Annotated in this window: 57 protein-coding genes and 2 tRNA genes (2 of these 59 only partly in view); 34 read left to right on the forward strand and 25 right to left on the reverse strand. The window is 63.7% G+C overall.

The annotated features are described in order from the left end of the window. Both CNX70_RS24990 and CNX70_RS24995 read left to right on the forward strand, forming a co-directional pair. On the forward strand, positions 1 to 698 hold the final stretch of the coding sequence (locus CNX70_RS24990; RefSeq protein ID WP_244198952.1) for a sensor histidine kinase. Its footprint begins 1,336 nt before the window's first position; the window shows 698 of its 2,034 coding nt (coding positions 1,337-2,034); its start codon lies beyond the left edge, outside the window; the stop codon is at positions 696 to 698. Positions 699 to 716: 18 nt separating this feature from the next. After that, entirely contained in the window at positions 717 to 1,301 is a 585-nt protein-coding gene (locus CNX70_RS24995) for a response regulator transcription factor (protein WP_071075589.1), read from the forward strand. 48 nt (positions 1,302 to 1,349) lie between these two features. Here CNX70_RS24995 and CNX70_RS25000 read toward each other — a convergent pair whose 3' ends face one another. Then, positions 1,350 to 2,177: a siderophore-interacting protein gene (locus CNX70_RS25000; RefSeq protein WP_096237759.1), complete on the reverse strand. Its 828-nt coding sequence runs from the start codon at positions 2,175 to 2,177 to the stop codon at positions 1,350 to 1,352. Positions 2,178 to 2,199: 22 nt separating this feature from the next. Then, the gene (locus CNX70_RS25005; protein WP_208624462.1) at positions 2,200 to 2,706 is read right to left on the reverse strand and encodes a PadR family transcriptional regulator; all 507 of its coding nucleotides are present in this window, start codon (positions 2,704 to 2,706) and stop codon (positions 2,200 to 2,202) included. Between CNX70_RS25005 and CNX70_RS28740 the strand changes: the two genes are divergently transcribed. Further along, entirely contained in the window at positions 2,698 to 2,838 is a 141-nt protein-coding gene (locus tag CNX70_RS28740) for a hypothetical protein (RefSeq protein ID WP_208624463.1), read from the forward strand. The two genes, CNX70_RS25005 and CNX70_RS28740, sit on opposite strands and share 9 nt — an antisense overlap. Before the next feature lie 188 nt (positions 2,839 to 3,026). Here the strand turns inward: CNX70_RS28740 and queG are convergent, their stop codons facing one another. Next, complete coding sequence (gene queG / locus CNX70_RS25010; protein ID WP_096237761.1) at positions 3,027 to 4,118, reverse strand: tRNA epoxyqueuosine(34) reductase QueG; 1,092 nt, start codon at positions 4,116 to 4,118, stop codon at positions 3,027 to 3,029. Between the two features lie 78 nt (positions 4,119 to 4,196). Here queG and tsaE point away from each other — a divergent pair, with 78 nt between their 5' ends. The 3 genes from tsaE to CNX70_RS25025 are packed head-to-tail and all read left to right on the forward strand — an operon-like array spanning position 4,197 to position 6,895. Further along, positions 4,197 to 4,685 carry a tRNA (adenosine(37)-N6)-threonylcarbamoyltransferase complex ATPase subunit type 1 TsaE gene (gene tsaE, locus CNX70_RS25015; protein WP_096237762.1) on the forward strand — a complete coding sequence of 163 codons (489 nt, stop codon included), beginning with the start codon at positions 4,197 to 4,199 and terminating at the stop codon, positions 4,683 to 4,685. Beyond that, positions 4,649 to 6,046, forward strand: coding sequence for an N-acetylmuramoyl-L-alanine amidase (locus CNX70_RS25020; RefSeq protein ID WP_096237763.1), 1,398 nt, complete (start codon positions 4,649 to 4,651; stop codon positions 6,044 to 6,046). Before tsaE ends, CNX70_RS25020 begins: the two co-directional genes overlap by 37 nt. 12 nt (positions 6,047 to 6,058) lie before the next feature. Continuing rightward, positions 6,059 to 6,895, forward strand: a complete 837-nt coding sequence (locus CNX70_RS25025; RefSeq protein ID WP_096237764.1) for a D-hexose-6-phosphate mutarotase — start codon at positions 6,059 to 6,061, stop codon at positions 6,893 to 6,895. Here the strand turns inward: CNX70_RS25025 and CNX70_RS25030 are convergent. Both CNX70_RS25030 and CNX70_RS25035 read right to left on the reverse strand, forming a co-directional pair. Beyond that, positions 6,892 to 7,935, reverse strand: a complete 1,044-nt coding sequence (locus CNX70_RS25030; protein ID WP_167389719.1) for a carbonic anhydrase — start codon at positions 7,933 to 7,935, stop codon at positions 6,892 to 6,894. The two genes, CNX70_RS25025 and CNX70_RS25030, sit on opposite strands and share 4 nt — an antisense overlap. Positions 7,936 to 8,100: 165 nt before the next feature. Next, positions 8,101 to 8,751: a VTT domain-containing protein gene (locus CNX70_RS25035; RefSeq protein ID WP_071075583.1), complete on the reverse strand. Its 651-nt coding sequence runs from the start codon at positions 8,749 to 8,751 to the stop codon at positions 8,101 to 8,103. A gap of 248 nt (positions 8,752 to 8,999) precedes the next feature. Between CNX70_RS25035 and CNX70_RS25040 the strand changes: the two genes are divergently transcribed. The 8 genes from CNX70_RS25040 (at position 9,000) to CNX70_RS25075 (ending at position 17,568) form a co-directional block, all read left to right on the forward strand. Beyond that, positions 9,000 to 9,938 carry a peptidylprolyl isomerase gene (locus tag CNX70_RS25040; RefSeq protein WP_096237765.1) on the forward strand — a complete coding sequence of 313 codons (939 nt, stop codon included), beginning with the start codon at positions 9,000 to 9,002 and terminating at the stop codon, positions 9,936 to 9,938. Between the two features lie 118 nt (positions 9,939 to 10,056). Continuing rightward, a complete protein-coding gene (mutL, locus tag CNX70_RS25045; protein WP_096237766.1) occupies positions 10,057 to 11,952 on the forward strand; it encodes a DNA mismatch repair endonuclease MutL in 1,896 nt (631 codons plus the stop codon). Between the two features lie 117 nt (positions 11,953 to 12,069). Beyond that, positions 12,070 to 13,017, forward strand: coding sequence for a tRNA (adenosine(37)-N6)-dimethylallyltransferase MiaA (miaA, locus tag CNX70_RS25050; protein WP_096237767.1), 948 nt, complete (start codon positions 12,070 to 12,072; stop codon positions 13,015 to 13,017). 91 nt (positions 13,018 to 13,108) lie between these two features. Continuing rightward, positions 13,109 to 13,185: transfer RNA gene (locus CNX70_RS25055), tRNA-Met, on the forward strand. Between the two features lie 59 nt (positions 13,186 to 13,244). Next, positions 13,245 to 13,321 (forward strand) — tRNA-Met (locus tag CNX70_RS25060). Positions 13,322 to 13,505: 184 nt separating this feature from the next. Further along, positions 13,506 to 14,033 carry a sigma-70 family RNA polymerase sigma factor gene (locus CNX70_RS25065; RefSeq protein ID WP_096237768.1) on the forward strand — a complete coding sequence of 176 codons (528 nt, stop codon included), beginning with the start codon at positions 13,506 to 13,508 and terminating at the stop codon, positions 14,031 to 14,033. Then, positions 14,030 to 15,010 carry a FecR family protein gene (locus tag CNX70_RS25070; RefSeq protein ID WP_096237769.1) on the forward strand — a complete coding sequence of 327 codons (981 nt, stop codon included), beginning with the start codon at positions 14,030 to 14,032 and terminating at the stop codon, positions 15,008 to 15,010. Before CNX70_RS25065 ends, CNX70_RS25070 begins: the two co-directional genes overlap by 4 nt. 83 nt (positions 15,011 to 15,093) lie before the next feature. After that, a complete protein-coding gene (locus CNX70_RS25075; protein ID WP_096237770.1) occupies positions 15,094 to 17,568 on the forward strand; it encodes a TonB-dependent siderophore receptor in 2,475 nt (824 codons plus the stop codon). A 113-nt stretch (positions 17,569 to 17,681) separates the two neighbouring features. Here the strand turns inward: CNX70_RS25075 and CNX70_RS25080 are convergent, their stop codons facing one another. From CNX70_RS25080 to CNX70_RS25110, 7 genes are all read right to left on the reverse strand, one after another. Next, complete coding sequence (locus CNX70_RS25080) at positions 17,682 to 18,932, reverse strand: MFS transporter (RefSeq protein WP_096237771.1); 1,251 nt, start codon at positions 18,930 to 18,932, stop codon at positions 17,682 to 17,684. A gap of 717 nt (positions 18,933 to 19,649) precedes the next feature. Beyond that, entirely contained in the window at positions 19,650 to 20,021 is a 372-nt protein-coding gene (locus CNX70_RS25085) for a thioredoxin family protein (protein WP_167389783.1), read from the reverse strand. Between the two features lie 21 nt (positions 20,022 to 20,042). Next, positions 20,043 to 20,738: a fumarylacetoacetate hydrolase family protein gene (locus CNX70_RS25090; RefSeq protein WP_096237773.1), complete on the reverse strand. Its 696-nt coding sequence runs from the start codon at positions 20,736 to 20,738 to the stop codon at positions 20,043 to 20,045. 76 nt (positions 20,739 to 20,814) lie between these two features. Further along, positions 20,815 to 22,110 carry an MFS family transporter gene (locus CNX70_RS25095; protein ID WP_071076010.1) on the reverse strand — a complete coding sequence of 432 codons (1,296 nt, stop codon included), beginning with the start codon at positions 22,108 to 22,110 and terminating at the stop codon, positions 20,815 to 20,817. 154 nt (positions 22,111 to 22,264) lie between these two features. Further along, positions 22,265 to 23,467: a 3-oxoadipyl-CoA thiolase gene (pcaF, locus tag CNX70_RS25100; protein WP_096237774.1), complete on the reverse strand. Its 1,203-nt coding sequence runs from the start codon at positions 23,465 to 23,467 to the stop codon at positions 22,265 to 22,267. A gap of 34 nt (positions 23,468 to 23,501) precedes the next feature. After that, positions 23,502 to 24,143, reverse strand: coding sequence for a 3-oxoacid CoA-transferase subunit B (locus tag CNX70_RS25105; RefSeq protein WP_096237775.1), 642 nt, complete (start codon positions 24,141 to 24,143; stop codon positions 23,502 to 23,504). 10 nt (positions 24,144 to 24,153) lie between these two features. Next, complete coding sequence (locus CNX70_RS25110) at positions 24,154 to 24,852, reverse strand: 3-oxoacid CoA-transferase subunit A (RefSeq protein WP_034746807.1); 699 nt, start codon at positions 24,850 to 24,852, stop codon at positions 24,154 to 24,156. A gap of 165 nt (positions 24,853 to 25,017) precedes the next feature. On the opposite strand from CNX70_RS25110, the gene CNX70_RS25115 reads away from it, so the two are divergent. Then, positions 25,018 to 25,845, forward strand: coding sequence for an IclR family transcriptional regulator domain-containing protein (locus CNX70_RS25115; RefSeq protein WP_096237776.1), 828 nt, complete (start codon positions 25,018 to 25,020; stop codon positions 25,843 to 25,845). Here CNX70_RS25115 and CNX70_RS25120 read toward each other — a convergent pair whose 3' ends face one another. From CNX70_RS25120 to CNX70_RS25135, 4 genes are read right to left on the reverse strand one after another with little or no spacing between them, the layout of a single operon-like run. After that, the gene (locus tag CNX70_RS25120; protein WP_096237777.1) at positions 25,846 to 26,703 is read right to left on the reverse strand and encodes a ChaN family lipoprotein; all 858 of its coding nucleotides are present in this window, start codon (positions 26,701 to 26,703) and stop codon (positions 25,846 to 25,848) included. It lies immediately after the preceding gene. A 42-nt stretch (positions 26,704 to 26,745) separates the two neighbouring features. Next, positions 26,746 to 27,177: a DUF6691 family protein gene (locus CNX70_RS25125; protein WP_096237778.1), complete on the reverse strand. Its 432-nt coding sequence runs from the start codon at positions 27,175 to 27,177 to the stop codon at positions 26,746 to 26,748. Continuing rightward, positions 27,174 to 27,599: a YeeE/YedE family protein gene (locus CNX70_RS25130; protein ID WP_096237779.1), complete on the reverse strand. Its 426-nt coding sequence runs from the start codon at positions 27,597 to 27,599 to the stop codon at positions 27,174 to 27,176. The genes CNX70_RS25125 and CNX70_RS25130 overlap by 4 nt, the downstream gene beginning before the upstream one ends. Positions 27,600 to 27,607: 8 nt before the next feature. Next, positions 27,608 to 27,961, reverse strand: a complete 354-nt coding sequence (locus CNX70_RS25135; protein WP_071075569.1) for an ArsR/SmtB family transcription factor — start codon at positions 27,959 to 27,961, stop codon at positions 27,608 to 27,610. A 331-nt stretch (positions 27,962 to 28,292) separates the two neighbouring features. Between CNX70_RS25135 and CNX70_RS25140 the strand changes: the two genes are divergently transcribed. Beyond that, the gene (locus tag CNX70_RS25140; RefSeq protein ID WP_096237780.1) at positions 28,293 to 28,676 is read left to right on the forward strand and encodes a hypothetical protein; all 384 of its coding nucleotides are present in this window, start codon (positions 28,293 to 28,295) and stop codon (positions 28,674 to 28,676) included. A 342-nt stretch (positions 28,677 to 29,018) separates the two neighbouring features. On the opposite strand, the gene CNX70_RS25145 is transcribed toward CNX70_RS25140, so the two are convergent. Genes CNX70_RS25145 through CNX70_RS25155 form a run of 3 tightly spaced genes read right to left on the reverse strand, consistent with a single transcriptional unit; the run spans position 29,019 to position 31,380 of the window. Further along, a complete protein-coding gene (locus CNX70_RS25145) occupies positions 29,019 to 29,198 on the reverse strand; it encodes a hypothetical protein (RefSeq protein ID WP_096237781.1) in 180 nt (59 codons plus the stop codon). 19 nt (positions 29,199 to 29,217) lie between these two features. Beyond that, the gene (locus CNX70_RS25150) at positions 29,218 to 29,799 is read right to left on the reverse strand and encodes a DUF1697 domain-containing protein (RefSeq protein ID WP_096237782.1); all 582 of its coding nucleotides are present in this window, start codon (positions 29,797 to 29,799) and stop codon (positions 29,218 to 29,220) included. 15 nt (positions 29,800 to 29,814) lie between these two features. Next, entirely contained in the window at positions 29,815 to 31,380 is a 1,566-nt protein-coding gene (locus CNX70_RS25155; RefSeq protein WP_096237783.1) for a sensor histidine kinase, read from the reverse strand. A gap of 207 nt (positions 31,381 to 31,587) precedes the next feature. On the opposite strand from CNX70_RS25155, the gene CNX70_RS25160 reads away from it, so the two are divergent. Both CNX70_RS25160 and CNX70_RS25165 read left to right on the forward strand, forming a co-directional pair. Further along, complete coding sequence (locus CNX70_RS25160) at positions 31,588 to 31,926, forward strand: hypothetical protein (RefSeq protein WP_244198953.1); 339 nt, start codon at positions 31,588 to 31,590, stop codon at positions 31,924 to 31,926. Then, positions 31,923 to 32,768, forward strand: a complete 846-nt coding sequence (locus tag CNX70_RS25165; protein ID WP_096237785.1) for an HDOD domain-containing protein — start codon at positions 31,923 to 31,925, stop codon at positions 32,766 to 32,768. Before CNX70_RS25160 ends, CNX70_RS25165 begins: the two co-directional genes overlap by 4 nt. 141 nt (positions 32,769 to 32,909) lie before the next feature. On the opposite strand, the gene CNX70_RS25170 is transcribed toward CNX70_RS25165, so the two are convergent. Beyond that, positions 32,910 to 33,236, reverse strand: coding sequence for a hypothetical protein (locus CNX70_RS25170; protein WP_034746769.1), 327 nt, complete (start codon positions 33,234 to 33,236; stop codon positions 32,910 to 32,912). 677 nt (positions 33,237 to 33,913) lie between these two features. Between CNX70_RS25170 and miaB the strand changes: the two genes are divergently transcribed. Genes miaB through ybeY form a run of 3 tightly spaced genes read left to right on the forward strand, consistent with a single transcriptional unit; the run spans position 33,914 to position 36,796 of the window. Then, complete coding sequence (gene miaB / locus CNX70_RS25175) at positions 33,914 to 35,281, forward strand: tRNA (N6-isopentenyl adenosine(37)-C2)-methylthiotransferase MiaB (RefSeq protein ID WP_096237786.1); 1,368 nt, start codon at positions 33,914 to 33,916, stop codon at positions 35,279 to 35,281. Beyond that, positions 35,278 to 36,342 (forward strand): PhoH family protein, encoded by a 1,065-nt coding sequence (locus CNX70_RS25180; RefSeq protein WP_096237787.1) that lies wholly within the window; start codon positions 35,278 to 35,280, stop codon positions 36,340 to 36,342. Before miaB ends, CNX70_RS25180 begins: the two co-directional genes overlap by 4 nt. Beyond that, a complete protein-coding gene (gene ybeY / locus CNX70_RS25185; RefSeq protein WP_096237788.1) occupies positions 36,326 to 36,796 on the forward strand; it encodes an rRNA maturation RNase YbeY in 471 nt (156 codons plus the stop codon). The genes CNX70_RS25180 and ybeY overlap by 17 nt, the downstream gene beginning before the upstream one ends. Before the next feature lie 35 nt (positions 36,797 to 36,831). Here ybeY and CNX70_RS25190 read toward each other — a convergent pair whose 3' ends face one another. Continuing rightward, positions 36,832 to 37,797: an MBL fold metallo-hydrolase gene (locus tag CNX70_RS25190; protein ID WP_096237789.1), complete on the reverse strand. Its 966-nt coding sequence runs from the start codon at positions 37,795 to 37,797 to the stop codon at positions 36,832 to 36,834. 86 nt (positions 37,798 to 37,883) lie between these two features. On the opposite strand from CNX70_RS25190, the gene CNX70_RS25195 reads away from it, so the two are divergent. From CNX70_RS25195 to CNX70_RS25235, 9 genes are all read left to right on the forward strand, one after another. Beyond that, positions 37,884 to 38,804: a LysR family transcriptional regulator gene (locus CNX70_RS25195; RefSeq protein ID WP_096237790.1), complete on the forward strand. Its 921-nt coding sequence runs from the start codon at positions 37,884 to 37,886 to the stop codon at positions 38,802 to 38,804. 29 nt (positions 38,805 to 38,833) lie between these two features. Beyond that, positions 38,834 to 39,253, forward strand: a complete 420-nt coding sequence (locus tag CNX70_RS25200; protein ID WP_096237791.1) for a DUF4259 domain-containing protein — start codon at positions 38,834 to 38,836, stop codon at positions 39,251 to 39,253. A 117-nt stretch (positions 39,254 to 39,370) separates the two neighbouring features. Next, complete coding sequence (locus CNX70_RS25205) at positions 39,371 to 40,249, forward strand: CorC family transporter (protein WP_071075558.1); 879 nt, start codon at positions 39,371 to 39,373, stop codon at positions 40,247 to 40,249. Positions 40,250 to 40,328: 79 nt separating this feature from the next. Further along, the gene (lnt, locus tag CNX70_RS25210; RefSeq protein WP_096238673.1) at positions 40,329 to 41,855 is read left to right on the forward strand and encodes an apolipoprotein N-acyltransferase; all 1,527 of its coding nucleotides are present in this window, start codon (positions 40,329 to 40,331) and stop codon (positions 41,853 to 41,855) included. Between the two features lie 146 nt (positions 41,856 to 42,001). Continuing rightward, the gene (glyQ, locus tag CNX70_RS25215) at positions 42,002 to 42,919 is read left to right on the forward strand and encodes a glycine--tRNA ligase subunit alpha (RefSeq protein ID WP_096237792.1); all 918 of its coding nucleotides are present in this window, start codon (positions 42,002 to 42,004) and stop codon (positions 42,917 to 42,919) included. 39 nt (positions 42,920 to 42,958) lie between these two features. Next, a complete protein-coding gene (gene glyS, locus CNX70_RS25220) occupies positions 42,959 to 45,061 on the forward strand; it encodes a glycine--tRNA ligase subunit beta (RefSeq protein WP_096237793.1) in 2,103 nt (700 codons plus the stop codon). Beyond that, positions 45,061 to 45,648, forward strand: a complete 588-nt coding sequence (gene gmhB / locus CNX70_RS25225) for a D-glycero-beta-D-manno-heptose 1,7-bisphosphate 7-phosphatase (protein WP_096237794.1) — start codon at positions 45,061 to 45,063, stop codon at positions 45,646 to 45,648. Before glyS ends, gmhB begins: the two co-directional genes overlap by 1 nt. A 16-nt stretch (positions 45,649 to 45,664) precedes the next feature. Next, a complete protein-coding gene (locus CNX70_RS25230; RefSeq protein ID WP_096237795.1) occupies positions 45,665 to 46,405 on the forward strand; it encodes a lysophospholipid acyltransferase family protein in 741 nt (246 codons plus the stop codon). A gap of 44 nt (positions 46,406 to 46,449) precedes the next feature. Further along, positions 46,450 to 47,373: a M48 family metallopeptidase gene (locus CNX70_RS25235; protein WP_096237796.1), complete on the forward strand. Its 924-nt coding sequence runs from the start codon at positions 46,450 to 46,452 to the stop codon at positions 47,371 to 47,373. Here CNX70_RS25235 and waaA read toward each other — a convergent pair. From waaA to CNX70_RS25255, 4 genes are all read right to left on the reverse strand, one after another. After that, positions 47,370 to 48,647: a lipid IV(A) 3-deoxy-D-manno-octulosonic acid transferase gene (gene waaA / locus CNX70_RS25240; protein ID WP_096237797.1), complete on the reverse strand. Its 1,278-nt coding sequence runs from the start codon at positions 48,645 to 48,647 to the stop codon at positions 47,370 to 47,372. The two genes, CNX70_RS25235 and waaA, sit on opposite strands and share 4 nt — an antisense overlap. 32 nt (positions 48,648 to 48,679) lie before the next feature. Beyond that, positions 48,680 to 49,702: a lipopolysaccharide heptosyltransferase I gene (gene waaC, locus CNX70_RS25245; RefSeq protein WP_096237798.1), complete on the reverse strand. Its 1,023-nt coding sequence runs from the start codon at positions 49,700 to 49,702 to the stop codon at positions 48,680 to 48,682. A 4-nt stretch (positions 49,703 to 49,706) separates the two neighbouring features. Continuing rightward, positions 49,707 to 51,089 (reverse strand): phosphomannomutase/phosphoglucomutase, encoded by a 1,383-nt coding sequence (locus CNX70_RS25250; protein WP_096237799.1) that lies wholly within the window; start codon positions 51,087 to 51,089, stop codon positions 49,707 to 49,709. A 94-nt stretch (positions 51,090 to 51,183) separates the two neighbouring features. Continuing rightward, positions 51,184 to 51,492 carry an H-NS histone family protein gene (locus CNX70_RS25255; RefSeq protein ID WP_096237800.1) on the reverse strand — a complete coding sequence of 103 codons (309 nt, stop codon included), beginning with the start codon at positions 51,490 to 51,492 and terminating at the stop codon, positions 51,184 to 51,186. A 384-nt stretch (positions 51,493 to 51,876) separates the two neighbouring features. On the opposite strand from CNX70_RS25255, the gene CNX70_RS25265 reads away from it, so the two are divergent. The 4 genes from CNX70_RS25265 to CNX70_RS25280 form a co-directional block, all read left to right on the forward strand. After that, positions 51,877 to 52,716, forward strand: coding sequence for a symmetrical bis(5'-nucleosyl)-tetraphosphatase (locus CNX70_RS25265; protein WP_096237802.1), 840 nt, complete (start codon positions 51,877 to 51,879; stop codon positions 52,714 to 52,716). A gap of 89 nt (positions 52,717 to 52,805) precedes the next feature. Beyond that, entirely contained in the window at positions 52,806 to 53,726 is a 921-nt protein-coding gene (locus CNX70_RS25270) for an AraC family transcriptional regulator (protein WP_096237803.1), read from the forward strand. A 118-nt stretch (positions 53,727 to 53,844) separates the two neighbouring features. Beyond that, complete coding sequence (locus CNX70_RS25275; protein WP_096237804.1) at positions 53,845 to 54,399, forward strand: carboxymuconolactone decarboxylase family protein; 555 nt, start codon at positions 53,845 to 53,847, stop codon at positions 54,397 to 54,399. 1 nt (position 54,400) lies between these two features. Beyond that, positions 54,401 to 55,188 carry the 5' portion of an acyl-CoA dehydrogenase family protein gene (locus tag CNX70_RS25280; RefSeq protein ID WP_096237805.1) on the forward strand. 298 nt of this gene lie beyond the right edge of the window, so the window shows 788 of its 1,086 coding nt (coding positions 1-788); it begins with the start codon at positions 54,401 to 54,403; the stop codon falls past the right edge of the window.

The following is a 55,188-nucleotide window of genomic DNA, read 5'->3' on the forward strand; positions in this document are numbered from 1 at the left end:
CGCATGAACTGAACCAGCCGCTGGCGGCCATTTCCAGCTACACCACGGGCGCGCTGAACCTGATCCGCCGCGCCATCGAGCATGACGCGCCCATCGATCCGAACACCCTGAAGCCAGCACTGGAGCAGGCCGGCGCGCAGGCGCAGCGGGCCGGCCAGATCATCCGCAGCGTGCATGATTTCGTGCGCAAGAGCGAACCGCAGCGCCAGGATATCGCCATCCGCACGCTGATCGACGGCATCCGCGCGCTGATCGACCTGCAGGCACGCAAATACTATGTCACCATCCAGGAAGAGCTGCCGCCGGACCTGCCGCTGCTGCGCGCCGACCCCGTGATGATCGAACAAGTACTGCTGAACCTGACGCGCAACGCCATCGAGGCGATGCAGGACGCGGCGCCCGGACGGCGTATCATGCGCCTGCGGGCCAGCCACGACGCGCAGCAAGGCATGGTGACGGTGGACGTGATCGACCATGGCCACGGCATCCCGCAAGACGTGGCCGAGCGGCTGTTTTCGCCGTTTTTCTCGACCAAGTCCGAAGGCATGGGCATGGGCCTGAACATCTGCCGCACCGCCATTGAATTTCACGGCGGCGCGCTGACCTTCGGCGCCAACCCCGCTGGCGGTACTATCTTTACATTCAGCGTGCCGGCCGCGCCGCGCACCAAGCACCAAGCACTAATCAATAACCAATAACGACGAGCCGGAGACACCATGCTACACATCATCGACGACGAAGAGGTCGTACGCGACTCGCTGTCCTGGCTGGCCGCCTCGCGCAGCATCGACGCGCGCATCTACGCCAGCGCCCAGCAATTCCTCGATAGCCTCGACGGCAACTTCGACGCCGCCGGCGACTGCGTGCTGCTCGACGTGCGCATGCCCGACATGAACGGCATCGCCCTGTTCGACCAGCTGGTCAAGCGCGACCTGACGGCGCGCCTGCCGGTGATTTTCCTCACCGGCCACGGCGACGTGCCGATGGCCGTCGACAGCCTGAAACGGGGCGCCTTCGATTTCTTTGAAAAGCCGTTCAACGACAACGACCTGATGGACCGCGTGCAGCAGGGCCTGGCCAATTCGCGCCAGGCAGGCGAGCTGGCCGCCGTGCACGCGCGCCTGGCCACCCTGTCGATGCGCGAACGCGAAGTGCTGGACCTGATTTTGGCGGGCAAGATGAACAAGGTGGTGGCCGACAAGCTGGGCATCAGCATGCGCACAGTGGAAGTCCACCGCGCGCATATCTTCGACAAAATGCAGGTCAAGACGGCGGTGGAGCTGGCGGGGTTGTTGAAGTGATGCTGCGGGTGATGTCGGATTACGCTGCGTAACCCGACACCACCACCATCACTCATCATGATGCTCATGATGCTCCGCCGCCCCATGCTTCCAGTAACTGGCCACATGCAGATGCTGCTTCGGCACTCCGGCTTCAACAAAATGCCCGCGCAAGCCCTGCACCTGCGCATGCTCGCACGCCACCCACACATAGCCATCGCCCTCGGACGGCAGCGCGATCTGGCGTAAGGCATCAAGCAGCAGCGGACCCTGGCGGCCATTGCGCGCCACCCAGCGCACGTCCAGCTGCGCCGCGCTGTCCAACGCGATCTGTTCGCCGTCTTCGACGATTTCAATCACGGCCATCGCCCGCGCCGTGGCCGGCAACTGCTCCAGGCGGCGGGCAATCGCCGGCAGGGCCGTCTGGTCGCCCACCAGCACATACCAGTCGAAATCAAGCGGCACCAGCATCGAGCCGCGCGGGCCGCCCACGCCCAGGGTCTGGCCGGGTGCGGCTTGCGCCGCCCACAGCGATGCGGGGCCGTCGCCATGCAGCACGAAGTCGATTTCCAGCTCGCGCCGTTCGGTGTCATAACGGCGCGGCGTGTAGTTGCGGGCGATGGGACGCGCGCCTTCCGCGTATTGGATGGGATTCGGGCCATTGCCCAGCACGGGAAACACGGGGCTAGCCTGCCCCGGGGCGGGGAAGAACAGTTTCACGTGATCGTCGTGCGCCGGCGAGACAAAGCCGTCCAGGTCGTCGCCGGCCAGGGTGATGCGGCGCATGTGCGGCGTCAGCTGCTCGGTGCGCACGACGGTGAGCACGCGCAGTTTCAAGTCATGCCGCACGCGCTCGATGGCATGCGGGCGTGGTGTTGCTGGTGATGCGGTAGTCATTGCTTGTCCTTGTAAAGTGGGCTCAGTGGCCATCGACGATGGCGTTCGCCGCCTGTTCCAGCACGGCGGACACGCGCTCGGCTTCCGCCTCGCTCCAGTTGCTCTTGTTCAGCAACAGCGCATGCTTGAGCGTGTGCATGGCCTGGTGCACGCGCTCGGGCAGGGCGTTTTTCGCCTGGACGCGGGCGAACATGTCGAGGCGGGCCAGGATGCCGTCCACCTGGGCGCGGTTCTCGTCGAGATACGCGCGCCCCAGCTCCGTGATCGTGTAGAGCTTCTTGCCGCTGGCGCTTTCGGAGGACGTGACGTGGTCCTGCTCCTCCAGCAAGGTCAAGGTCGGATACACGGCGCCGGGGCTAGGGGCGTAGGCGCCGCCGCAACGCTCTTCGATGGCCTTGATGATTTCATAGCCGTGGCGGGGGCTGATTTCGATCAGCGCCAGCACGATCAGCGGCAGGTCGCCGCGGCCGAAGACGCGCTCGGCCCGTTCGCCGCGCCCGCCCCTGCCACCGGGGCCGCCATGGCCCATGCCGTCGCCGCGCTCGTCAAAGCCGCGTGGGCCTCGGCCGTGCATGAAGTGTTCAGGGTTGTGTTCGTGGCGATGCTCGCCGTGATGGTGGTGCTGATGTTGGCCGCAATGGCCGTGTTCTGCGTGGCGTGAGTTTCTCATGTTTTCTCTTTAAAGATATATCGTTAGTAGGTATCTTCATTTTATAACGATATATCGATAAGTCAAGGAGAGTTTGTCATGTTCGTCTTTTCATCATCGGGTAGCCCACCAGGCCCGACAAAAACCATCGCTGAAAAAAAGTAGGTGAAAAATGCGCAGGCGCTGCGCCTCAAACAGCTCTAGGCGACGCCGTGCAGCGCCAGCGCCCATTCGACGTGTTCGCGCACGATGGCCGACGGGTGCTCGCGGCGCGACAGCAGGGCCGCGACGATGTCGGCCTGGCCCCGGGCCTTGGCGGCCGCGTTGCCCATGCCGACGGCCAGGTTGCGCAGCCAGCGTTCGTGGCCGATGCGGCGGATCGCGCTGCCTTCCATGCGGCGGTTGAACTCCTCTTCCGTCCAGGCGAACAGCTCCACCATGCCCGCGCTGCCCAAGCTGTGGCGCTCGTCGAAATCGGGCACGACGGCACGCTGGGCGAACTTGTTCCACGGGCAGACGGTCTGGCAATCGTCGCAGCCGTACACCTTGTTGCCGATCAAGGGGCGCATCTCGACGGGAATGGCGCCCTTCAATTCGATGGTGAGGTAGGAAATGCAGCGGCGCGCGTCGAGCTGGTACGGCCCCAGGATGGCCTGCGTCGGGCACACCGTGATGCACGCCGAGCACTGGCCGCAGCGCGGAGTCTCCGGCGGATCGACGGGCAGCGGCACGTCGATGAGGATCTCGCCCAGGAAAAAGAAGGAACCGCCCTGGCGGTTGATCAGCAAGGTGTGCTTGCCGCGCCAGCCCAAGCCGCCCTTTTGCGCCAGCTCGACTTCCATCACGGGCGCCGAATCGCTGAAGACGCGGTAGCCGAAGTCGCCGATCTCGCCCTTGATGCGCTCAGCCAGCTGCTGCAGGCGCGAACGCATCACCTTGTGATAGTCGCGGCCCCGCGCATACACGGAAATGACGGCCGCCGACGGATCGGCGTCGCGCGCCGCCTCGTGCGTGCGCCAGTCGGGCCCCAGTGCCGGCGGCAGATAATTCATGCGCGCGCTGATGGCGCGCACCGTGCCCGGCACCAGTTCGGCCGGGCGCGCGCGCTTCATGCCGTGGCTGGCCATGTAATCCATTTCGCCGTGATACCCTGCATCGAGCCAGGCTTGCAAGGGCGCTTCCATGTGCGACAGGTCCACGTCGGCGATGCGCACCTCGGCAAAACCCAGCTCGCGCCCCCATTCTTTGATGGTGCGCGCCAGGACGGCGAGATCGGTGACGGTGGCGGACATAGGGGACTTTACGGAAAACGGCAGGCGCGCGGGCGGTTACAATGACAGCAGCCTCCATTTTATGCGATACCGAAGATCATGACCGAACACTTCAAAGCCCACCTCCACGATGAAGCCGGCACCGCCGCGCTGGGCGCCGCACTGGCGCGCGCACTGGCGCCCGGCCTGGCGATCTACCTGCACGGCGACCTGGGTGCCGGCAAGACAGCCCTCACGCGCGCCCTGCTGCACGCGGCCGGCCATGCAGGCCACGTGAAAAGCCCCACCTACACCTTGTCCGAACCGTACACGGTGCGGCTCGATGGCGAGAGCGTCAACGTCATCCACTTCGACCTGTACCGCATGGGCAGTGCCGAGGAATTTCTCGATGCCGGTTTTCGCGAAGACTTCGACGGCCGCAATATCTGCATCGTCGAATGGCCGGAGAAAGCCGAACCGGTGCTGCCGCCGGCCGACCTGAATATTTATTTGAACGTTGCGGGGTCAGGACGTGATGTAGAATTGCAAGCGTCTTCTGAATTGGGTCTGTCATGCCTTCACCGTCTCAAATTCGCCCCAAACCTTTGATCTCCTCGCCCATCACCCGGCGCACGGTACTCAAGGCCGGCGGCACCCTGCTGTTGTCCGTGTTCGCGCCCATGTCGGCGATGGCGGCGCAAATTCTCGCCGTGCGCGTCTGGCCGGCCGAGGACTACACGCGCGTCACCCTGGAAAACGACAGCATCCTGAAGGCGACCCACTTCATCGTCAAGGACCCGGAACGGCTGGTGGTCGACATCGAAGGACTCGAGCTCAATCCCACCTTGAAGGGCCTGGTGGCGAAGATCCAGTCGAACGACCCGTACATCAAGCAGGTGCGCGTGGGCCAGAACCGGCCCAACGTGGTGCGCCTGGTGTTCGACCTGAAAGAGGAAGTCACGCCGCAGCTGTTTACCCTGCCGCCGGCCGGCTCCTACAACCACCGTTTGATTTTCGATCTGTATCCCGTGCACGAGCCGGACCTGATCGCGCAGATGATCGAAAAGGGCGACTGGTCGAGCGATCCCGCCAAGCCACCGATGGCCGGCACGCATACGCCGCCGCCCGCGCTGCCCCTGCCCGACAGCGGCAAGCCGCCCGTGGCCATCGCGCCGCCGGTGGCGACCATCGTGCCGCCCGTGCCCGATATCCGCCCGGAACAGCGCCCCGAAGCGCGCCCGCTGCCGGGCCAGAAGGTGATGCGCATGATTACCATCGCGCTCGACCCCGGCCACGGCGGTGAAGACCCGGGCGCCATGGGCAGCCGCGGCAGCCGCGAAAAAGACGTGGTACTGGCCATCGCCAAGCGCCTGAAAACCAAGCTGGAACTGCAGCCCAACATGCGCGTCATGCTCACGCGCGATGCCGATTTCTTTGTCCCGCTGGGCATGCGCGTGGAAAAGGCGCGCAAGGTGCAGGCCGACCTGTTCGTCTCGATCCACGCCGACGCGTTCATCCAGCCGACGGCGCGCGGCTCCTCCGTCTTCGTGCTGTCCGAAAAGGGCGCTACCTCAACGGCTGCGCGCTGGCTGGCCAACAAGGAAAACCAGGCCGACCTGATCGGCGGCGTCAACGTGAAAAACCACGACAAGCAGCTGGCCAGCGTGCTGCTCGACCTGTCGACGACGGCACAGATCAACGACAGCATGAAGCTGGGCAAGGCCGTGCTGCGCGAAATCGGCGGCATCAACCGCCTGCACAAGGGCTCCGTCGAACAGGCCGGCTTCGCCGTGCTGAAAGCGCCGGATATCCCCTCCATCCTGATCGAAACGGCTTTCATCTCGAATCCGGAAGAAGAAGCCAAGCTGACCGACAACGGTTACCAGGACCAGATGGCCGACGCCATCGTCACGGGCATCAAGAATTACTTTGCCAAGAATCCGCCGCTGGCGAAAAGCCGTCTGACCTGATTGGACACCCGCATGAACAAGAGTACTTTTGGCGAATTGCCGGCCGTGACCATCCGCGCCGCCGATGGCGCGCAGGCCACCGTCACACTGTATGGCGGCCATCTGTTCGCGTGGCAGACCAGCGATGGCCAGGAGCGCCTGTTCTGCAGCCGCGACTCCGCCCTCGATGGCAGCCGCGCCATCCGTGGCGGCGTACCCGTGATCTTCCCCCAGTTCGGCGCGCGCGGCACGGGCATGCGCCACGGCTTCGCGCGCGTGGCGACCTGGCAGCTGGAATCGACGGGCGACGCCGATGGCGCCGCATGGGCGCAATTCATCCTGCACCACACGGACCTGCCGGACGCAATCGCCGCCACCTGGCCCTGGGCCTTCACCCTGCGCCTGCGCGTGGCAGTGCAAGGCCAATCACTGGAGCTGAACCTGTCCGTGCACAACACGGGCGAGCAGGCATTCCCGTTCTCGGCCGCCCTGCACAGTTATTTTGCGATCGATCAATTGAGCGAGGCGCGCATTGGCGGCCTGCAGCGCGTGCGCTATTCGGACGAGACGCCGCAAGATGCCTTGCAGGCGGAAGAGCTGCTGCAATTCGCGGACAAGCTGGACCGCATCTACTACCAGCTGCCAGGCGCCTTGCACCTGCAGTCTGGCAGCCACACCCTGCGCCTGGAGCAGCAGGGTTTTACGGATGCCGTCGTGTGGAACCCGGGCGCGCAAGACGCAGCCGCCCTGCCCGACCTGGCCGACGACGAATACCAGCGCTTCATCTGCATCGAGCCGGCGCTGATCCAGCCCGACCTGCTGGCCGCCGGCGCCGAATGGAGCGGCCGCCAGCACCTCGCATTTATTTAATTGGACTCTTTGATGATGCGTCCATTGCCCGGCTGGACTGGGCGCGCATTCAAGGGATACAAGCGGCTGAACAGCGCCATCTGCGCCGGCGACGCCTGCACCGGCTGCTTCATCACCAGCCACAACACGCCCTCGCTGCACGGCGGCTCCGTCATCGATCCCATATACGTGTAGTAATCGCGCCGCGCCGGCAGCATTTCGGCCGGATCGAGCAGGATGGTCGGCTGCATGGTCTCGAATTTTTCCAGCGGCAGGTTATTCCACACGGTCTGGATGGTCGCTTGCGGCGCGCCGCGTTCCAGCAGCAGGGCCAGCACGGCCAGCCGGCCTTCCGCATCGCGGTGCACCAGGTGCACCACCATTTCAAACGCCTTGCCATTGATGCGCTCTTCGGACGGGCGGTGGAAATGGAATTGCTGCAGCTCGAACATGCGGTTCTGCACCGTGATGTAATTGCCGCCACTCACGCCCACCTGCACCGTGTGGCCATTGTCGAGCACATTGAACGATGACGGGTGGTAGTCAAAGCTGATCTGCTCGAGTTCCACTTTCATGCCATCGCGGATATCGATCGGCGACTGGCGGCTGCCATTGCTGCACTTGGCCCAGTCGACATTGATCTTGCTCCAGTTGGCCGGGCCACTGTCGCCCTCGTACGACCAGTGCGTGCCGCGCGCCACGGGCGGTGGTGGCGGTGGTGCCGCTTTCACCACTGCGGCGCGCTTGGCGCGGGCGGCGGCGCGGGCCGCCTGGGTGGCGCGCATTTCCGCCAGGCGCGCCGCGATACGTTCGGACAGGTCGACTTCGGCCGCTTCTTCCTTCTCGCGCGCCGTGGGCGCGACGACGACAGGCGCCTTGACCTCCTTCTTGCCCTCCTTGCCCTTCACCGATTCGGTCAGGGTTTTCATGGCGGCCGCGCGCGCCGACGCCGACATGGGCGCGGATGTGCTGGCGCTCGCCGCAGCGGGGGCATCTTTGGCGCTTGCCATGGCCGCCATCGCGGCAAGGCTGCAAGCTAACAGGGCGCTCAAATGTCGCATGGAAATCCAGAAAGTGAGAACACCCTCTGGTTTACGGCTGGAAAGCAACAAAACTTGAATCAGCGGGGGAGTAAAACAGAAATGCGCAGAAATGCGCAGAAGAAAGCTAATCCAGGGCCAGCTGCGGACGGCGCCGCAGCGTGCTTGCCCTGGATCGACGCAGCGTCAAGCCGACTTGCCGACCATGCGCTTGTAGAGTTTCCACATGCCGCCCAGTACCACCGGCACCACGGCGGCGCCGACACCGATCAGCACGATCAAGGTCAGGTGATCGCGGATCCATGGGATATTGCCGAAGAAGTAGCCCGCCGTCACCAGACCGACCACCCATAACAGGGCGCCCGTCACGTTGTACATCTGGAAGCGCGCATGCGTCATGTCGGAAATGCCGGCCACGAACGGCGCGAAGGTGCGCACCACCGGCACGAAACGGGCCAGGATGATGGTCTTGCCGCCATGCTTTTCAAAGAATTCATGCGTGCGGCGCATGGCATCCTTGTTAATCCAGCGGTAATCGTGGGTAAACACCCTTTGCCCGATGGCCTCGCCTATCCAGTAATTGAGCGTGTTGCCCGTGACGGCAGCCGTCACCAGCAAGGCAATCAGCAAGCCCAGGTGCATCTGTCCCGTCGCGCAAAACGCGCCGGCGATAAATAGTAAGGTATCCCCAGGGAAAAAGAACAGCACCACGAGGCCTGTCTCGCAAAAAATAATGGCAAACAGCACTGCATACACGAGGGTACCGTACTGCTCGATCAAGAGACCCAGCGTCTTGTCGACATGCACGATCATGTCGAGGAATTGCACAAAATCCATATATTTTTCCCTAAAGGTAGCGGCGGAATCATACACCACCCGGCCAGCGCAACGGCAGTCCCCGGCCCGATATTTCAGGATTAATTATGCGGCGCCCTTGCGCGTGTGGCAATTTAAGTAAAGGTTAAGGAATTGCCGCCTCGGCAGGCCACTATCAGTATTGCTATCTGCAATGTTTTTCCAACGAAATATTGCCATTCCGGTATACACTTTCTGACCGGTGCAACCCGCGCCGACCAGGAGAGAATATGTATCTGCATTCACTGAGTGGCCTGAGCATGGCCAGCGTGCTGGGCCTTGCCCAGTTGTCCGCCCACGCGGCGCCTGTCCAGATCAAGGCGCCCGCCGAACTGCCCGCCAAAGCGACCTTGGCCGACGTGATCAAGGCCTCGAAACCGTCCGACTGGCGTGCGCTGGATCCGGACAACACCCTGTACATGGACATTCCCTCAGGCCGCGTGGTGATCGAACTGGCGCCCGGCTTCGCGCCAAAGCACGTGGCCAACATCAAGGCCCTGGTCGCCGAACAGTATTACGACGGCCTGGCCATCACGCGCGCGCAGGACAACTGGGTGGCGCAGTGGGGCGATCCGAACGAGAAAAATCCCAAGCCGATCCAGCACGCGCAGCGCACCCTGCCCGGCGAATTTACGGTACCTTTGAAAAACATCAAGAGCTTCACGCGCCTGCCGGACCTTGACGGCTATGCGCCGCAAGTGGGCCATTCCAACGGTTTCCCGTCCGCGCGCGATCCGAAAACCGGCACGGCCTGGCTCACGCATTGCTACGCCACCGTGGGCGTGGGCCGCGACAGTGCCAGCGACAGCGGCGGCGGCACCGAGCTGTACGCCGTCATCGGCCAGTCGCCGCGCCACCTGGACCGCGACATCACGGTCGTCGGCAGAGTCGTCTCCGGCATGCCATTGCTGTCGACCCTGCCGCGCGGCACGGCGCCCATGGGTTTTTATGACAGCCCCGAGAAAAACGTGCCGATCAAGGCCATCCGCCTGGCCGCCAGCATGCCGCCAGAGCAGCGCGCGAACCTGGAAGTGATGCGTACCGACAGCGCCGCCTACCAGGCCGTGCTGGAAGCCCAGCGTCACCGCGGCGGCCCGTGGAGCAAGGTCACGGCCGGCCACGTCGACCTGTGCAATGCGCCGATACCGGTGCGCGAGGCGGGGAAATAACACACCCCGAAGGGCAAATTCCGGGGTCGTACCCTCAGGGTACGACCCCAGTCTTCGTTTTGGGTTTCAGGCATCAGCACAGCAGCGCCTCCCCTTGCGAACCCGTTATAATCAGGGCATGAACGCTCCCATCACGCCCCACCGCCCGATCCAGGCCCTGCCTGACCAGTTGATTTCGCAAATCGCCGCTGGCGAGGTGGTCGAGCGGCCATCGGCCGTGGTCAAGGAATTGCTGGAAAACGCGCTCGATTCGGGGGCCACGCAAATCACCGTGCGCCTGGAAGAAGGGGGCGTGAAACGCATCGCCATTACCGACAACGGGCGCGGCATCGATAAAGATCAGTTGCCGCTGGCCCTGGCGCGCCACGCCACGTCGAAGATCGCCTCCCTGCACGACCTGGAAAACGTGGGCACCCTGGGCTTCCGGGGCGAGGCGCTGGCCTCGATCGCCTCGGTAGCCGCCGTCACCGTGACCTCGCGCACGGCGGACGCGGCCCATGCATGGGAAATCGTCGGCTCGCACAATGGCAGCGTCGCGCCGTCGTCGGGCGCACACGGCACCACGGTCGATGTGCAAGACCTGTATTTCAACACGCCCGCGCGGCGCAAGTTCCTCAAATCGGAGCAGACGGAATACGGCCACTGCGCCGAAGTCGTACGCCGCATCGCGTTGGCGCGACCGGACGTGTCGTTCTCGCTGTCGCACAACGGGCGCACCATCGACCAGTGGAATATCAGCGAACTGGCCAAGCGCAGCGCCCACATCCTGGGCAATGACTTCGCCGAGGCGCGCCTGGCGCTGGACGAATCGGCCGGCACCCTGCGCATACACGGCTTTGCCGGCTTGCCGACGGCCTCCAAGGCGCGCGCCGATGGCCAGTTCTTTTATGTCAATGGCCGCTTCGTGCGCGACAAGCTGCTGGTGCATGCCGTGCGCATGGCCTACCAGGACGTGCTGCATGGCGACCGCTTCCCATCCTATGTGCTGGCGCTCGACCTCGACCCGGCCCTGGTCGACGTCAACGTGCACCCGTCGAAGATCGAAGTGCGCTTCCGCGACAGCCGCTCCGTGCACCAATTCGTCTTCCACGCGGTGCAGCGCGCGCTGGCGCAAACCTCGGCCACGGCGTTTGGCAGCGTGCCGGCGCCCCTGCCGGCAGCGTCGACCCTGGGCGGCGGCGATGCGAGCCCTGGCGCGGGCATCTGGCGCCGCGAGCAGACGCAGACTTCGTTCGGCGCGCAATTCACGAATACCTTCGCGCCAGCGGCACCCGGCGCGGCCCGCCCCTTCTTTGCCGACGCGCCAGGCGTGGGGCAAGACACGGCGGCCTATGGCGCCCTGTTCGGCGGCGCCGCCAGTTCGCCGATCACGCAGGTGGAACCGTACATCGCCTCGGCCGAAGCGATGGCGCGCGAAGAATATCCGCTGGGCTTTGCCCTGGCCCAGTTGCACGGCATTTATATATTGGCGCAAAACACCAAGGGCCTGGTGCTGGTCGACATGCATGCCGCGCATGAGCGCATCCTGTACGAGCAGCTGAAGAACGCGCTGCAGGCGCAAGTGTCGGGCCAGGACATGCAGGTGCAATCCTTGCTGATCCCCGTGACGTTCTACGCGGACGCGATCGAGGTGTCGACGGCAAATGAAAACCAGGACACCTTGAAAGCGCTGGGCTTCGACATCGCCGCCCTGTCGCCCACGACGCTGGCCGTGCGCTCCGTGCCGACCCTGCTGAAAAACGCCGACGCGCAAACGCTGGCGCGCGACGTGCTGCGCGACGTGCGCGAATACGGCGGCTCGCGCGTGCTGATCGAGCGTCAGAACGAATTGCTGGGCACCCTGGCCTGCCACACGGCCGTGCGCGCCAACCGCATTCTGTCGGTGCAGGAAATGAATGCCCTGCTGCGCCAGATGGAGAGCACGGAACGCGCCGACCAGTGCAACCATGGCCGGCCCACCTGGGTGCAGGTCGAAATTAACGCGCTCGATAAACTGTTCCTGCGCGGGCAATAAAAATCCGGGGTCAGACCCGCCGGGGGGATGCGGCCCAATGGGGCGTATCCCGATCTTGAAGAGACTGACCCCAGCCTTTGCCTTGGGGTTCCCATCGCAAGTACATCAAAAAGTATCATGAAAAACACTCAACACCTCCCCCTGGCCGTCGCCATCATGGGTCCCACGGCCAGCGGCAAGACGGCCAGTGCGCTGGCCATCGCACAAGCCATCCCGTCCGAGATCATTTCCGTCGATTCCGCCCTCGTCTACCGGGGCATGGATATCGGCACGGCCAAGCCGTCGCAAGAAGAACTGGCCCAGGTCCCACATCATTTGATCGACATCATCGACCCGCTCGATGCGTATTCCGTGGCGCAGTTCCGCAACGATACGCTGCGCCTGGTGAGCGAAATCTGCGCGCGCGGCAAACTGCCGCTGCTGGTCGGCGGCACCATGCTGTATTTCAAAGGCCTGGCCGATGGCCTCGACGACTTGCCCGGCGCCGATCCCGTACTGCGAGCCCAACTGGAAGAAGACGCGGCCGCCATCGGCTGGCCCGCCATGCATGCGCGCCTGGCGCAGCAAGACCCCATCACGGCCGCACGCCTGGCGCCGCAGGACGCGCAGCGCATCGGCCGCGCGCTGGAAATCATCGCCCTTTCCGGCCAGCCCATGTCGGCCCTGCTGGCCCGGCGCGAAAAGACCGTGCTGCCTTTTCAATTGCAATCGTTCGCGCTGGAACCGTCGGACCGCGCCGTGCTGCATGCGCGCATCGCCACGCGCTTCGACCTCATGCTGAAAGACGATGCCCTGCTCGATGAAGTGGAGCAGCTGCGCCGGCGCGGCGACCTGCATCCGGGCTTGCCCTCGATGCGCTGCGTGGGCTACCGCCAGACCTGGGAGTACCTCGATGGCCGCATCGACCGCGCCACCTTGCGCGAGACGGGCATCATCGCCACGCGCCAGCTAGCCAAGCGCCAGCTGACCTGGTTACGCGCGATGCCGGAACGCAGCGTCATCGATTGCCTGGGCGCTGATCCAGCCGCGTCCATGCTGGCGCAGATCCAAGCGTTGCTGAAATAGTCACGTCAACAATCCAACACGAAAAAACCGCACATTTTTTTGCACCAGCATTGACAAGGAAATGGGAAGACTGGATAATGCTCGGCTGTTGGGTGATATAGCTCAGTTGGTTAGAGCACAGCATTCATAATGCTGGGGTCGGTGGTTCAAGTCCACCTATCACCACCAAAGAACATCGATCAGGTTTACCCTGATCAAAACCAGCATCCGGTCTGACCGGTCTGTTTGGTGATATAGCTCAGTTGGTTAGAGCACAGCATTCATAATGCTGGGGTCGGTGGTTCAAGTCCACCTATCACCACCAAGAATTTGCAGTATGAAGAACCCGTCCCTGCCCCGTGCAGCGGCGGGTTTTTTCATTTCCGGCACCGCCGCGCATGCGGCCTGCGCGCAACACCTGCCCCATCCGCAAGCAATCGGGGATTGTGGCAAGCCGCCACTGGCGCTTACAATGAGAATAATTCTCATTCATAGCTTTAACTAACCTTATGTCCATCGCCCAGCCCAGCCTGCAACAGCAAGTGCAGTCGCTCTACAGCGAGCATCACGGCTGGCTGCTCGGCTGGCTGCGCAAAAAACTCAGCTGCCCGCATGGCGCGGCCGATGTGGCGCAAGATACGTTTGTGCGCATCATCGCCTCGCGCGACGCCCTGTTCGGCATGCGCGAGCCGCGCGCTTATCTGTCCACCACGGCGAAGCGCTTGCTGCTCGACCGCGCGCGCCGTCAACTACTCGAACGCAGCTACCTGGCGGAACTGGCCCTGCTGGCCGACAGCCTGCCCGGCGCGCCCTCGCCGGACGAGATCCTGATGGCCGTACAAGCGCTCGAACAGATCGCCACGGCGCTGGCCAGCGTATCGGCCAGGGCACGCGACGCCTTTTTGCTGCACTACCTGGAAGAGCAATCGCAGGCCGCCGTGGCCGCGCAACTGAACGTCTCCACGCGCATGGTGCAAAAATACCTGGTGCAAGCCTTGCTGGCCTGCCGCCACGCCTGCCCGGCCATGGCGGCATGAATCGCCCCCGCACCGATGTGGCAGCCGAGCAGGCCGCACGGTGGATCGTGCGCCTCAGCGCCGACGACCCGGCCGAGCGCGACACCGCACAGGCCGGCTTCGCCGCGTGGAAGGCGGCCGACCCGCTGCACGCGACAGCTGCCGCCGGTATGGAAAACCTGCTGCGGCAATTGAGCGCCGTGCGTGAGCCGGCCGGCGGCGACCATCGGCCCGCGCGCGCCGCCCTGGCCGCCATCGCGCCAAAGCGTCCCCGCCAGCTGGCCGCCGCCAGCGCCGTGGCCGTGCTGCTGCTGACCGGTGCGCTGCTCATCGGCGAGCGCCCCGCCTACCTGCTGGCCGACCTGCGCAGCCCCACCGGGCAATGGTCCACGCATACCCTGGCCGATGGCAGCCGCCTCACCCTGGCCGGCGGCAGCGCCGTCAACGTGCGTTTCAACGCGGGCGAGCGGCATGTGGAGCTGGTGCGTGGCGACATCCTCGTCGACGTGGCCAAGGATGCGCGGCGCCCCTTCATCGTCGACAGCAAGCAGGCGGCGATCCGCGCGCTGGGCACGCGTTTTACCGTACGCAGCGAAGACGGCGCCACCATCCTGAGCATGCTGGAATCCAAAGTGCTGGCGCAGGTGCCGCAACATCCGGCCGTCGTGGTGCAGGCGGGCCAGCGCACGCGCATCACGGATGATGGCGTCGGACCGCTAACAAGCATCGATGCGGCCAGCGTGCAGGACGCGTGGCGCGCGCGCCAGCTGGTGGTCGACGACTTGCCGCTGGCCGAGGTGCTCGACGAGCTGGCCCGTCACCGCCCCGGCCAGCTGCATTACGACCACGCGCAGATCGCGGGCATCCGCGTGGCCGCCGTGCTGCCGCTGGACGACACGGACAAGGCGCTGCAGCTACTCATCGACAATTTTCCGCAGTTACGCATCCGCATGCTGACGCGCTATCTGGTGATGGTCGACGCTCCGGCCAAAAAATAATGCGCATTATTTCACGTGCATGGTTCCACTTTGTGCATCTCGTGCGTCAAGGCAGCTGAGATCAATCAAAAAAGGCTGTCACCATGTCCGCTCGAATCGTTAACGTTTCCTCACCGCGCGCGCTGCGCACGCGGCTGCATCCATTCGCCCTGGCTGCCCTGCTGCTGGCCGGCGCCGGCCTGCACACCCAGGTGCTGGCCCAGGCCGCGCCAGCGGCCGCCAGCTACACCATCCCCGCCGGCCCGCTGGCCGGCGCCCTGAACCGCTATGCGCAGCAGGCAGGCGTGTCCATCGTCATCGACGCTGCCAAGGTGCAGGGGCTGCACACGGCCGGCCTGCAGGGTAGCTACACCATCGATGACGGCTTTGCCGTACTGCTGCGCGGTAGCGGCTACGCCATCGGCAAGACGGCGACCGGCTATGTGCTGATGGCAGCGCCGGCATCCGCCCCCACGGCGGCGGCCGGTGCAGCCTCGGCGGCCGAGCGCACCATGCCCTCGATAACCATCGTCGGCCAGGCCGAGCAAGGCGCCACCACGGAAGGCAGCGGCTCCTACACGGCGCGCAAAATCACCCTCGGCAAGGGCGAGCAATCGATGAAGGACATGCCGCAATCGGTGAGCGTGCTGACGCGCCAGCGCCTGGATGACCAGGGCATCACGGACTTGCGCGAGGCCGTCAATAACGTCACCGGCGTCGTCGGCGTGCATGGCGTGGGACCGGGCGTGGTGATCACGGCGCGCGGTTTCCAGATCGATCAATGGCAATACGACGGCGTGCCCATCGACCGCAATACCTATGCACTGGGTAACTGGGGCCAGGAAAACATGGTCATCTACGACCGCCTGGAAGTGCTGCGCGGCGCTTCCAGCCTGCTCGAAGGCACGGGCAGCCCGGGCGGCTCCGTCAATCTGGTGCGCAAGCGCCCACTTGCCACGCGCCAGGTCGCGCTCACGGGCCGCGCCGGCTCATGGGACCATTATGGCGTCCAGCTTGACGTCAGCACGCCGCTGAATGCGGACGGCAGCCTGCGCGGACGCGCCATCGTCGATGAAGACGACAGCCACTCCTTCATCGACCAGGTGTGGAGCAAGAACCGCACCGTGTATGCGGCACTCGACTACGACCTCGGTCCCGCCACCACCCTGGGCCTGGCCGTGAGCAACGTCAACGGGCGTGGCCGCCCGATGTTCATCGGCCTGGCGCGCTACGCCGACGGCAGCGAACTGGGATTGCCCCGTTCGACCTATACGGGCGCCGACTGGAACCGCAGCAAGGTGGAACAGACCACCGTCAACCTGGACCTGGAGCACCACTTCAACAGCCAGTGGAGCTTCAAGACGGCCGCGCTGGGCGTCAATGAAAGCACCAGTTCGACCCACCAGCGCATGGCCGGCACCATCAAGGCCAATGGCAGCGGTTCCATGTACGGCGACTTCTCCACCGATTTCAAGAACCAGAAGCGCGGCATCGACGCCTTTGTGCGCGGCAAATTCGATGGCCTGGGCATCGCGCAGGAAGTCGTCGTCGGCGCCAGCTATGTGAAGTTCCATTCCGACGACCGCTATGCGCGCGCCTGGACGCAAGGCGCGCAGATCTTCAATATCGATCATCACCGCCCGTGGCAGGATTTCGACACCATCGCCGCGCGCGGCGTGAGCTCCAACAGCACCTACGACATGCGCCAGAAAGGCCTGTACGGCAACTGGAACGGCCAGCTGACAAGCCATCTGAAAGCCCTGCTGGGCGGGCGTTTCAGCTGGTATGACTTCGTGTATGCCCCAAAGGGTGGCACAGTGGACACCACCAGCGTCACGGCCAAGTTCACGCCATCGGCAGCCCTGATGTATGCGCTGACGCCGCAATGGTCCACCTACGCCAGCTATACGGGCGTGTTCCAGCCGCAGACGAACCGCAACGCGGCGGGCCAGATCCTCAAGCCGATCACGGGCGACAGCTACGAAGCGGGCGTCAAGGGCGAACTGCTGGACGGTAAAGTCAATACCTCGCTGGCCATCTTCCGCTACGAGCACAAGGACCGCGCTGTCAACGATTACGCGGCCGGTTTCGCCTGCGACGGCTGGTACTGCTCGCGCGCCTCGGGCAAGGTGCGCAGCCAGGGCCTGGAAGCGGAAGTGGCCGGCGAGGTGGCGCGCGGCCTGCAGCTGTCGGCCGGCTATGCCTATACGGCGACAACCTATCTCAACGATCCGGACAACAAGGGCGAGGTCTTCTCGACCTGGACGCCGAAGCACATGCTGCGCCTGTGGTCCGGCTATACCCTGCCAGGTGAGTGGAACAAGTTCAGCGTCGGCGCCGGCGTGAACATGCAAAGCCATACGGTCGATACCGAGCGCACCTTCAAGCTTGCCGGCTTCTCGATCTGGAATGCGCGCCTGGCCTGGCAAGCCACGCCGCAGGTGGCCCTGTCGGTCAACGTCAACAACGTCTTCGACAAGCGCTACATCATTCCGGCCTACAACACCACCGGTTCGAATAACTACTTTGGCGACCCGCGCAACGTGCAACTCACCCTGAAGTACACGCCGAAGTGGTAAGTAGGTCTGTCGGCCAGGATGATGGCGTGGTGCAGGCCGCATAAAAAAACCCCGGAAGCTGGATGCCAGCTTCCGGGGTTCGTTCCATCAGGGGATTCAGCCGGCGCGGGCGTTTATTCCCAGGCTTCCTTGCCTGCCCTCGGCTTGCCCACCATCAGCAACGCGCCCAGGGTCAGCACGGCCGCCAGCGACAGGTAATAGCCCACGTATTGCAAGCCATGGTTGGTGGCCAGCCAGGTGGCGATGTACGGCGCCAGCGAGGCGCCCAAAATACCCGCCAGGTTGAACGTCAGCGAGGCACCCGTGTAGCGCACTTCGGGCGGGAACAGCTCGGACAGCATGGTGCCCAGCGGTCCGTAGGTCATGCCCATCAGGCCCAGGCCGACAGCCATGAAGAGCGTCACTTCCCACGTCACGCCGGAGCCGAACATGGGCGCCAGCACCAGGCCGAAGATGGCGATGGCGACGGAAACCCAGATCATGGTGGCGCGGCGGCCGCGGCGGTCGGCCAGCACGGCCGAAAACGGAATCGTCAACGCAAAGAACAGCACGGCAAACAGCTGCACGACGAGGAATTCCTTGCGCGTGAAGCCCAGTTTGGTCGTACCCCAGCTCAAGGCAAACACCGTCATCAGGTAGAACAGCACGAAGGTGGCCAGGGCAATGATGGTGCCCAGGAACAGCATGCGGCCATGCTGGCGGAACACGGTGGCGACGGGCAGTTTGACGACTTCGTTCTTCTCGATGACCTTCTGGAAGTCCGGTGTTTCCGTGATTTTCAGACGCACATACAGGCCGACGATGACCAGCAGCGCGCTGGCCAGGAAGGGGATGCGCCAGCCATAGCTGAAGAATTGCTCATCGGTCAGGGTTTCGCTGAGCAGCAGGAAGATGCCGCCCGACAGGAAGAAGCCGATTGGCGCGCCCAGCTGCGGGAACATGCCGTACCAGGCGCGTTTGCCCGGTGGTGCATTTTCCGTGGCCAGCAGCACCGCGCCGCCCCATTCTCCGCCCAGGCCCAGGCCCTGGCCAAAACGGCACAGCGCCAGCAGCAACGGCGCAAGGGTGCCGATGGCGGCATACGTCGGCAGCAAGCCGATGATGACGGTGGAAATACCCATGGTCAGCAAGGCCGCCACCAGGGTGGCCTTGCGGCCGATGCGGTCGCCAAAGTGGCCGAACACGGCCGAACCGATGGGGCGGGCGAAGAAGGCGATGGCAAACGTGGCCAGCGACTGCAGCACGGCGGCCGACGGGTCACCGGCAGGGAAAAACAGTTTCGGGAACACCAGCACGGCGGCAGTAGCGTAAATATAAAAGTCGAAGAACTCGATGGTGGTGCCGATCAGGCTGGCGAACAGCACCGTGCCGGGGGAATTTTTCTTGGGGGGGTGCTCGGGGGCTTACTCATTTACTGCGCTCCTTGGGGAGGGTGTCTAAAGGCCATTCTCTGGATGTTTTTTCAGGCAGCAGCACAGCACGTTGTATCAGTAACCGCCAGTAAATTATTGTTATTTCTGACTTCCATAAGCGGCGCGCTGCTGCGTTGGCAGCCGCTCGCAGTGCTCGCACTGCGTCGCGACAGCCGCCTTGCATCGCATCCGCTTCTGTTCGTCATAAATTTACAATAATTTCCCGACGATTACTTAGGCGCATTGTTCACATATCATAGCCGTGCACGCACGCATTTGCCGCGCATTTGCTATTAAATTTGCAAACAAAAACAACGGTTTTTGTTGCCGTAGCGAACTGCTGGCAACGCGCGCTATCGCGCTGTGATCAGTGCTGATTTAGAGAAACAACGGTCGTGCGCCATCCGGTTACCCGGGGCACGGCAGGAAAGGCGTCAGGGGATGGGCGACGTGTATCAGGCCCGGCGTATCGCCAGGCATTCCGTACCAGACCCGCGCGTCGGCATCGCGGCATCGGTCATTTGTGGTGAATCCTTGCCTGCGGCCCCTCCGGGTGGAGCGGGCCGGCGATGATCGCGCTGCATCACGAAGGATGCGGTTGATCTTGCTGTAAGCGGCTTATCATACGCGCAGTGCTGCAGTGCGGCAAGGTCGTTTGAAGTGCCAACCCTAGCGGCGAGGACTGGGGTCGGACCCTGAGGGTCCGACCCCGGCATTTGCCGTTGGGTGAATCAGGCTGAACGCCCTGGCGATCTCGGCACTGTCGAGCGGACGCACGATCCGCGCCACTTCCTGGCCATCTTTCAAAAAGATCAGGGTCGGCCACAGTTTCACCCGGAATGAACGCCCGAGCGCGCGGCCGGGGCCGTCTTCCACGCGCAGGTGCGGCACCCCGGGGTGCTGCGCAAACGCGGCGGCCAGCGGCGCCTGGGTGGCACGGCAGTGGCCGCACCAGCCCGTGCCAAATTCCAGCAGGGCCGGCCCCGTCAAGGCGTCGATCTCGGCGCGCGTGGGTTGTGCTACAGAATAAGTGTCGCTCATCATGCCGTTTTCCTTGTCAGCTTAGACCACTTTCACGCGCAAAGTGCCCAGGCCATCGATGGCCCCCACCAGCTCGTCGCCGCGCTGCACGGCTGCCACGCCGGCCGGCGTGCCCGTGTAGATCAGGTCACCGGGCTGCAAGGTGAAATAGGTCGACAGGTCGGCGATGGTTTCCGCCACGTTCCAGATCAGCATGTCGACGCTGCTGCCTTGACGCAGCTCACCGTTCACGTGCAGGGTGATGGCGGCATGCTGGACGTCGCCCGCCAGCGCGGCCGGGGTAATGGGGCCGATGGGCGCCGAGTGCTCGAAGGCCTTGCCCGTCTCCCATGGACGGCCCTGCTTTTTCGCTGCACCCTGCACGTCGCGGCGCGTCATGTCCAGGCCGATCGCATAACCCCACACATGGCTCAGCGCATCAGCCACGCCGATATCGCTGCCGCCCTTGCCGATGGCCACCACCAGTTCCATCTCGTGCTGGAAATCCTGCGTTTGCGCGGGATAAGGCAGCTCGCCCGTCGTGCCAGCTGGCACGGGCAGCACGGCATCGTTTGGTTTCATGAAGAAAAACGGCGCCTCGCGGCCCGTGTGTCCCATTTCCTTGGCGTGGTCGACATAGTTGCGGCCCACGCAATAGATACGGTGGACCGGGAAAGTATCAACGCTGCCGGTGACGGGAACGCTGGGCTGGATGGCGGCGGGAATGACATACGACATGAAGACTCCTGATCGGCACGATAAAAAGGCTGTGATGAAAAAGGGACACCGCAGTGTCCCCCATTTTACGACAACGTTACTTCAGCAGTCCCGAGCGGCTCGGGTCCGGCATGCGGATGGCGACGATGAAGGAAATCAGGCACATGACGGTGACGTACCAGTAGAAGTAGTCTTCCACGTGCCAGGCCTTGAACTGCAGCGCCACGTATTCGGCCGAGCCGCCGAACATGGCGTTGGCGACCGCGTACGACAGGCCCACGCCCAGCGCGCGCACTTCGACGGGGAACATTTCCGCCTTGATCAAGCCGCTGATCGACGTATAGAAACTGATGATGGCCAGCGCGATGATGATCAGGCCAAACGCCGCGTATGGGCTGGTGATGTCTTTCAAGGCATGCATGATCGGCAGCACGCACAGGGTGGCCAGGCCACCGAAGAACAGCATCGAGGTACGGCGGCCGATACGGTCGGACAGGGCGCCGAACACCGGTTGCAAAATCATGTACACCAGCAGGGCGCAGGTCATGACGGCGCTGGCCGTCTTGGTATCCATGCCGGCCGTGTTGACCAGGTATTTCTGCATGTAAGTGGTAAACGTGTAGAACACCAGCGAGCCGCCGGCCGTAAAGCCGAGTACCGTGATGAAGGCGCGCTTGTGCTTGAGCAAGCCGCGCAGGCTGCCCGCGTCCTTGTCCTTGCGCTCGCTGGCGGTGGTTGTTTCGGTCAGGGATTTACGCAGGTTCAGCGACACCAATGCCGCCAGGGCGCCGAAGACGAACGGGATACGCCAGCCCCAGGCACGCAGCTCTTCCAAGGTCAAGAGTTGCTGCAAGACCACCAGCACCAGCAGCGCCAGCAACTGGCCGCCGATCAGGGTCACGTACTGGAACGAAGCGAAGAAGCCGCGCCTGCCCGATTCCGACACTTCACTCATGTAGGTGGCGCTGGTGCCATATTCACCGCCCACGGACAGGCCCTGGAACAGGCGCGCCACCAGCAGCAGGAACGGCGCGAAGGCGCCGATGGTTTCATACGTGGGCAGCACGGCGATCATCAAGGAACCGCCGCACATCATCAGCACGGAAATCATCATCGACTGGCGGCGGCCGTATTTGTCGGCGATGCGGCCGAACAGCCAGCCGCCCACGGGACGCATGAGGAAGCCGGCGGCAAAGATGCCGGCCGTCTGCAGCAGCTGCGTGGTGGGATTACCGGAAGGGAAGAAAGCGTGCGAGAAGTACAGCGCGCAGAACGAGTAAATGTAGAAGTCGAACCATTCGACCAGGTTACCGGAGGAAGCGCCAATGATGGCCTTGATGCGCTGCTGGGAAGTCAGCTGCGCAACGTCATGCGGAGTATCGTGGGATGTCATATCAGTCTTCTTGTTCGTGTAAAAAAGCCAGCGCCAGCCCGGTTGCCCGGGCTGGTTTTGCATCATACGCCCTTGATCCGGGTCAAAAAGCCGCCCGACATACGCGTTAATACGTAGCGCCGGCAACTTTTTTTTCGCCTATGGGCGCGCAGGGTCAGACCCGTTCCAGCACCAGCGCGATGCCCTGGCCCACGCCGATGCACATGGTGCATAAGGCATAGCGCCCGCCCGTGCGGTGCAGCTGGTTGACGGCCGTCATGGCCAGGCGCGCGCCCGACGCACCCAGCGGATGGCCGAGGGCAATCGCGCCGCCGTTCGGGTTGACGCGCGCATCGTCATCGGGCAAGCCCAACTGGCGCAGCACGGCCAGGCCTTGCGCGGCAAACGCTTCGTTCAGTTCGATGACGTCGAAGTCGGCCAGGGTCAGCCCCGTCATGGCCAGCACTTTCAAGGTGGCGGGCGCGGGGCCGATGCCCATGATGCGCGGCGCCACACCGGCCGTCGCCATGGCCACCACGCGCGCGCGCGGCGTCAGGCCAAAGCGGGCCGCGTTGGCCTCGTCGGCCAGCAGCAGGGCCGCGGCACCATCGTTGACGCCGGACGCGTTGCCGGCCGTAATCGTGCCATCCGCGCGCACGACGGGTTTCAATTTGGCCAGGGTGTCCAGCGTGGTGGCGCGCGGATGCTCGTCGCGCGCAACGATAATGGGCTCGCCCTTCTTTTGGGCGATGCTGACAGGACAGATTTCACTGTCGAACACGCCCGCCTGCTGCGCCGCCAGTGCTTTCACCTGGCTGGCCAGGGCGAACGCATCCTGGTCCGCGCGGCTGATGCCAAAATCGCTGGCCACGTTTTCCGCCGTTTCCGGCATCGAATCGACGCCGTACTGCGCCTTCATCAAGGGGTTGATGAAGCGCCAGCCGATGGTCGTGTCTTCCATTTTCATGCCGCGCGCAAAGGCGCTGCCGGCCTTGCCCATGACAAACGGCGCACGGCTCATGCTTTCCACGCCGCCGGCGATCAGCAAGCCCGCCTCGCCGCTCTTGATGAAGCGCCCGGCGCTGCCGATGGCGTCCAGGCCCGAGCCGCACAAACGGTTCAGGGTGGCGCCGGGCACGCTGTCGGGCAAGCCGGCCAGCAAGGCCGCCATGCGCGCCACGTTGCGGTTATCTTCGCCCGCCTGATTGGCGCAGCCGTACAGCACGTCCGTGACGGCCGTCCAGTCCACGTCGGGGTTGCGCGCCATCAAGGCACGGATGGGCACGGCGCCCAGGTCGTCGGCGCGCACGCCGGACAGGCTGCCACCGTAGCGGCCGAATGGCGTACGCTGCGCGTCGCAAATGTATGCGTGGGTCATGTTCTTTCCTCCAAGAAAGTGGTTTGATGTTGGATTAGCGGGCATCCGTCAGCGGCACGGCCGTCAACGCTTGCAGTTGCGCAAAACTCAAGCCAGCGGCCAGCTCGACGACGGCGGCGCCGTTTGGTCCCAGGTCGAGCACGGCCAGGTCGCTGTAGATGCGGCTGACGCAAGCGATACCCGTGAGCGGATACGTGCAGGCCTGCACCAGCTTGCTTTCACCCGTCTTGGTCAGCAATTCCATCATGACCCAGGTTTTTTTCGCGCCGATGGCCAGGTCCATGGCGCCGCCCACGGCAGGAATGGCGTCCGGGGCGCCCGTGTGCCAGTTGGCCAGGTCGCCCGTGGCGGAGACTTGAAACGCGCCCAGCACGCAGATGTCCAGGTGGCCGCCGCGCATCATGGCGAAGCTGTCGGCATGATGAAAATAGCTGCCGCCGGGCAGCAAGGTGACGGGCTGCTTGCCCGCGTTGATCAGGTCGTAGTCTTCCTCGCCGGGTGCGGGCGCGGGGCCCATGCCGATGACGCCGTTTTCGCTGTGCAGGATGATCTCCGCACCGGCCGGCAAGTGATTCGCCACCAGGGTCGGCAAGCCGATGCCCAGGTTCACGACACTGCCTTCATGGATGTCGGCCGCCACCTTGGCCGCCATTTGATCTCGATTCCATTTGTTCACTTGATACTCCTCAGGCAGCTTTGAAGCCGGCGGGGCCGGTGGCCGTGCGCGGCACTTGCACGATGCGCTGCACGAACAGGCCCGGCGTGATGACGTGTTCGGGGTCGATGCTGCCCAAGTCAAGCACCTCGTGCACGGAAGCAATGCTGACCTTGGCGGCCATGGCCATGATGGGGCCGAAGTTGCGCGCCGTCTTGCGGTAGGTCAGGTTGCCCCAGCGGTCGCCCTGCTCCGCCTTGATCAGCGCGAAATCGGCATGGATGGGCGACTCGAACACATACATGCGGCCATCGATCTCGCGCGTTTCCTTGCCCTTGGCCAGGTCCGTGCCATAGCCCGTGGGCGTGAAAAAGCCGCCGATGCCGGCGCCGGCGGCGCGGATGCGCTCGGCCAGATTGCCCTGCGGCACCAGTTCCAGCTCCAGCTTGCCCGCGCGGTACAGCGCGTCGAACACGTGGGAATCGGCCTGGCGTGGGAACGAGCAGATGATCTTGCGCACTTGCCCGTTTTTCAGCAGGGCGGCCAGGCCCGTATCGCCATTGCCCGCATTGTTGTTGACGATGACGAGGTCGCGCGCGCCCTGGGCGATCAAGCCGTCGATCAGCTCGGCCGGCTGGCCCGCGCCGCCGAAGCCGCCAATCATGACGGTGGCGCCATCGTGGATATCGGCCAGCGCATCAAGCACGCTGGAACGCAGTTTGTCGATCATTGCTGTCTCCTCCCAATCAAATCCATCATCCATTTGTTCGCATTGTGAACAAATATTCGTATTTAGAACTTATTCGTGAGAATATGCCTGATCGGCGCGCTTGTCAATTTGCCGTTTTCACCACCGCCATGGCTATAATTGCCACCTTGCCCCATTGGAATCGCCATGACCGACCGCCGCAGTACGCCCGTTTCCGCCGAAGAACTCCCTGATGCCGACGGCGCCCCCCGTCCCGGCGACAGCTATGTGCAATCGTTCGCGCGGGGCCTGGCCGTCTTGCGCAGCTTTGGCGCGCAGGCGCCGCAGCAGACCCTGAGCGAAGTGGCGGAACGGGCGCAGCTGACGCGCGCGGGCGCGCGGCGCATCCTGCACACCTTGCTGCATCTCGGTTATGTGGAAGCGGATGGACGGCTGTTCCGCCTGACGCCCAAGGTGCTCGACCTCGGTTACGCCTATCTGTCGTCCTTGCCCGTGTGGACGCAGGCACAGCCGCTGCTGGAAGAATTGATGCAGACCTTGCGCCAGTCGTGCTCGGCCACCGTGCTCGACGGCGACGACATCGTGTATGTCGTGCGCCTGTCCGCGCACCGCACCATGTCGATCAACCTGGGCATCGGCAGCCGCCTGCCCGCCTACTGCACCTCGATGGGACGTGTCTTGCTGTCGGGCCTGCCGCCCGAGGCGCTGCGCGAACGGCTGTCGAGGATGGCATTGCTGAAAATCACGCCGGCGACCAAGGTCGATATCGAGGTCTTGATGGAAGAGATTGCGCAAGTGCGGCGCCAGGGCTGGTGCCTGGTGCAGGAAGAGCTGGAACAGGGCTTGATCGCCCTGGCCGCGCCCGTGTTCGACCGGGCCGGCAAGGTGGTGGCGGCGATCAACGTCAGCGGCCAGACGGCGGGGCCGTCCGTGGCGCATTTGCTGGAACACAGCTTGCCGAAACTGCTCGATACGGCAAGCCGGGTCAGCGCCCTGGTGCGGGTGCAGCAGTGATTATTTCTTGAACTTGGCGCACGGGTCCGGGCGCGGCTGCGCCGGCATCGTTTGCGTCAGGTCGAACGTACCCTTGAAACCGGTGCTACCCTGCTCCAGGTAACCGATGCTGCGCAGGTTCAGTTGCGGGTCGGCCAGCTTCAGCCAGCGGGGCACGCCGATATCCTTGCGCACATGCTCATTGCCGGCGATCAGCACCACGTCGCGCGGCGCCTGGTCGCGGATCAGCTTGGCCATCCAGATATCGCGCGCCACCTGGGCGTTGACGACGCCCTTGATCATCATCTCAGGCAGCATATTGCAGCGGGCCGCCTGCACTTCCTTCTGTTGCCCTTCCAGGATATCGGCCGGCACGGGCGCGGCCAGGTAAGTGGCCACCATGGCGGGCGGCATGGCCCACTGGATGCCGTCGCGCACGATGCACGAAGCATCGGCCGGCGACAAATTGCCGGCGACCAGGGTCAATTGATAGCTGATGACGAGGTCCAGCACGGGCCGGTACAAGCTCCAGTCCCAGCGCGGCTGTTCCATCACGCGGATGATGCAATCGGGGTCGGCGCAATCGCGCGCGGCGCGCGTCAGCAAAGCCTGGTTTTCGCGATCGAATTGCTCCATGACAATCACGGGACGCCAGCCGGCCGCCAGGCGGCGCTGCAACTCGGCGACGCGCAAGCGCTGGCCTTGCACATTGTCATGCACTTCGCCCAGCAGCAGCACTTGCGGATTAGGCAAGGTGTCGGCCACGGGTGCGGGAGCGGGCGGGGCTTCCTTCTTCAGCAAACTGCCGCAGGCGGCCAGCGCCAGCATGCTGCACAGCAGGGCGGCGCGCGCGCCGGCGCGGAAAATCACGGTTGTCATGTAAGCGGTATCCAAAGTGGCGATGCGCCAGATTGTACCGTCTCAGGCTGGCGCGGACAGCTTGCGGCGCTCCAGCACTTCAAAGAGGAGCATGCCGGCCAGCATCGCACCGGTAAAGATCCAGGCCTTCGGCTGGCCCGCCAGCAGGGAGACGAGGGCGGGACCGGGACAGAAACCGGCGATGCCCCAGCCCGCGCCAAAGGCCAGGCTGCCCAGCAGCAAGCGCCGGTCGATGCGGCGCGACGCAGGCAATTGCAGGGGTTCGCCCAACAGCGCCGTGCTGCGCCGTCCTGCCAGCCAGAAGGCGGGCATGGCCACGCCGATGGCGCCGCCCATCACCAGCGCCAGGGACGGGTCCCAGGCGCCGGCCAGGTCGAGGAACCCGAGCACCTTGGCCGGGTTGCTCATGCCGGAGACGATCAGGCCCAGACCAAAGACGAGGCCGCTCAACAGGGAAAGGAGTAGTTTACTCATAGGTGGCGCAACAGATAGACGGTGAGGAAACCGGCCGCCATGAAAACACAAGTGGCCGCCAGCGAACGAGGAGACAGGCGCGACAGGCCGCACACGCCGTGGCCGCTGGTACAGCCGGCGCCATAGCGCACGCCCACGCCCACCAGCAGGCCCGCCACGGTCAGGGCCAACGTGCCCGCCTCGATCTGCACGGGCGGCAAGGCTTGCCACAACTGCCACAGCAGGGGCGTGCCGACCAGGCCGGCAAGAAAGGCGATGCGCCAGCCCAGGTCGCCACTGCGCGGGCGCAGCAAGCCGCCGAGGATGCCGCTGATGCCGGCGATGCGTCCATTGAACAGGATCAATAGCGCAGCCGCCAAACCGATCAGCATGCCACCGGCCAGCGAGGCCCACGGCGTGAAGTGCTGCCAAGCAATAGTCATGGTCGGCCTCAGTCCGCTTCGTCGTTGAACGGCAGACGCGGCGCGCAGAACTGCGCGTACAGCACTTGCAGCACGGCCAGCACGGGCGCGCTGGCGACACGATAATAAATCTGCTTGCCATCGCGCCGCGTGGCCACCAGCATCTCTTCGCGCAGCACGCCCAGCTGCTGCGACAGCGTCGGCTGGCCGATGCCCACTTTTTGTTCGAGGTCGCTGACGCAGTGCTCGCCCTGCGATAGCTGGCACAGCAGCATCAAACGGTCGGCATTGCCCATGGCCTTGAGCAGCGAGCTGGCCTTGTAGGCCGAGCCACGCATGGCGTCGAGGTTGTATTCGGCGTGCTGTGTTGCAACTGTCTCCATCTTGCCCTCCCACCGGCGGTCATATTGATCATCATGCGATAAACAATATACTAATCAATATATTGTTTTTCTGCTGGTGATTCGCACAAAAAAACAACAGTATTTTTCACTGATAGCGTGCTCATGCGAAGTGTGCCGCAGCGATAGCCTTCACGCTATCAAAATGATAAATATTCGTAATTTAAAGCAAATATACGTAGCAAAATTGCCACGACTTGTGCTGTAATAAGACCTCATCAGAAAAATTGTGATACGCCCCCGTACAGGCGCATTATCCGTTTAGGTGCAGGCCGGTTTCGGCCACGCCGCGCGGTGAACCAGGGAGTCAACGATGAAGATTTTTCAGCCGCTATGCGTGGCCGTGCTGGCGCTGTCGGCGTATGCCGGCAATGTGGCCGCCAGCGCGCCCGCCGTGAGCGACGACAGTCTCGCTTTCAACAACATGACGGACAATCCCACCTGGGAAACGCCGGACTTGCCGTATGCACGCCTGCTGACGCAGCACTCGACGCTCAATGCGACCCCGCGCTGGCTCAACGCCGGTACGCGCCAAAGCGCACTGGCGCCCCCCACCGCCGCCGCCACGCCTGCCGTACAACAGCCGAACGTGCCGCCGCCCGTGCCCGAAGCGAGCATGGTCTCGATGTTGCTGGTGGGACTGGGTTTGCTGGCATTGAGCATGCACGGTGAAAAACAGGAAAAATTCGATGGCTGACCTTATTTCGGCGACCGATGCCGCTACGTCAAAAAAATTCCGCCTGGTGCGGTAATGCAGTTCAGATAGCGCCCCTACGCGACCAGTAGAGCTGCAAAACGGATTAAAGCCCCAGTCACCCGCACAGGTGTACCGGGCCAAGCGAGCCTGAAAAATGTCGAGGGCAAGGCGCAGCGACGAAGACAGTACGCATGTACGGCGAGGAGCTGCAACGCCGCCATCGGCATTTTCTCGGGCTCGCGTCTCCGGCCCGCCATTTTGACGTTTTTACACCTGACACCTTTGCCTTTCAATGCGTCGGACAGCTTAACTGAACGGCATTACGCCTGGTGCGGAATTTTTTTACTTGTCCAGCAAGCGGCACACCCTTTCGATATTGCCCACCGGAGTACCCGACTTCAGGGCGCGCGCGATGCAGCCCGCCTTGTCCGGGCCCGAGGCGGACATGAGCACGAAGGCCGTGCCCAGCGCGCTGACGGCGAGCAGCAGGATTAGCACGCCCTTGACGATATCCCAGTTCATGGCGTCGCGATGGCAGGCATCAGTGCTCCTTGGCCGAGGTGGCTGCCACCTCGGGCCCGTTCAGCAACGCATGTAATTTTTGCATGGTGGCCCAGTTGCGCGAGGTGACGCCATCGCCCAGCAGCGCGCCCAGTGACGCCACCACCTTGCTGGCCAGCACGCCATCGGGACACCAGGCATACGCGGCCCATCGCCCCAGCGCCAGCGCTTCCGGCTGCCACGGCCGCTGCAAGAGCGGCGCCAGGCGCTGGATATCGGCCGAATTATTCAGCACCAAGGTCAGCAGACGGGCCGCATCGGCCGCCGGCGCCAGGGTGTTTTGTTCGATCAGTTCGGCAAACTGGCTGGCCGACAGCACCGTCACCCGGGCCGCCACGCCCAGTTTCAGCACCAGCGCTTCCTCGATGCGGGCAGCAGCCTCGGCCGGCGCCACCGCGCCACCGTCATACACCACGTTGCCGCTGTTGAGTACCGTGCGTACCTGCGCAAAACCCAGGTCACCCAGCAGCTTGCGCAAGTCGGCCATGGCCACGCGCTTGGCGCGCCCCACATTGATCCCGCGCAGCAGCGCCACTTGCTGACTGTTTTCTAGCTGTGCCATATCTCTTCTCCTTGCCTATGCCGGGCTGCTGGTGCTGTCCGGCAACGGCGTCACCGTGGGCAGGCGCAGCAGGAATGTTGCGCCCTGTCCCAGCGTGCTGCTGACCGTGATGGTGCCGCCAAACTGCTTGGCAATCAAGTTGAACACGATATTCAAGCCCAGTCCCGTGCCGCCCTGCCCCCGCCGCGTGGTGACAAACGGGTCAAACACGCGGTCAAGCATGTCGGGCGCGATGCCGCGCCCGTTATCGCGCACCTGCATGGCGATCCACTCGCCGTCGCGACGCACGCCGATATGGATGTTGCCGACAGTGTCCGCATCGAAGGCATGCTCGACACAGTTCAAGACCAGGTTGGTCAGCACCTGCGCCAGCGCACCCGGATAGCTGTCAAGCATGATGTCAGGCGGGCAATCGATATCGATGCTGATGCGCGTCTTTTTCAGGGTCGGCTGCAGGCTCGAGATCACTTCCCCGATATAGTCGCGCAATTCGAACAAACGGCGCGCCTCGCTGACCTGGTCGACGGCGATCTGCTTGAAGCTGTGGATCAGGTGCGCGGCGCGATAGGCATTGTTCATGATCAGCCGTGCGCTCTCGCCGGCCGTTTCCAGGTAGCGCACGATATCGGTTTTCTTCACGCTGCCGCCGGCCACCGCTGCGCTGATGTGATCGGTAGCTTCCTTCAGCACCGAGGCGCTGGTCAGCGCAATGCCGACCGGGGTATTGATTTCGTGCGCCACGCCGGCCACCAGGCTGCCCAGCGAGGCCAGGCGTTCCGACTGCAGCAACGATTCCTGCGCGCGGCGCAGCTCGTCCATCGCCTGCGCCGTCTCCTGCTGCGAGCGACGTGCCATGTCTTCCGCCTCGCGGCTGCCCTCGATGATGGACTTGAGCTTGCGCTGCACGGCATTGAAGCCGCGGATCACGTCGCCCAGTTCGTCGCGCCGGTTTTCCGGCAGTTCTTCGACCTCGTCGCTGCCGCGCGTGGCCAGGTCGATCAAGCCGTCGCGCAACTGTTTCAAGGGACCGAAGACGATGCGCAGGCTCAGCGCCAGGGCACCCACCAGGATGATGTCAAGCAGTAATACTTCCAGCACCTTGCGCCGCACTTCGCCGCGCAGGGCCGCATCGATCTGCGCGCGGCTGAAATTGACGATGACCTTGCCGACGATCACCGGCTTGCCGCCCGTGGCCGCCGCCACGGCATCGCGGAACACCAGCGGCGCCTCGACGGGCGTGCCGCCCATGGCCACGTCGGAGGTCAACGGCACCAGGGTGCCGGCCGCGTCGCGCACTTCCCCCGCGAACAGGCCCACGGAAGCGTCGTAGACGCGGATGCCGACCAGTTCCGGCGGCAGCATTTCGGCCGCGACAATGCTGTCGACCTTGGATTTATCGAGGTCCCACAGGGCCGAAGGCAAGCTCGTTTGCAAGCGCGTGAGCACGCCGCTGCGCAGGCGCGCGCTGCCCGATTCAAGTTCCTTGCTTAAGGTATATTGTGTATAGCTGCCGGAAATACCCAGCACCAAGGTGACGATCACGACAAAAAGCAGGGTCAGCCGGACTTGGATACTCACCATCGATCAACACTCCCAGGGCCAGGCCAGCCGCCGGCCCGCGGCGCGGGCGCAGATACGTCAGCAATGCAACTGCCTGTATCAAATGTACGGTATGACATGCTTATTGGCAAGATTTACAGTATTTCCACTTTAGACAGGGACCTTGATACAGGTTGAGACATTGCGTCATGGCAATGGTAATATCCCGCAATCATCTAAGGAGTCGTCATGGCGGTCACGCATCAACATCTACCACTGGAACAAGTTCGTCCTGGCATGATCTTGTCGGATGTCTTGCTCGACGCGCATGGACAAGTGCTGTTGCCGCAAGGCGCGGTACTGACGGAAAACATGCTGTCCCTGATGCCGCGCCACGGCATCGCCATGCTGCCGATCCAGGCGCCGCCCCCTTCGCCAGAGGTAGTGGCCGCGCAGCAGGCGGCCGATAGCGAACGGCTGGCCTACCTGTTCCGCAAGCTGAATCCGGACGATCCCGAGGACGCGGCCACGACCTTGCTGCGCAACTATGTCACGCAATATCGCCTGGGCACGGGAGAGCCAGCATGAGCACCCAGCTGACGCTCGACGATATCGTCGCCCACCTCGATGACCTGCCTTCCTTGCCCGCCGTCGTCATGGAGCTGCTCAACAGCATAGACCAGGAAGACGTCGATATTTCCGTGCTGGCGAAAAAAGTCTCATACGACCAGGCGCTGACGGCGAAAACCCTGCGCCTGGCCAACTCCTCGCAATATGGCTTGCAAGTCAAGGCCACCACCATCCAGCAGGCGATCACCTATCTGGGTTTCCAGACCACGCGCAGCCTGATCACCTCGGCCGCCATCACGGGCTGCTTCCCGGAAGGGCGCTGCCCCGGCTTCGACGACAAGGCCTTCTGGCGCCATTCGGTAGCGACGGCCGGATGCGCCAAGGTGCTGGCGCGGCAGATCCGCTTCAACCAGGATTACGCCTTCACGGCCGGCTTGCTGCATAACATCGGTCGCCTGGTGCTGGTCAGCAGCTTTCCCGCACACTACGCGCAAGTCATCGTGCACCAGGCAGCGCACGATTGCAGCCTGCTCGAAGCGGAGCGGGCCGTGCTGGGCGTGGACCACGTGCAGGCAGGCGTGGCACTGGCCGAACACTGGAATTTTTCCGACACCATGCGCCTGGCGCTGGCCAACTACCTGCAGCCGGAAACGCCAGGGGCCGGTTTCCTGGCAGCGCTGATCCACGTCGCCAATGCCATCGTCTGTGCGCTCGACCTGGCGCAGGCGGGCGACGACATGGTGCCGCGCGTCTCGCCGGTGGCCTGGGATGCGCTGGGCCTGAGCGAAGAAACGTATCTGCAACTGTTCCGCGAAACGGAGTTGCGCTACGACGAAATTACCTCGGCACTGCTGAGCTAAACGCTGCGCCAAATGCCAACGGCTCTCGCCGCGAAGCGAAAGCCGTTATGGGTACTGCGGTGTCTCCATGCTGCCCGGTCCACACCAGCCTGTTGCCGCCAGCAGTGACGCAAGCGGCACAGTCAGCGTGCAACCGCCACATCAGTGCGCGTAATTCGATTCTTGCGCATCGCCGCGGTCTTCCGCTTTTGGACGGCCCTGGGCGTCAGACAGACGATATTTGGTGCGGCGGTCGCCCATCAAATCGCGCAGGTCACGGATGCTCATGCCCGTCACTTCGTGCATGCGGATCAGCAGCGAGGCGCCGACCGGCAAGCGGTGATGGCGGATCTTGCTGATGACAGGTGGCGCCACTTCTAGCAAGCGCGACAGGGCTGCGTCGTTTTTCAGCTGCATCTTGCTCAGCAGAATATCCAGCAGGTGATTCGGGTTGTAACTCTCTTGCGATGCTAATGCATGATGTGCCATGATTTTTCCTCGTCTAGTGAATGTTCAAAGAATGCCGATACGAACTTAAGGCTGGCTTAGAGTGTTTAAATAAACGTCTTTCCATCGAATTCAGCCTCCCCTCCGCCTTCCCTCCTTGTCGCACTGCCTGCACAGGACTCGCACAGCCAACGTGCGCAGCTTGCCGCGTGAGTACATGCACTGCAACCCACTGAAATGAATTGCATATAAAGCAATATACTAGTCCAAACAGGCGGCATCTGCGCCTCGCGCAAACTTCCTGATTGTTAAATATCAATCAAGCTGCTAGTTGGCTTGCCAACGATGCTATTTCAACACATTAGGATGCCAGCGGCCGCACACAAGGCTTTGCAGCAACTTGTTACAAATCAATGGTGTCGCACGGCAATAAGTGCTCTGCGGCATCGCCGTGCCGGGCGCCGTATTTAGGCTGCAATCTTGTCGGCATGCTCAGCACAACATGGCCCGTCCCGGCGATTTACGCTAAACTATGGCCTGAACTTGCAGCGAGCCTGCCAGCGGGCAGCCAGAGGCGCCCGGCCGGTGATACACCGCCTCCCGCCCCGAGCGGCGCACGGCACAAGCCCCCTGCCCGGCTTATTTGCCGCCACACTTAGTTGTCCCACTTAGTTGTCTCACTTACTTGCCGCCACATTTACCGATAAGCATCCGACTCCATGCAGAAAAAAGTATTCATTAAAACCTTCGGCTGCCAGATGAACGAGTACGACTCGGACAAGATGGCCGACGTACTGGGCGCTTCCGACGGCCTGGTGCGCACCGACACGCCGGAAGATGCCGATGTGATCCTGCTCAACACGTGCTCCGTACGCGAAAAGGCACAGGAAAAAGTGTTTTCCGACCTGGGCCGTCTGCGCGAGCTGAAACTGGCCAAGCCGCACCTGCTGATCGGCGTGGGTGGCTGCGTGGCCTCGCAGGAAGGCGACGCCATCGTCAAGCGCGCGCCGTATGTCGACATGGTCTTCGGCCCGCAAACCCTGCACCGCCTGCCGCAGATGATCGAACTGCGCCGTTCCAGCGGCGCCTCGCAGGTCGACATCAGCTTCCCGGAAATCGAAAAATTCGACCACATGCCGCCAGCCAAGGTGGACGGCGCGTCGGCGTTTGTTTCCATCATGGAAGGCTGCAGCAAATATTGCAGCTATTGCGTCGTGCCCTACACGCGCGGCGAGGAAGTGTCGCGCCGCTTCGAAGACGTGCTGACGGAAGTGGCGGGCCTGGCTGCCCAGGGCGTCAAGGAAATCACCCTGCTGGGACAGAACGTGAACGCCTACCGTGGCGCGATGGAAGGCGGAGACATTGCCGACTTCGCCCTGCTGCTCGAATACGTGGCCGACATTCCCGGCATCGCGCGCATGCGCTTCGTCACCAGCCACCCGAAGGAATTCACGCAGCGCCTGATCGACGCCTATGCGAAGATCCCGCAGCTGGTCGACCATTTGTACCTGCCGGCGCAGCACGGTTCCGACAAGATCCTGGGCGCCATGAAGCGCGGCTACACGGGCCTCGAATACAAGTCCATCATCCGCCGCATCCGCGCCGTGCGCCCGAACATGGCCATTTCCTCCGACTTCATCGTCGGTTTCCCTGGCGAGACGCAGGCCGACTTCGACGCCATGATGAAGCTGATCGCCGACGTGGGGTTTGACAACAGCTACAGCTTCATCTTCAGCAAGCGCCCCGGCACGCCGGCGGCCAGCCTGGCAGACGATACGTCGCATGAAATGAAACTGGCCCGTTTGCAGCAGCTGCAGGCGGCCATCGACGCCAACACGCGCAAATACAGCCTGGCCATGGTGGGCAGCGTGCAAACCATCCTCGTCGAAGGCCGTTCGAAGAAGGACACCGATGACAGTGAACTGCAAGGCCGCACGGAAAACAACCGCGTCGTCAATTTCGACGCCGGCCCGAACGGCTTGCAACTGATCGGCCAGCTGGTCGACGTGCGCATCACCGAAAGCCATTCCTACACCCTGCGCGGCGAACTCGTCGCCGGCGCTTCCGCATTGAAAAGAGCCAGTTGAAAACCAAAGCCCCGATACAGCCGCATTACTTCATCCCCGAGCCGCTGGACAACACGCGCCTGGCGCATCTGTGCGGGCCGCTCGATGAAAACCTGCGCCAGATTTCCGCCGCCCTCGACGTGACGATCTTCCGCCGCGGCGAGAAATTCATCGTCGGCGGCAGCAATGCCGAACGGGCCGTGGAAATCCTCGACCAGTTCTACGCCATCGCCAACAAGGTCGTGCCGCTGGAAGAAGTGCAGCTGGCCTTGGTGGAACAGCGCGCAGGCCTGTCCGCCGCCTCGGAACACCACGTCAACGCGCCTGCCAGCACCTTCGTCGAGCCGGACATCGCCAGCCCCGTGCTGAAAACGCGGCGCAGCGACCTGCGCGGGCGCACGCCGCACCAGATCGCCTACCTGCGCGACATCCTCGAACACGACATCAGCTTCGGCGTGGGTCCGGCCGGTACCGGTAAAACGTATCTGGCCGTCGCCTGCGCCGTCGACGCGCTCGAACGCGACGCCGTCAAGCGCATCATCCTGACGCGCCCCGCCGTTGAAGCGGGCGAGCGCCTGGGCTTCCTGCCGGGCGACCTGGCGCAAAAGGTCGACCCGTATTTGCGGCCCCTGTACGACGCGTTGTACGATTTGCTGGGCTTTGACCGCACGCAAAAACTGTTTGAGAAACAGGTGATCGAGATCGCCCCGCTGGCCTACATGCGCGGGCGCACCCTGAACCACGCCTTCGTCATCCTCGATGAAGCGCAAAACACCACCGTCGAACAGATGAAGATGTTTTTGACGCGCATCGGCTTCGGCAGCAAGGCCGTGGTGACGGGCGACGTGACGCAAGTCGACCTGCACAAGAGCCAGACAAGCGGCCTGATCGACGCCGTGCACGTGCTGAAAGACGTGCGCGGCATCGGCTTTACGCAATTTAACAGCAGCGACGTGGTGCGCCATCCGCTCGTCGCGCGCATCGTCGATGCGTATGAAACGGCGCAAGCGGCCGGCGCCAGCGCCGCCCAGTTACTTCCTTTATTGACACCAGCTGCCGCCAAAAATGTCCGAAAAAAATAAACTGTCCTTGTCCGTGCAATACCCGGACGCCCGCCTGGAAACCCTGATCACGCGGCCCAAAGTGCGCCGCTGGGTCAAGGCGGCTCTGTTTGCGCCCGCCGAACTCACCATCCGCTTCGTCGACGCCGAAGAAGGCCGTACCTTGAACCGCGACTACCGCGAAAAGGATTACGCCACCAATGTGCTGACCTTTGCCTACAACGAAGGCGAAGAATTGAATGACGACGAGCCGACGCGCGCCGACATCATCCTGTGCACGGACGTGCTGGAAAAGGAAGCGGCGGAACAAAAGAAAAGCGTGGACGAGCACACGGCCCACCTGATCGTGCACGGCGTGCTGCATGCGCAGGGCTACGACCACATGGATGACGAGGAAGCGGCCGAGATGGAGGGGCTGGAGACCGAGATCCTGGCGACGCTGGGCATCAGCGACCCGTACGCGGACCAGAAGTAATCGCAAAGCCGGCACGCGCCGGCTTTTTTACGGCATCACCAGGCGCTGTAATTGGCAGGCAGCCAGCGGTAGCCGTCGCCCTTCTCATCCCTGGCGATATGGCCGATGCCGGGAAAACTCAGATGCGCCGCGCCGACCCAGTAACCGTTTTTCGCCGCATCGGCCATCTCGCCGGCGCGCTGCGCTTTCGCCATGGCCGCATCGACATCGAAACGGATGGTGGTGCCCGGGTGCGCAAACTGCACCGCGCCCGCATGCAGCATGTCGCCCAGCAGCAGCAGTTTTTGCCCGCCGCTTTCCACCGCATAGTAACTGTGGCCAGGCGTGTGGCCATGGGCGACCACCGCGCGGATACCGGGCACGATCTCGGCGCCGCCCTGGAACGGGGTCAGCTTGCCGGCCGCCACATACGGCGCCAGCATGGCCTGCGCTTCGTCAAAACCGTGGCGCTGGCCTTCGGCGGCACTGGCCTGGTTGGCCCGGTTCAGCCAGAAGTCGCTGTCCTGACGGTCCACATACACATGCGCATTCGGGAACAGCCGCTGGCCATCGTGCGACAGGCCGCCAGAATGGTCGGCATGGATATGCGTGAGCAGCACCGCATCGATCTGTTCGGGTGCGTAACCGGCATTGCGCAGGCTGCGCTGCAAGCGGCCCGCCTGCGCGCCCATCGGCAGGCCAAACAGGTCGCCCGCGCCCGTATCGACCAGCACCAGCTGCTTGCCGGTATTGATCAGGAAGGCATTGATCGAGGTTTCCGTCATCGGCTGCAAATGTGCCGCGCGCAGGCTGGCGGCCAGCGCGGCGGGCTTGATCTCGGTCAGCAGCTTGTCGAGCGGGATGGTGACGGTGCCGTCGGACAGCGCCGTGACCTGGAACTGGCCAAGCATCATGCGGTAGATGCCGGGTGCCGGCGTCTGATCAAATGGGGCGGCGGCCAACGCCGCATGGGATAACGTCAGGCCGGCAAGCAGCGCGGCCAGGGGTTTGATGGCAAACATGGAATCTCTTTCAAAAATGGTGATACGGCAGTAGACTCCTTCCCGACACATAAATGAAATTGATTATTTGAATTGGAGCCATCCAAATGCTGGATATTCGCGGTGTCGACCTGCCCCTGCTGGTATCGCTCGACGTGCTGCTGGAAGAAAAACACGTGACGCGCGCGGCCGCCCGGCTGCATCTGAGCCAGCCCGCCATGTCGGCCCAGCTGGCCCGGCTGCGCGCACTGTTCGACGACGCCCTGCTGGTGCCGGCCGATTCCGGGCGCGGCATGCTGGCCACGCCGCGCGCGCTTCAATTGCAGGCGCCGCTACGTACGGCGCTGGCGATGCTGGGGCAAGCCGTGCGCCGCGATGCGCCGCCGTTCGATCCGCGCACGGCCGAGCGTACCTTCCATATCGCCGGCAACGACAACGCCGTGCTGATGCTGATGCTGCCGGTGGTGCAGCAGGTTGCGGCGTTCGGCGGGCCAGGCTTGAAGCTGGCGTTCCGCACGCCCGAACCGGCACAGCTGGCCGGGCAGATGGAACGCGGCGAGATCGACCTGCTGGTCGGTGGCAGCCGCTTTGTCCCCGCCACCCTGGACAAGAGCCCGGTACTGCTGGTCGAACACCGCATGGCGCAGCGCAAGGGCCATCCGCGCGGCACCGGGCCGCTGGACCTGGACAGCTATTGCGCGCTGCGCCATATCGTCGTCTCGACCAATGGCAGCTTCCATGCCTTCATGGATGAACAACTGGCGCAGCAAGGCCGCACGCGCAGCGTACTGATCGCCGTGGCCCAGTACAACCTGGTGCCGCCGATGCTGGCGGCCACGGACCTGGTCTGTACGCTGCCGTCACGCTTCCTGGAGCGCTTTGAAGGCCAGCTCGACACGTTTGATTTGCCATTGAGCGTGCCGGCGCTGGATCTGTCGCTGGCCTGGCATCCGCGCAGCGAGCACGATGCGGGTTTGCGCTGGCTGCGCGAACAGGTGGTGGCCAGCAGCCAGGGCATGCCACAATAGCACCATCGCACAACTACGCAAGGACAACTATGGGAACCTGGGCACTGGATGCCTTCGGCAACGACTACGCCATGGATTGGGCGCAGGATCTGCACGAATACAAAACCCTGGAACTGGTCGAGACGACGCTCGACAACGTCATCGACAGCCAGGAGGCGGAACTCGAAGCGCCGTTCGCCGCCGAGGCGCTGGCCGCGCTGGAAGTGATCGCGCGCCTGCAAGGCAAGCCGGGAGAAAACGACCCGGCCACGGCGGAAGTGGACGAATGGGTGGCCGCCTGCAAGAAGAAAGTCACGCCGCCGCTGCTGGAAAAGGCGCGCCAGGCGCTGGACAAGATCGTGGCCGAGTCGTCGGAACTGCGCCAGCTGTGGCAGGACAGCGAGCATTTCACGGACTGGCTGGCGGACGTGGCGGCCTTGCGCGGCCGCGTGCTGGGCCAGGACGCCTGAAACGTCGGGCAACGCCGCACTTCAACGTATTAAATTTGCATCAAAAGCGGGGAAATCCGGTATTCCCCCACTTTTGGTGTATCCTATATCCCTTCGCAACAACGGCTCACGCCTACTATGCCCGAGCACCCTAGTGGCGTCAGAACTGACGTCAAGCCCCACCGGTCACTGTTTGAACGCCTGACCGCACTCATATCCCCCGAGCCAGAGAACCGTGCAGAATTGCTCGATGTTCTACACGATGCGCATGAACGCAAGCTGATCGACGCCGACGCCCTGTCGATGATCGAAGGCGTGTTTCAGGTATCGGATCTCTGTGCGCGCGACATCATGATTCCCCGTTCGCAAATGGATGTCATCGACATCAGCAAGCCGATCGAGGAATGGATGCCGGAAGTCCTGTCCACCGCCCACTCGCGCTTCCCCGCGATCGAAGGCGAGCGCGACAAGGTCATCGGCATCCTGCTGGCGAAAGACTTGCTGCGTTATTACGCAGAAGAAACTTTCGACGTGCGCGACATGCTGCGCCCCGCCATCTTCATCCCCGAATCGAAACGCCTGAATGTGCTGCTGCGCGATTTCCGCGCCAACCACAATCACATGGCCATCGTCGTCGATGAATACAGCGGCGTCGCCGGCCTGATCACAATCGAAGACGTGCTGGAACAGATCGTCGGCGATATCGAGGACGAATACGACTTCGACGAAGCCGAGGACAACATCCTCTCGCTCAAGGAAGGCCAGTTCGGCCCCCGCTGGCGCGTCAAGGCGCTGACCGAGATCGAACAGTTCAACGAAGAGGTGGGCAGCCACCTGGTGGACGACGACGTCGACACCATCGGCGGCCTGGTCTCGAAGTACCTGGGCCGCATGGCGCACAAGGGCGATATCTTCGACCTGGGCAATCTGCGCTTCGAAGTGCTGCGCGCCGATGCGCGCCAGGTGCACGTGCTGCTCGTCGAGCGCCTGCCCAACGTGCCGGAACTGGAACTCTGACATGCGCGTGCTGTAAATGCGTTTCAGACGCTTGGATCCCAACGCCCCCGCCAAACCGCCCCGCAGCACGTGGGCGCGCATGCTGACTGCCGCCGTTGCCGGTGCCGTCGCGGTGCTGGCGTTCGCCCCTTTCGGCTACTGGCCATTGCAAATCCTCAGCCTGGGCGTGCTGTTCTACCAGGTGCTGCGCGCGGCAAACGTCAAGGCCGGCGCGCTGATCGGATGGGCCTATGGCTTCGGCTGGTGCGCGGCCGGCACGCACTGGCTGTATATCTCCATGCACCGCTATGGCGACATGGCCGCACCGATCGCCGCCATCGCCGTGGCCTTGCTGGCCCTCTTGATGGCCATTTACGTGGCCCTGGCCATGGGCGCGGCGGCCTGGCTGCGCCAGCGCTGGGTGCTGTCCCTGCCCGCCATGACCCTGCTGGTGCTGCCGGCTACCTGGACGCTGTTCGAATGGACGCGCGGCTGGCTATTTACGGGTTTCCCGTGGCTGGCCACGGGCTACGCCCACAATGCCAGCCCGCTGGGCGGCTTTGCCCCCATCGTCGGGTCGTATGGCCTGGGCTGGCTGGCGGCGCTGTCGGCCGGTGCCCTGCTGCTGCTAGTCCACCCCCTGCACCGCACGCGGTGGTTAGCGCTGGGCGGCGTCATCGCGCTGTATGCGGCCGGCGTTGGCTTGCAATACGTGAACTGGACCCATCCGGTCGGACGCGCGATCACGGTGCGCCTATTGCAGGGCAATGTGCCGCAGCAGCAGAAATTCGACCCCGGCTTCGTGCTGGGCGCCCTGCAGATGTACCAGAGCGCCATCACCAGCGCGCCGGCCGACCTGATCGCCACGCCGGAAACGGCCGTCACCGTGCTGCCGCACCAGCTGCCGCCAGGCTATCTGGATAGCCTGGGTACGTACGCGCAGCAGACGGGCAGCACGATTTTGCTCGGCATGCCCGTGCTCGACGAACAGCAGCGCTTCTACAATGCGGCCGTGGGCATCACGCCCAACGGCACGCCGGGTCCGTACTATCAGTACCGCAAGCACCATCTGGTACCGTTCGGCGAATTCGTGCCGCCCGGCCTGCACTGGTTTGTCGCCATGATGGCCATCCCGCTGGGCGACATGGGCCGCGGCGCGGAAGTACAAGCGCCTTTGCCCGTGCGCGACCAGCTGGTGCTGCCGAATATCTGCTACGAAGACTTGTTTGGCGAAGAAATCGCCGGCCAACTGGCCAGCGCTCACCGCAATGGCAAGCAATCGGCCTCGGTGCTGTTGAATATCTCGAACCTGGCCTGGTTTGGCGACTCGATCGCCATCCCGCAACATCTGCAAATTTCGCAGATGCGCAGCCTGGAAACGGGCCGCCCCATGCTGCGCTCGACGAACACGGGCGCCACCGCCGTCATCGACGGCAAGGGCGTGGTGCAAAGCCTGCTGCCGCCGGAACAGCAAGCCACCCTGGCGGCCAAGGTACAAGGCATGGGCGGCATGACGCCATACATTCTGTATGACAATAAACTGGTGCTGGCCCTGGCCGCGCTGGCCTTGCTGACGGCCTTCCTGCTGTCGCGCGCCGCGCGCCGTGCCCGCGCTGCGCAGCAATAAGCGGCCGATATTGCCCGAAGAGTCACAGTGGGCCCGTAAAAACCGCTAAAATTAGCAAAATCCCGGCCCGCACGCGCTTGTTAGCAGCGTGCGGGCTTCAAGCAAACCTTAACAAAGCGCAGCCTCCCGCGCGGCGAACTCATACGATGCTCACATTTCAACAAATTATCCTGACCTTGCAAACCTATTGGGACAAGCAAGGTTGCGCCCTGCTCCAGCCTTACGACATGGAAGTCGGCGCCGGCACTTTCCACACCGGCACCTTCCTGCGCGCGATCGGCCCGGAACCCTGGCGCGCCGCGTATGTGCAGCCGTCGCGCCGTCCGAAGGATGGCCGCTATGGCGAGAACCCGAACCGCATGCAGCACTACTACCAGTACCAGGTGGTCTTGAAGCCCGCGCCGGAAAACATCCTCGATCTGTATCTGGGTTCGCTGGCCGCCCTGGGCCTGGACTTGCAGCAGAATGACGTGCGCTTCGTCGAAGACGACTGGGAAAGCCCGACCCTGGGCGCCTGGGGCCTGGGCTGGGAAGTCTGGCTGAACGGCATGGAAGTGACCCAATTTACCTACTTCCAGCAAGTGGGCGGCCTCGATTGCAAGCCGGTGCTGGGCGAAATCACCTACGGCATCGAACGCCTGGCCATGTATCTGCAAGGCGTGGAAAACGTGTATGACCTGGTATGGACCGAGTGGGAAGAGAACGGCATCACGAAAAAACTGACCTACGGCGACGTCTTCCACCAGAACGAAGTGGAGCAATCGACCTACAACTTCGAGCACGCGAACACGGACCTGCTGTTCGAACAGTTCGGCAACTACGAAGCGGAAGCGAAGCGCCTGATCGAGCTGCAACTGACCCTGCCCGCCTACGAGAAGATCATGAAGGCTTCGCACAGCTTCAACATGTTAGATGCGCGTGGCGCCATTTCGGTGACGGAACGCGCCGCCTATATCGGCCGCGTGCGCACCCTGTCGCGCCTGGTGGCGCAAGCGTATTACGACTCGCGCGAGCGCCTCGGTTTCCCGATGCTGCCCGCCGCAGACCAACCCGCCGCCGCTTGATCGCCTAGCTCATACACCGCCGTACCAGACAAGAACACCATGAACCAAACACTGCTCATCGAACTGCTGACCGAAGAACTGCCGCCGAAAGCGCTGGCCAAACTGGGCGCCGCCTTCACCGCCGGCATCGTCAATGGCCTCAAAGCGCGCGACTTCCTGGAAGCCGACAGCGTCGCCACCAGCTACGCCTCGCCGCGCCGCCTGGCCGTCTCCATCACCAACGTGCGCGAAGTCTCGCCCGATAAATCCATCCGCGAAAAAGTCTTGCCCGTCTCCGTGGCGCTGGACGCGAACGGCAACGGCACGCCGCCGCTGGCCAAGAAACTGGCCGCGCTGGGCTTCCCCGACCTGACGGTAGCGGAGCTGGAACGCGCCGTCGACGGCAAGGCCGAAAGCTTCTTCTATACCTACACGGCGCCGGGCAGCCAGCTCGCCGCTGGCGCGCAGGCGGCATTGACGGAATCGGCCGCCAAGCTGCCGATTCCAAAACTGATGAGCTATCAGCGCCCGGATGGCACCACCGTGCAATTCGTGCGCCCGGCCCACAGCCTGCTCGCCCTGCACGGCATCAACGTGCTGCCTCTGACCCTGCTGGGCTTGACGGCCGGCCGCACCACCCTGGGCCACCGCTTCCTCACCGACGGTGCACCGATCACCATCGCGCACTCGGAAAACTATGCGGCCTCGCTGATCCTCAACGCCAGCGTCATCGCCAGCAACGAGGAACGCAAGGAGCGCATCCGCGCCCAGTTGCTGGACAAGGCCGGTGCCGACCAGGTGCTGATGCCAGAAGCGCTGCTCGATGAAGTGACCGCCCTGGTCGAATGGCCGGTCGTGTATGAGTGCCACTTCGAGGAAGAATTCCTGGCCGTGCCGCAGGAATGCCTGATCCTCACCATGCAGACAAATCAAAAATACTTCGCCCTGACCGACAGCGAAGGCAAGCTGCGCTCGCGCTTCCTGATCGTCTCCAACATCGAGACGGACACGCCAGAACACATCATCGGCGGCAACGAGCGCGTCGTGCGCCCGCGCCTGTCCGACGCCAAGTTCTTCTTCGAGCAAGACAAGAAGAAGACCCTGGCATCGCGTCTGCCGCTGCTGGCCAATGTCGTCTACCACAACAAGCTGGGCACGCAGGCGGCACGCACAGAGCGCGTCAAGTCGCTGGCCGGCGCCATCGCGGCAAAATTGGGGGGCGACGTGGCCCTGGCCGAACGTGGCGCACTGCTGGCCAAGGCTGATTTGCTGACCGACATGGTGGGCGAATTCCCCGAGCTGCAAGGCATCATGGGCACGTATTACGCGCGCCATGATGGCGAGCCGGAAGAAGTGGCGCTGGCCGCTTCCGAGCACTATCAGCCGCGCTTTGCCGGCGACAGCCTGCCATCGACCGCCACCGGCACCGCCGTGGCCCTGGCCGACAAGCTCGAAACCCTGGTCGGCATCTGGGCCATCGGCCTGGCGCCCACGGGCGACAAGGACCCGTTCGCGCTGCGCCGCCATGCGCTGGGCGTGCTGCGCATGCTGCTGGAAAAGCGTTTACCATTGTCGATCCAGGGCTTGCTGGCGGACGCCGCCGCGCAATTCGCAGCCATTCCCGGCTTCAAGGACCCGGTCGCGGATGTGACCACCTTCATGCTCGAGCGCCTGCGCGGCATCCTGCGCGAACGCGGTTTCTCGCCGAATGAAATCGAAGCCGTCGTGGCGCAAAACCCCGATCGCCTGGACGACATCGTGCAGCGCCTGGAAGCCGTGCAGGCGTTTGCCGCCCTGCCGGAAAGCGCCTCGCTGGCCGCCGCCAACAAGCGCATCACCAACATCCTGAAAAAGAACGAGGAAGCGCTCAAGCTGGTTGCCGACAGTGGCGTGAACGTGGCGCTGCTGCAGGACGAAGCGGAGAAAAAACTCGCCGCCGCCGTCTCGCGCGTGCAGCCGGAAGTCGACGCAGCCTTCGCCAAGGGCGACTTCACCAGCACCCTGCAAACATTGGCGCAGCTGCGCGACGACGTCGACGGCTTCTTCAACGACGTGATGGTGATGGCCGAGGATGTCGCCCTGCGCAACAACCGCCTGGCCTTGCTGTCGTCGCTGCACGGCATGATGAACCGCGTGGCCGACATTTCCAAGCTGGCGGCATAATGGGCACGCCGGCGCTGAAACTGATTATTCTCGACCGCGACGGCGTCATTAATCATGACTCGCCGGACTTCATCAAGTCGCCGGCCGAATGGCTGCCGATTCCCGGTTCGCTCGAAGCGATCGCCCGCCTGAATCAGGCAGGCTATCGCGTCGTCGTCGCCTCGAACCAGTCGGGCATCGCGCGCGAGTACTTCGACATGACGGTGCTGAACGCGATCCACCAGAAGATGCACACCCTGGCGCAGCAGGTGGGCGCCGACATCGACGCCATCTTCTTCTGCCCGCACGCAGGCGCGGACAATTGCGACTGCCGCAAGCCGAAACCGGGCATGTTCCATGAAATCTCGAAGCGCTACAACACCAGCCTGAAAGGCGTGCCCACCGTTGGCGATTCGCTGCGCGACCTGCAGGCAGGTTTCATCAGCGGCTGCGTGCCCTACCTGGTGTTGACGGGCAAGGGCGAAAAAACCAATGAAACCGGTGGCCTGCCACCCGGTACCCAGGTCTTCCCCGACCTGGCCGCCGTGGTCAGCCACCTGCTCAAGGCGCCAGCGGCGCCAGCGCCCACCGTGGCATTCAGTATCTAATTTTCGGAGAACCGCATTGCGTAATATTTCCCTGTTCCTGCGATCCCTGCTGTTCATGACCATCATGATCGTGGCCACCATCGTCTGGGCCTGCGTGTGTTTTTTTGCCGCGCCATTGAGCTACAACAAGCGCTATTGGGTCACCTCGCGCTGGAACGTGTTTATCCTGTGGTGCGCCAAGGTCATTTGCGGCATCCGCTATGAAGTCAAGGGCGCCGAGAACTTCCCGGATGCGCCGGCCATCGTGCTGTCGAAGCACCAGTCGGCCTGGGAAACCATCTTCCTGCTGCCCAGCCTTCCCCGTCCGCTGGTGTATGTGTTCAAGAAGGAGATCCTGTACATCCCCTTCTTTGGCTGGGCCATGGCGCTGCTGCGCATGATCCCCATCGACCGCAAACAAGGCAAGCACGCCTTCAAGAGCGTCGTCGCGCATGGCAAGCGCCGCCTCGCCGACGGCCAATGGATTATCATGTTCCCGGAAGGCACCCGCATCCCCGTGGGCCAGGCGGGCAAGTACAAGAGCGGTGGCACGCGCCTGGCCATTGCCACGGGCGCCGTGGTGGTGCCGATTGCGCATAATTCAGGCGAATGCTGGCCCAAGCAGTCATTCCTCAAACGTCCGGGACTGATCACCGTCTCGATAGGCAAACCGATTTCGCCGGAAGGGCACACCCCGGACAGCATGATGCAACAGGTGGAAAATTGGATAGAATCAGAAATGCGCGTCATTTCGCCTCACGCCTACAACGCTGGCTAGACGGCATCAGCGCGGTCATCCAGGAGCCGACCCTGCGCCAGCAGATGAAGAGCATCAAGGTCGGCGACCAGCAACTGGATCTGTTCGCGCATGACGTCTCGACCAGCACGCCCCCGGCGGTGCGCCCCACGGCACCGCCAGCGCCGCCCGTGGCAGCACCGCTAGTGGCACCCGCGCCACCCATCGTTCGCCCCGCCCCGTCGCCCCTGCCGTCCCCGCCGCGCCCTGCCGATGGCCCTCCGCTGCGTCAACTGCAGCTGGGCAGCCACCTGGTCGAATTCGCACTGCGCCGCTCAACGCGCCGTTCCATCGGTTTCATGATCGACGATAACGGCTTGCGCGTGACCGCGCCCAAGCGCGTCACCCTGGCCGAAATCGACAATGCCATCCGCGCCAAGCAAGGCTGGATCGTCTCGAAGCTGCTGGAACGGGGCGAGCGCAAGGTGCAGCGCCAGCAGCGTCCGCCCGTGGCATGGGTCGATGGCGCCGCGCTGCCCTACCTCGGTGGCGAGATCACATTACGATTGCACCAGGCGCCGCGCCACCGCGCCAGCTTCCAGCGCGAGACGAATGAGCTGCACGTATGGGTCACGCCCACGGGCAGCGAGCAGCAGTTGAAGGACAAAGTGAAGGGCTGGTTCCAGCACGAGGCGCGCCAGCTGTTCGAAGCGCGGCTGGACCTGTATGCGGACAAGCTGGGCGTGCGCTACGACTCGCTATCGCTGTCGTCGGCCGGCACGCGCTGGGGCAGCTGCACCATCGAGCGCAAGATCCGCCTGAACTGGCGCCTGATCCACTTCGCCCTGCCGCTGATCGACTACGTGGTGGCGCATGAACTGTCGCACCTGCTGGAAATGAACCACAGCCCCCGCTTCTGGGCCACCGTGGAATCGATCTATCCCGATTACGATGGCGCCAAGCAGGCGCTCAGAAAACGCTCGCAGGAACTCCCCGTCTTGTTCAATTAAACGGGCAGCAGGGTCTTGATGGCGGCGACCGTGCGCGGCGTGGCACCACGGTGCTGCGCCGCGAAAGCCAGCGCCTTTTCTCCCATCGACGATAAACGCACCGGATCCTGCAGCAAGGCAGACGCTTGCGCCATCAGCGCGTCGGCGTCCGCCACCCGCGCGGCACCGCCGGCGGTGATCGCCTGTTCGGTCACCAGCGCGAAATTGAAGGTGTGCAGGCCGATCAGCACGGGTTTGCCCAGGGCCGCCGGCTCGATCAGGTTTTGCCCGCCCAGTGGCAGCAGGCTGCCGCCGACAAAGGCGCAATCGCAGGCCGCGTAATACGCAAACATCTCGCCCATCGAGTCGCCCAGCAGCACCTGCGTGCCCGCCGCGACGGCATCGTCCTGCGCCAGGCCGGACCTGCGCTGTACGGCCAGACCATGCGCGACGATCATTTTTTCCACCTCGTCGAAGCGCTGCGGATGGCGCGGCACGATCAGCAACAGCACGTTGGCGGGCAATCCGGCGCGGGTATACACATCGAGGATCAATTGCTCTTCGCCTTCGCGCGTGCTGGCGCACAGCAGCACGGGCCGCGCACCGATGGCGGCGCGCAGCGCTGCCCCCGTCGCCAGCGCCGCCGCGGGCACGACGACATCGAACTTGATGCTGCCCGTAACCACCACCTCCTGCACGCCCAGCAGGCGCACGCGCTCGGCATCGTCCTGCGTCTGCGCCGCCACCAGGGTGATGCCGCGCGCCGCATCGGTGATGAGCTTGCCCAGGCGCTGCGCCTTGCCCAGCGAACGCTGTGACAGGCGCGCATTGGCCAGCACCACCGGCACGCCATGACGATTACATTGGTGGATCAGGTTCGGCCACACTTCCGTCTCCATCAGGATGCAGATGCGCGGCGCAAAGTGACGGATGAAACGGGCAGGCATGGCGCCCGTGTCGTACGGCAGGTAGCTTTGCACGAGGCGCGCGCCATGTTTGGCGAACAGGGTTTTACCGGTCGCGCGCCCTGTGGGCGTCATGTGCGTGAGAACGATGCGGCAATCAGGCCATGCGGCCAGCAGCGCATCGATCAGCGGCTCGGCCGCGCGCGTCTCGCCGACGGAGACGGCGTGCAGCCAGAGCGTGGCTGGTGCAGGTGCCAGCTGGCGAGGGTAAAATCCCAGGCGCTCGCCCCAGTGCTGCCGGTAGCCCGGTTCCTGGCGTCCGCGCAGCCACAGCCGCGCCAGCACCAGGGGCAAAGCCAGCCACCAGGCAAGGGTATAAAGAAGTCGCATGATTGTTTAATGTTGAAGTCAGGCGGTAGACGTCAGGCGGGAGGATACTCGGCCAGCAGGCGCTGTGCCGCGGCCAGCACTTCCGGCACGCCGGGCGGCGCGCCCTTGTCGCCCAGGTTGATGATTTTCGGCGACCAGTTGCCTTCCGTTTTCCACAGCGGCGAATCGGCATAGATTTCCACCGTCGGACGCACAAAGGCGGCGGCGATATGCGTCAGGCCCGTATCGACGCCGACCACCAGCGCCGCGTGGCGCGCCAGCAAGGTGGCATCGCCCATCGACAGCTTCGGCAGCACGCGCGCATGCGGCAGGCCGGCCGCCAGCACTTCTGCTTCGGCCTTTTCCTTGGGCGAGCCCCAGGGCAGCAAAATCGGCATGGGCGCGAGCGCATGGCCCAGGGCGATCCAGTTTTCCGGCGCCCATTTCTTGGCGTCGCGCGCCGTGCCGTGGAAATACACGCAGTATGGCGCCTCGCCCATCCAGTCCGGGCGCGGCTCGCTGCCTGACACTGCCGGCAAGCCGAAATCGGCCGGCGTATCGAGCGTGTAGCCGAGTGCCGCAGCAGCCACCAGGCGGCCGCGCGCTACCGCATGCGTGCGCGGGTCGAGGGGAATGCTTTTCGTGTGAAAGATGCGCGAGATACCTTCGTAGCCCGAGCCTTCGCTGCCATTCGCCAGGCCGACCTTCTGTCCGCCCGGCGCCAGGCGCGCGGCGCCCATGATGATGCCCGTCTTGAGCAAGCCCTGGGTATCGAACACGTAATCGTAACGCGTCTGGCGCAGGCTGCGGAAGAAGGCGGCGATTTCCGCGCGCGTCTCTTTTTTGCCCAGGCTCTTGCGCCAGCGCCGCAGCGCAAACGGGAAGATGGTACCCACGCGCGGGTTCAGACGCACCAGGCTGGTGTAGCCCTCCTCGACCACCCAATCGATGGTCGCGTTCGGGAAATGGCGTGCGATGTCCGCCACCATCGGCAGGTTATGCAGCACGTCGCCCAGAGAAGATACCCGCACCAGCAGGATTTTCAAGGGCGCCTGTGCGCCAGGTTGACCGGCCATGCTGTCAGAACGGCAGAACGGCGTCAGGCTTGGCTGCCAGGATCACGCTCTTGAACTGTCCCTGGATACGCGCCAGGGCTGCCGGCGTTTCCGCCTCGAAGCGCATGACGATCACCGGCGTGGTGTTCGACGAACGGGCCAGGCCGAAGCCGTCCGCGTATTCCACGCGCAAGCCATCGATGGTGATGATCTGTTCATTGCCGGGGAAGACGGCGTCGCGGCGCAGCATGTCCATCAGCGCGACGTTCTCGCCTTCCTGCAGTTCCAGGTGCAGTTCCGGCGTGCTGTCGGACTGCGGCAGAGAGTTCAACAGGGCCGAAGGATCGGCTTCGCGTGTCAGGATTTCCAGCAGGCGCGCGGCCGAATACATGCCGTCGTCGAAACCGTACCAGCGGTCCTTGAAGAAGATATGGCCGCTCATTTCGCCGCCCAGGGGTGCGCCAGTTTCGCGCAACTTGGCTTTTACCAGCGAGTGACCAGTCTTGTACATCAGCGGCACGCCGCCATGCTTGCTGATCCACGGCGCCAGGTGGCGCGTGCATTTCACGTCGTACAGAATTTGCGCGCCCGGATGGCGGGTCAGCACGTCGGCGGCAAACAGCATCATCTGGCGGTCAGGGTAGATGATCTGCCCATCCTTGGTGACCACGCCCAGGCGGTCGCCATCGCCATCGAAGGCGATGCCAATTTCCGCATCCGTCTCGGCCAGGCAGCGGATCAGGTCTTGCAGGTTTTCCGGATGCGCCGGGTCCGGATGGTGGTTGGGGAAATTGCCATCGACGTCGCAGAACAATTCGATGACCTCGCAGCCCATGCCGCGGAACAGGTCGCCGGCAAATGCGCCGGCCACGCCATTGCCGCAGTCGACGGCGATCTTGATCGGGCGCGCCAGCTTGACGTCGCCCAGGATGCGCTGCAGGTAGGCGGCGCGGATATCATGGGTGGTGTAGCTTCCTGGCGTGGTACTGGCGCTGCCATCGTGGGCGACGATGCTGTGGTACAGCGCCTGGATCGCTTCGCCGTGGATCGCTTCGCCGGCCAGCACCATCTTGAAGCCGTTGTAATCGGGTGGATTGTGGCTGCCCGTGACCATGATGCCGGAACGCGTGTCGAGCACATTCGTGCCGAAGTAGACCATCGGCGTGGCCACCACGCCCAGGTCGATCACGTCGACGCCTGCCGCTTGCAAGCCCTGCGCCAGCGCCGCCGTCAGTTCAGGCCCCGACAGGCGGCCATCGCGGCCGATCACGACCCGCTGCTCACCCTTGGCCAGGGCGGCCTGGCCAAATGCCTGACCTATCTTGTAGGCCACGCTGGCATCGAGGGTTTTGGCGATGATGCCGCGAATATCGTAGGCCTTGAAGATCGTTCTGGACAATGGAAGCATGGTGTGCGCGCTATAAAGTAAGGGTATCGATAGGGTGCCTGGCAAGGTACAGCGCGTGGCTGGCAGCTTGCCACTGCGCCAAGAGTATACCGAATTATACGCGCAGCAGATCGATGGACTTGCCCGATTCCACCCACCGCTTGACCCACAGCGGCTGGCGACCACGGCCTGTCCATTGTTCAGCAGCATTGTCAGGATGGCGGTAACGTACCGCGACTTTGCCCGTGCGCGGGTGCATACCATCGAGTATCAGCTGTTTCAGCGGAATGCCCGCTTGCTGCGCGATGGCCATGATCTGTTCGCGCGCCTTGTTCAAATCTTCGCGCTCGCGGCTGTTCAATTCCTGCTTCACATTATCTTCCAGCTTGCGCAATTCCAGCATCGTCATCGTTGACAGATTCATCCCGTATATCCTTTACATTCAATTAAATAATAAAATCACGTGGAATATACTACATTGCATAAAAATCCGCGCAGTGTAGCGTAATCCCTCGTCGCTTGAATGAGAGACCCCGATTTATTTACCGGCTCAACATTAAGATTAAATGAAGAATATGTCGGAACCACACGCGGAAAAATGAATAAACATGAATAAAATGACATTCTGGCTGGCATGGCATGGTCATCGATTCCAGAAAATATGCCAAGAAATGATTATCGCGATAAAGCAGCTAAATATTCAGCTAAGTAATCCTCAGGAAATTAAGAAGACGCTCACTACCGGGATATGCTCTAGGAGCATCCATGCTTATAATGCCTGCGCGTAGTTCACTTCACCCTGGCACACATGAAAACTTACTTTATCGGCGATCTGCAAGGCTGCCATGCACAAACCGTCGAACTGATCGAACGGATCCAGGCGGCAGCGGATGGCCCGTACCGCCTGCTGTTCGCGGGCGACTTGATCAATCGCGGCCCGGCCTCGCTGGCCACCCTGCGCCATGTGCATGCGCTGGCGCAGCAAGGTCTGGCCGACAGTGTCCTGGGCAACCATGACTTGCATTTGCTGGCCGTGGCCAACGGCATCCGGCCCGAGCATGCGTCCGATACGCTGGGCGAGATCCTCGACGCGCCCGATCGCGACGAGTTGATCACCTGGCTGCGCCAGCGTCCGCTCGCCTTGCAGCACCAGGGACATGTGCTCGTGCATGCGGGCTTGCTGCCGCAATGGAGCGCGACCCAGGCTTTGTCCCTGAGCGAGGAAGTGTCGACCATGCTGCGCAGCGATGGCTGGGTGGCGTTCCTGCGCAGCATGTACGGCAACGAGCCGGCCGCCTGGTGCGACGACCTGCAGGGCGCCGACCGGCTGCGCTGCATCGTCAACGCCATGACGCGGCTGCGCTTTTGCACGCCGGACGGCGTGATGGACTTCAAGATGAAGGAGAGCGGCAGCGCGCCGCCGGGCTCCGGCCTGCTGCCCTGGTTCGACGTGCCGGGCCGGCGCAGCGCGGGCGACACTGTCGTCTTCGGCCACTGGTCGGCGCTGGGATTGCAATTGCGACCCGACCTGATCGGCCTCGATAGCGGCTGCGTCTGGGGCGGAAAACTGTCGGCCGTGTGCCTGGAAGACCGCTCGCTGCTGCAAGTCGACTGTCCCGCCTTCCAGCGGCACAGTGGCAAGCAGTAAGCAGTACCGCGCGCATATGCTTAGTCGAAATCGGTCGTTGGCCCTGGCGCGTCGGCGCCGTATGATGCAGCTTTTGCCTGTGCCATCCCATGCATCCTGATACCGACAGACTGGCGCGCTGGCTGCTCGGCAGCCTGGACCTCGACACCGCCGTCCTGCATGTGGGCCAGTACTGTGGCCGCTGGCGCGCCTCCACGGCGGGCCGGGAACTGGGCAGCTTTCACCTGGTGCTCGATGGCCACTGCTATTTGCACCTCGATGGCGCGGCGCCGATAGCGCTCGGCCCGCGCGATGGCGTCTTCCTGCTGCGCGACTTGCCGCACTTCCTCAGCCCGCACAGCGATCCGCTGCAGGCGGTCAGCGCGCAAGCCATGCTGCCGCTGCAAACACCCACGCAGCAGCCAGCGACGGCGCTGGCCTGCGGCTTCTTTCAATTTCGCGGCGCCCTCTCCGCACTGATCGTCGACTCCTTCCCGCCGTATCTGCTGATACGCGGCGACGCGCCCGCCTTCAGCGCCGCAGCCGCGCTGTTCGACCTGATCCTGCTTGAAGCGGGCGGCGATCCGGAACAACCGTCGCCGCTCATCGCGCGCCTGGTCGAACTGCTGTTCTTTTACCTGATCCGCCACGTGGCGCAAGGCGAGCAGGTGGCGGCCGGCCTGCTGTCGCTGCTGCACCAGCCCGCATTTTCGCCGCTGCTCGAACGCATGCTCGACGCCCCCGCAGCCGACTGGTCGATCGAGAACATGGCCAAGGCAGCCTGCATGTCGCGCGCCAGCTTCTGCAAGCATTTCGCCAGCGCCAGCGGCCATTCGCCGGCCCAGTTCCTGCTCCTGCTGCGCATGAAGATCGCCGCGCGCCGGCTGCACGACGGCGTCTCCGTCGAACGCGCGGCCGAACTGGTGGGTTACCGCTCGCACGCCGCCTTTACACGCGCCTTCAAGCGGGTCACGGGCGAGCAACCGGGCGCCTACCGGCGCGACCAGAGATTGCGCCAGTTGGCCAGCTAAAATCAAGGATCGCACAATCACAGACGAACGAGCACAAAAGGACGACGCTGACGTCTGTTGCGTGCGCGATATGGCCGATATAATGCCCGGGTGACTTACCAACTTAGCAAGGTACCCCATGTCCCGTCTGACGCTGCACACTCTCGATACCGCCCCGGCCGATAGCCGCCCCTTCGTGGAAAAGGCCATCGCCAACAATGGCTTCCTGCCCAACCTGATCGGCGTGCTGGCCAATGCCCCGCTGGCGCTGGAAACCTATCTGACCGTTTCCGGCATCAATGCGCGCGCCAGCCTGACGTTAATGGAACGCGAAGTGGTGCAAATCACCGCCGCGCGCATCCATGGCTGCGATTTCTGCATCGCCGGCCATAGCGCCATCTCGCTGAAAAAAGCGGGCCAGACGCCCGACATCGTGCGCGCCCTGCAGCATGGCCAGCCGACCGGCAATACGAAGCTGGACGCCGTCGCCGCCTTCGCCACGGCCGTCATCGCCACGCGCGGCGCCGTCAGCGACGCCGAATATCAAGCCTTCCTGGCCGCCGGCTACAACGAACAGCAGGCGCTGGAAGTGGTGCTGGGCATCAGCCTGGCCACCCTGTGCAATTTTTCCAACAGCCTGGCCGGCACGCCCGTCAATCCGCAATTGACGCCCTACCTGCCTGGCGCCGTCTGACATGGGCCACCTCAATCACTGGCTGCACATGCATGCCGACCAGCTCGACCAATCGTCGGAACTGGCAGAAACTGTACTTCCCGCGCTGGCCGGCGACCAGCTGCTGGCCATCGGCGTGCCGCAGGAGCACGGCGGCGCGGGCGGTGACGTGCGCGACGCCATCAATGCCATCGCCAACGTCGCCGAGCAATCGGTCACGGCGGCCTTTGTCTTCTGGGGCCAGCGCTGCTTCATCGAATTCCTGCTGCAAAGCGAGAATCGCGCGCTGGCCGAGCGCCGCTTGCCCGGCCTGCTGGCTGGCACGCAGGCAGGCGCCAGCGGCCTGTCGAACGCCATGAAATTCTTGTCCGGCATCGAGCAGCTGCAAATCACGGGCGTGCGCCAGGATGACGGCTTGCTGGTCGACGGCGGCCTGGCCTGGGTGACGAACTTGCGCAAGGCGGGCTTTGTCGCGGCGGCCGCCGTGGCGCCGAACGACGGCGCGCCACCCGCCATCGTCGCCTTTGACAGCGGCACGCCGGGCGTGCAGCGCAGCGACGACCTGGACCTGATCGCCCTGCGCGGCAGCAATACGGCCTCCGTCAAGCTGACGCAGGTGCACATCCCCGCTGCGGACATCATCAGCGACAACGCGCCAGCCTGGCTGCCGCAGGTACGCCCCTCGTTCCTCGGCATGCAGTGCGGCCTGTCGATCGGCCTGGCGCGCGCCAGCCTGACAAAAGCGGCGCAGATCTCGGCCGGCTCGCGCAACGCGCTCACGCCGCGCATCGAAGCGCTGCAAGCGACCCT

Source organism: Janthinobacterium svalbardense, from assembly GCF_002327145.1.
Lineage (GTDB): Bacteria > Pseudomonadota > Gammaproteobacteria > Burkholderiales > Burkholderiaceae_D > Janthinobacterium > Janthinobacterium tructae.

Bases quoted from the DNA above. Each gene is read 5' to 3' on its own strand.
- CNX70_RS24995 (WP_071075589.1), top strand. From the start codon at position 717: ATGCTACACATCATCGACGACGAAGAGGTCGTACGCGACTCGCTGTCC.
- CNX70_RS25000 (WP_096237759.1), bottom strand. From the start codon at position 2,177: ATGACTACCGCATCACCAGCAACACCACGCCCGCATGCCATCGAGCGC.
- CNX70_RS28740 (WP_208624463.1), top strand. From the start codon at position 2,698: ATGGCCCATGCCGTCGCCGCGCTCGTCAAAGCCGCGTGGGCCTCGGCC.
- CNX70_RS25005 (WP_208624462.1), bottom strand. From the start codon at position 2,706: ATGGGCCATGGCGGCCCCGGTGGCAGGGGCGGGCGCGGCGAACGGGCC.
- queG (WP_096237761.1), bottom strand. From the start codon at position 4,118: ATGTCCGCCACCGTCACCGATCTCGCCGTCCTGGCGCGCACCATCAAA.
- tsaE (WP_096237762.1), top strand. From the start codon at position 4,197: ATGACCGAACACTTCAAAGCCCACCTCCACGATGAAGCCGGCACCGCC.
- CNX70_RS25020 (WP_096237763.1), top strand. From the start codon at position 4,649: ATGCCTTCACCGTCTCAAATTCGCCCCAAACCTTTGATCTCCTCGCCC.
- CNX70_RS25025 (WP_096237764.1), top strand. From the start codon at position 6,059: ATGAACAAGAGTACTTTTGGCGAATTGCCGGCCGTGACCATCCGCGCC.
- CNX70_RS25030 (WP_167389719.1), bottom strand. From the start codon at position 7,935: ATGCGACATTTGAGCGCCCTGTTAGCTTGCAGCCTTGCCGCGATGGCG.
- CNX70_RS25035 (WP_071075583.1), bottom strand. From the start codon at position 8,751: ATGGATTTTGTGCAATTCCTCGACATGATCGTGCATGTCGACAAGACG.
- CNX70_RS25040 (WP_096237765.1), top strand. From the start codon at position 9,000: ATGTATCTGCATTCACTGAGTGGCCTGAGCATGGCCAGCGTGCTGGGC.
- mutL (WP_096237766.1), top strand. From the start codon at position 10,057: ATGAACGCTCCCATCACGCCCCACCGCCCGATCCAGGCCCTGCCTGAC.
- miaA (WP_096237767.1), top strand. From the start codon at position 12,070: ATGAAAAACACTCAACACCTCCCCCTGGCCGTCGCCATCATGGGTCCC.
- CNX70_RS25065 (WP_096237768.1), top strand. From the start codon at position 13,506: ATGTCCATCGCCCAGCCCAGCCTGCAACAGCAAGTGCAGTCGCTCTAC.
- CNX70_RS25070 (WP_096237769.1), top strand. From the start codon at position 14,030: ATGAATCGCCCCCGCACCGATGTGGCAGCCGAGCAGGCCGCACGGTGG.
- CNX70_RS25075 (WP_096237770.1), top strand. From the start codon at position 15,094: ATGTCCGCTCGAATCGTTAACGTTTCCTCACCGCGCGCGCTGCGCACG.
- CNX70_RS25085 (WP_167389783.1), bottom strand. From the start codon at position 20,021: ATGAGCGACACTTATTCTGTAGCACAACCCACGCGCGCCGAGATCGAC.
- CNX70_RS25090 (WP_096237773.1), bottom strand. From the start codon at position 20,738: ATGTCGTATGTCATTCCCGCCGCCATCCAGCCCAGCGTTCCCGTCACC.
- CNX70_RS25095 (WP_071076010.1), bottom strand. From the start codon at position 22,110: ATGACATCCCACGATACTCCGCATGACGTTGCGCAGCTGACTTCCCAG.
- pcaF (WP_096237774.1), bottom strand. From the start codon at position 23,467: ATGACCCACGCATACATTTGCGACGCGCAGCGTACGCCATTCGGCCGC.
- CNX70_RS25110 (WP_034746807.1), bottom strand. From the start codon at position 24,852: ATGATCGACAAACTGCGTTCCAGCGTGCTTGATGCGCTGGCCGATATC.
- CNX70_RS25115 (WP_096237776.1), top strand. From the start codon at position 25,018: ATGACCGACCGCCGCAGTACGCCCGTTTCCGCCGAAGAACTCCCTGAT.
- CNX70_RS25120 (WP_096237777.1), bottom strand. From the start codon at position 26,703: ATGACAACCGTGATTTTCCGCGCCGGCGCGCGCGCCGCCCTGCTGTGC.
- CNX70_RS25125 (WP_096237778.1), bottom strand. From the start codon at position 27,177: ATGAGTAAACTACTCCTTTCCCTGTTGAGCGGCCTCGTCTTTGGTCTG.
- CNX70_RS25130 (WP_096237779.1), bottom strand. From the start codon at position 27,599: ATGACTATTGCTTGGCAGCACTTCACGCCGTGGGCCTCGCTGGCCGGT.
- CNX70_RS25135 (WP_071075569.1), bottom strand. From the start codon at position 27,961: ATGGAGACAGTTGCAACACAGCACGCCGAATACAACCTCGACGCCATG.
- CNX70_RS25140 (WP_096237780.1), top strand. From the start codon at position 28,293: ATGAAGATTTTTCAGCCGCTATGCGTGGCCGTGCTGGCGCTGTCGGCG.
- CNX70_RS25145 (WP_096237781.1), bottom strand. From the start codon at position 29,198: ATGAACTGGGATATCGTCAAGGGCGTGCTAATCCTGCTGCTCGCCGTC.
- CNX70_RS25150 (WP_096237782.1), bottom strand. From the start codon at position 29,799: ATGGCACAGCTAGAAAACAGTCAGCAAGTGGCGCTGCTGCGCGGGATC.
- CNX70_RS25155 (WP_096237783.1), bottom strand. From the start codon at position 31,380: ATGGTGAGTATCCAAGTCCGGCTGACCCTGCTTTTTGTCGTGATCGTC.
- CNX70_RS25160 (WP_244198953.1), top strand. From the start codon at position 31,588: ATGGCGGTCACGCATCAACATCTACCACTGGAACAAGTTCGTCCTGGC.
- CNX70_RS25165 (WP_096237785.1), top strand. From the start codon at position 31,923: ATGAGCACCCAGCTGACGCTCGACGATATCGTCGCCCACCTCGATGAC.
- CNX70_RS25170 (WP_034746769.1), bottom strand. From the start codon at position 33,236: ATGGCACATCATGCATTAGCATCGCAAGAGAGTTACAACCCGAATCAC.
- miaB (WP_096237786.1), top strand. From the start codon at position 33,914: ATGCAGAAAAAAGTATTCATTAAAACCTTCGGCTGCCAGATGAACGAG.
- ybeY (WP_096237788.1), top strand. From the start codon at position 36,326: ATGTCCGAAAAAAATAAACTGTCCTTGTCCGTGCAATACCCGGACGCC.
- CNX70_RS25190 (WP_096237789.1), bottom strand. From the start codon at position 37,797: ATGTTTGCCATCAAACCCCTGGCCGCGCTGCTTGCCGGCCTGACGTTA.
- CNX70_RS25195 (WP_096237790.1), top strand. From the start codon at position 37,884: ATGCTGGATATTCGCGGTGTCGACCTGCCCCTGCTGGTATCGCTCGAC.
- CNX70_RS25200 (WP_096237791.1), top strand. From the start codon at position 38,834: ATGGGAACCTGGGCACTGGATGCCTTCGGCAACGACTACGCCATGGAT.
- CNX70_RS25205 (WP_071075558.1), top strand. From the start codon at position 39,371: ATGCCCGAGCACCCTAGTGGCGTCAGAACTGACGTCAAGCCCCACCGG.
- lnt (WP_096238673.1), top strand. From the start codon at position 40,329: ATGCTGACTGCCGCCGTTGCCGGTGCCGTCGCGGTGCTGGCGTTCGCC.
- glyQ (WP_096237792.1), top strand. From the start codon at position 42,002: ATGCTCACATTTCAACAAATTATCCTGACCTTGCAAACCTATTGGGAC.
- glyS (WP_096237793.1), top strand. From the start codon at position 42,959: ATGAACCAAACACTGCTCATCGAACTGCTGACCGAAGAACTGCCGCCG.
- gmhB (WP_096237794.1), top strand. From the start codon at position 45,061: ATGGGCACGCCGGCGCTGAAACTGATTATTCTCGACCGCGACGGCGTC.
- CNX70_RS25235 (WP_096237796.1), top strand. From the start codon at position 46,450: ATGAAGAGCATCAAGGTCGGCGACCAGCAACTGGATCTGTTCGCGCAT.
- waaA (WP_096237797.1), bottom strand. From the start codon at position 48,647: ATGCGACTTCTTTATACCCTTGCCTGGTGGCTGGCTTTGCCCCTGGTG.
- waaC (WP_096237798.1), bottom strand. From the start codon at position 49,702: ATGGCCGGTCAACCTGGCGCACAGGCGCCCTTGAAAATCCTGCTGGTG.
- CNX70_RS25250 (WP_096237799.1), bottom strand. From the start codon at position 51,089: ATGCTTCCATTGTCCAGAACGATCTTCAAGGCCTACGATATTCGCGGC.
- CNX70_RS25255 (WP_096237800.1), bottom strand. From the start codon at position 51,492: ATGAATCTGTCAACGATGACGATGCTGGAATTGCGCAAGCTGGAAGAT.
- CNX70_RS25265 (WP_096237802.1), top strand. From the start codon at position 51,877: ATGAAAACTTACTTTATCGGCGATCTGCAAGGCTGCCATGCACAAACC.
- CNX70_RS25270 (WP_096237803.1), top strand. From the start codon at position 52,806: ATGCATCCTGATACCGACAGACTGGCGCGCTGGCTGCTCGGCAGCCTG.
- CNX70_RS25275 (WP_096237804.1), top strand. From the start codon at position 53,845: ATGTCCCGTCTGACGCTGCACACTCTCGATACCGCCCCGGCCGATAGC.